General features: G+C 31.8%; 53 protein-coding genes (2 of these 53 cut by a window edge). 40 read left to right on the top strand and 13 right to left on the bottom strand.

What is annotated here, in order from left to right:
- Positions 1–1,279, top strand: partial view of an HlyD family secretion protein gene (locus IEW41_RS03450; RefSeq protein WP_188604935.1) — the 3' portion only. It extends 122 nt beyond the left edge of the window; only the last 1,279 of its 1,401 coding nucleotides appear in the window; the start codon falls outside the window, past its left edge; its stop codon occupies positions 1,277–1,279.
- 3 nt (positions 1,280–1,282) lie between these two features.
- Here IEW41_RS03450 and IEW41_RS03445 read toward each other — a convergent pair whose 3' ends face one another.
- Positions 1,283–2,491, bottom strand: a complete 1,209-nt coding sequence (locus tag IEW41_RS03445; RefSeq protein ID WP_188604934.1) for a site-specific integrase — start codon at positions 2,489–2,491, stop codon at positions 1,283–1,285.
- Between the two features lie 273 nt (positions 2,492–2,764).
- Between IEW41_RS03445 and IEW41_RS03440 the strand changes: the two genes are divergently transcribed.
- From IEW41_RS03440 to era, 24 genes are all read left to right on the top strand, one after another.
- A complete protein-coding gene (locus tag IEW41_RS03440) occupies positions 2,765–4,129 on the top strand; it encodes a tyrosine-type recombinase/integrase (RefSeq protein ID WP_188604933.1) in 1,365 nt (454 codons plus the stop codon).
- A 105-nt stretch (positions 4,130–4,234) separates the two neighbouring features.
- Positions 4,235–4,831, top strand: coding sequence for a hypothetical protein (locus tag IEW41_RS03435; RefSeq protein WP_188604932.1), 597 nt, complete (start codon positions 4,235–4,237; stop codon positions 4,829–4,831).
- A gap of 58 nt (positions 4,832–4,889) precedes the next feature.
- Positions 4,890–5,339, top strand: coding sequence for a hypothetical protein (locus IEW41_RS03430; protein ID WP_188604931.1), 450 nt, complete (start codon positions 4,890–4,892; stop codon positions 5,337–5,339).
- Positions 5,340–5,537: 198 nt separating this feature from the next.
- On the top strand, positions 5,538–6,206 hold the full coding sequence (locus tag IEW41_RS03425; protein WP_188604930.1) for a response regulator transcription factor: 669 nt from the start codon (positions 5,538–5,540) through the stop codon (positions 6,204–6,206).
- Positions 6,207–6,262: 56 nt separating this feature from the next.
- Complete coding sequence (locus tag IEW41_RS03420) at positions 6,263–7,576, top strand: sensor histidine kinase (protein ID WP_229660156.1); 1,314 nt, start codon at positions 6,263–6,265, stop codon at positions 7,574–7,576.
- Between the two features lie 77 nt (positions 7,577–7,653).
- On the top strand, positions 7,654–8,121 hold the full coding sequence (locus IEW41_RS03415) for a DUF2231 domain-containing protein (protein WP_308419833.1): 468 nt from the start codon (positions 7,654–7,656) through the stop codon (positions 8,119–8,121).
- Positions 8,122–8,214: 93 nt separating this feature from the next.
- Positions 8,215–8,922, top strand: a complete 708-nt coding sequence (locus IEW41_RS03410) for a rubrerythrin family protein (protein ID WP_229660154.1) — start codon at positions 8,215–8,217, stop codon at positions 8,920–8,922.
- A gap of 532 nt (positions 8,923–9,454) precedes the next feature.
- Positions 9,455–10,225, top strand: coding sequence for a hypothetical protein (locus tag IEW41_RS03405; RefSeq protein ID WP_188604927.1), 771 nt, complete (start codon positions 9,455–9,457; stop codon positions 10,223–10,225).
- A gap of 12 nt (positions 10,226–10,237) precedes the next feature.
- On the top strand, positions 10,238–11,281 hold the full coding sequence (locus IEW41_RS03400) for a P-loop NTPase family protein (protein ID WP_188604926.1): 1,044 nt from the start codon (positions 10,238–10,240) through the stop codon (positions 11,279–11,281).
- Entirely contained in the window at positions 11,281–12,900 is a 1,620-nt protein-coding gene (locus IEW41_RS03395) for an ABC transporter transmembrane domain-containing protein (protein ID WP_188604925.1), read from the top strand. Before IEW41_RS03400 ends, IEW41_RS03395 begins: the two co-directional genes overlap by 1 nt.
- Complete coding sequence (locus IEW41_RS03390; RefSeq protein WP_188604924.1) at positions 12,893–13,933, top strand: isoaspartyl peptidase/L-asparaginase family protein; 1,041 nt, start codon at positions 12,893–12,895, stop codon at positions 13,931–13,933. Before IEW41_RS03395 ends, IEW41_RS03390 begins: the two co-directional genes overlap by 8 nt.
- Positions 13,934–14,186: 253 nt before the next feature.
- Positions 14,187–18,524 carry a CusA/CzcA family heavy metal efflux RND transporter gene (locus IEW41_RS03385; RefSeq protein ID WP_188604923.1) on the top strand — a complete coding sequence of 1,446 codons (4,338 nt, stop codon included), beginning with the start codon at positions 14,187–14,189 and terminating at the stop codon, positions 18,522–18,524.
- A gap of 2 nt (positions 18,525–18,526) precedes the next feature.
- A complete protein-coding gene (locus IEW41_RS03380; RefSeq protein WP_188604922.1) occupies positions 18,527–19,693 on the top strand; it encodes an efflux RND transporter periplasmic adaptor subunit in 1,167 nt (388 codons plus the stop codon).
- Between the two features lies 1 nt (position 19,694).
- Positions 19,695–20,408, top strand: coding sequence for a VIT1/CCC1 transporter family protein (locus tag IEW41_RS03375; protein ID WP_188604921.1), 714 nt, complete (start codon positions 19,695–19,697; stop codon positions 20,406–20,408).
- Positions 20,409–20,423: 15 nt separating this feature from the next.
- Positions 20,424–20,912 carry a hypothetical protein gene (locus IEW41_RS03370; RefSeq protein ID WP_188604920.1) on the top strand — a complete coding sequence of 163 codons (489 nt, stop codon included), beginning with the start codon at positions 20,424–20,426 and terminating at the stop codon, positions 20,910–20,912.
- A complete protein-coding gene (locus tag IEW41_RS03365) occupies positions 20,902–21,495 on the top strand; it encodes an HD domain-containing protein (protein WP_188604919.1) in 594 nt (197 codons plus the stop codon). Before IEW41_RS03370 ends, IEW41_RS03365 begins: the two co-directional genes overlap by 11 nt.
- Positions 21,488–22,177: a Crp/Fnr family transcriptional regulator gene (locus IEW41_RS03360; protein ID WP_188604918.1), complete on the top strand. Its 690-nt coding sequence runs from the start codon at positions 21,488–21,490 to the stop codon at positions 22,175–22,177. The genes IEW41_RS03365 and IEW41_RS03360 overlap by 8 nt, the downstream gene beginning before the upstream one ends.
- Positions 22,178–22,488: 311 nt before the next feature.
- On the top strand, positions 22,489–22,929 hold the full coding sequence (locus IEW41_RS03355; RefSeq protein ID WP_188604917.1) for a thioredoxin family protein: 441 nt from the start codon (positions 22,489–22,491) through the stop codon (positions 22,927–22,929).
- On the top strand, positions 22,919–23,908 hold the full coding sequence (locus IEW41_RS03350; RefSeq protein ID WP_229660153.1) for an FAD:protein FMN transferase: 990 nt from the start codon (positions 22,919–22,921) through the stop codon (positions 23,906–23,908). The genes IEW41_RS03355 and IEW41_RS03350 overlap by 11 nt, the downstream gene beginning before the upstream one ends.
- Complete coding sequence (locus tag IEW41_RS03345; RefSeq protein WP_188604916.1) at positions 23,901–24,113, top strand: DUF4266 domain-containing protein; 213 nt, start codon at positions 23,901–23,903, stop codon at positions 24,111–24,113. Before IEW41_RS03350 ends, IEW41_RS03345 begins: the two co-directional genes overlap by 8 nt.
- A gap of 16 nt (positions 24,114–24,129) precedes the next feature.
- Positions 24,130–25,563: a DUF3570 domain-containing protein gene (locus IEW41_RS03340; RefSeq protein ID WP_188604915.1), complete on the top strand. Its 1,434-nt coding sequence runs from the start codon at positions 24,130–24,132 to the stop codon at positions 25,561–25,563.
- A 67-nt stretch (positions 25,564–25,630) separates the two neighbouring features.
- Complete coding sequence (locus tag IEW41_RS03335) at positions 25,631–27,583, top strand: protein-disulfide reductase DsbD family protein (RefSeq protein ID WP_188604914.1); 1,953 nt, start codon at positions 25,631–25,633, stop codon at positions 27,581–27,583.
- Between the two features lie 753 nt (positions 27,584–28,336).
- Positions 28,337–29,065 (top strand): BamJ family beta-barrel-assembly machinery protein, encoded by a 729-nt coding sequence (gene bamJ, locus IEW41_RS03330; protein ID WP_188604913.1) that lies wholly within the window; start codon positions 28,337–28,339, stop codon positions 29,063–29,065.
- A 122-nt stretch (positions 29,066–29,187) separates the two neighbouring features.
- On the top strand, positions 29,188–30,072 hold the full coding sequence (era, locus tag IEW41_RS03325; protein ID WP_188604912.1) for a GTPase Era: 885 nt from the start codon (positions 29,188–29,190) through the stop codon (positions 30,070–30,072).
- 3 nt (positions 30,073–30,075) lie between these two features.
- Here the strand turns inward: era and IEW41_RS03320 are convergent, their stop codons facing one another.
- Complete coding sequence (locus tag IEW41_RS03320; RefSeq protein WP_188604911.1) at positions 30,076–30,582, bottom strand: GTP-binding protein; 507 nt, start codon at positions 30,580–30,582, stop codon at positions 30,076–30,078.
- Positions 30,583–30,684: 102 nt separating this feature from the next.
- Here IEW41_RS03320 and der point away from each other — a divergent pair, with 102 nt between their 5' ends.
- Positions 30,685–31,989, top strand: a complete 1,305-nt coding sequence (gene der / locus IEW41_RS03315) for a ribosome biogenesis GTPase Der (protein WP_188604910.1) — start codon at positions 30,685–30,687, stop codon at positions 31,987–31,989.
- An 82-nt stretch (positions 31,990–32,071) separates the two neighbouring features.
- Positions 32,072–34,849, top strand: a complete 2,778-nt coding sequence (locus IEW41_RS03310) for an outer membrane beta-barrel protein (RefSeq protein ID WP_188604909.1) — start codon at positions 32,072–32,074, stop codon at positions 34,847–34,849.
- Positions 34,850–34,972: 123 nt separating this feature from the next.
- On the opposite strand, the gene IEW41_RS03305 is transcribed toward IEW41_RS03310, so the two are convergent.
- The 5 genes from IEW41_RS03305 to IEW41_RS03285 are packed head-to-tail and all read right to left on the bottom strand — an operon-like array spanning position 34,973 to position 38,198.
- On the bottom strand, positions 34,973–35,797 hold the full coding sequence (locus IEW41_RS03305; protein WP_229660152.1) for a TPM domain-containing protein: 825 nt from the start codon (positions 35,795–35,797) through the stop codon (positions 34,973–34,975).
- Entirely contained in the window at positions 35,797–36,234 is a 438-nt protein-coding gene (locus IEW41_RS03300; RefSeq protein ID WP_188604908.1) for a TPM domain-containing protein, read from the bottom strand. Before IEW41_RS03300 ends, IEW41_RS03305 begins: the two co-directional genes overlap by 1 nt.
- 5 nt (positions 36,235–36,239) lie before the next feature.
- Positions 36,240–36,839: a LemA family protein gene (locus IEW41_RS03295; RefSeq protein WP_188604907.1), complete on the bottom strand. Its 600-nt coding sequence runs from the start codon at positions 36,837–36,839 to the stop codon at positions 36,240–36,242.
- 52 nt (positions 36,840–36,891) lie between these two features.
- Complete coding sequence (locus IEW41_RS03290; RefSeq protein WP_188604906.1) at positions 36,892–37,221, bottom strand: MerR family transcriptional regulator; 330 nt, start codon at positions 37,219–37,221, stop codon at positions 36,892–36,894.
- Between the two features lie 5 nt (positions 37,222–37,226).
- The gene (locus tag IEW41_RS03285; protein ID WP_188604905.1) at positions 37,227–38,198 is read right to left on the bottom strand and encodes a M23 family metallopeptidase; all 972 of its coding nucleotides are present in this window, start codon (positions 38,196–38,198) and stop codon (positions 37,227–37,229) included.
- 234 nt (positions 38,199–38,432) lie between these two features.
- On the opposite strand from IEW41_RS03285, the gene alaS reads away from it, so the two are divergent.
- The 8 genes from alaS to IEW41_RS03245 all read left to right on the top strand — a co-directional run bounded on the left by alaS (position 38,433) and on the right by IEW41_RS03245 (position 50,104).
- Positions 38,433–41,045, top strand: coding sequence for an alanine--tRNA ligase (alaS, locus tag IEW41_RS03280; protein WP_188604904.1), 2,613 nt, complete (start codon positions 38,433–38,435; stop codon positions 41,043–41,045).
- Between the two features lie 32 nt (positions 41,046–41,077).
- A complete protein-coding gene (locus IEW41_RS03275) occupies positions 41,078–42,034 on the top strand; it encodes a GSCFA domain-containing protein (RefSeq protein WP_188604903.1) in 957 nt (318 codons plus the stop codon).
- A gap of 68 nt (positions 42,035–42,102) precedes the next feature.
- Positions 42,103–42,813, top strand: coding sequence for a DUF6498-containing protein (locus IEW41_RS03270; RefSeq protein WP_188604902.1), 711 nt, complete (start codon positions 42,103–42,105; stop codon positions 42,811–42,813).
- A 93-nt stretch (positions 42,814–42,906) separates the two neighbouring features.
- Positions 42,907–43,425: a DUF6252 domain-containing protein gene (locus IEW41_RS03265; protein ID WP_188604901.1), complete on the top strand. Its 519-nt coding sequence runs from the start codon at positions 42,907–42,909 to the stop codon at positions 43,423–43,425.
- A gap of 13 nt (positions 43,426–43,438) precedes the next feature.
- Entirely contained in the window at positions 43,439–45,358 is a 1,920-nt protein-coding gene (locus tag IEW41_RS03260; RefSeq protein ID WP_188604900.1) for an outer membrane protein assembly factor BamB family protein, read from the top strand.
- Between the two features lie 205 nt (positions 45,359–45,563).
- The gene (locus tag IEW41_RS03255) at positions 45,564–47,441 is read left to right on the top strand and encodes a tetratricopeptide repeat-containing sensor histidine kinase (protein ID WP_188604899.1); all 1,878 of its coding nucleotides are present in this window, start codon (positions 45,564–45,566) and stop codon (positions 47,439–47,441) included.
- 57 nt (positions 47,442–47,498) lie between these two features.
- Positions 47,499–49,400, top strand: a complete 1,902-nt coding sequence (locus IEW41_RS03250; protein WP_188604898.1) for a tetratricopeptide repeat-containing sensor histidine kinase — start codon at positions 47,499–47,501, stop codon at positions 49,398–49,400.
- A gap of 53 nt (positions 49,401–49,453) precedes the next feature.
- Positions 49,454–50,104 (top strand): response regulator, encoded by a 651-nt coding sequence (locus IEW41_RS03245; RefSeq protein ID WP_188604897.1) that lies wholly within the window; start codon positions 49,454–49,456, stop codon positions 50,102–50,104.
- Here IEW41_RS03245 and coaD read toward each other — a convergent pair.
- Positions 50,097–50,552, bottom strand: a complete 456-nt coding sequence (coaD, locus tag IEW41_RS03240; protein WP_188604896.1) for a pantetheine-phosphate adenylyltransferase — start codon at positions 50,550–50,552, stop codon at positions 50,097–50,099. The two genes, IEW41_RS03245 and coaD, sit on opposite strands and share 8 nt — an antisense overlap.
- Positions 50,553–50,570: 18 nt before the next feature.
- Positions 50,571–51,545 (bottom strand): D-alanine--D-alanine ligase, encoded by a 975-nt coding sequence (locus tag IEW41_RS03235; RefSeq protein ID WP_188604895.1) that lies wholly within the window; start codon positions 51,543–51,545, stop codon positions 50,571–50,573.
- Between the two features lie 162 nt (positions 51,546–51,707).
- Between IEW41_RS03235 and IEW41_RS03230 the strand changes: the two genes are divergently transcribed.
- The 4 genes from IEW41_RS03230 (at position 51,708) to yaaA (ending at position 54,624) form a co-directional block, all read left to right on the top strand.
- Positions 51,708–52,268 carry a PASTA domain-containing protein gene (locus IEW41_RS03230; protein ID WP_188604894.1) on the top strand — a complete coding sequence of 187 codons (561 nt, stop codon included), beginning with the start codon at positions 51,708–51,710 and terminating at the stop codon, positions 52,266–52,268.
- A 2-nt stretch (positions 52,269–52,270) separates the two neighbouring features.
- On the top strand, positions 52,271–53,320 hold the full coding sequence (locus tag IEW41_RS03225; protein WP_188604893.1) for an RluA family pseudouridine synthase: 1,050 nt from the start codon (positions 52,271–52,273) through the stop codon (positions 53,318–53,320).
- Positions 53,321–53,408: 88 nt separating this feature from the next.
- Complete coding sequence (locus tag IEW41_RS03220; RefSeq protein ID WP_188604892.1) at positions 53,409–53,774, top strand: VOC family protein; 366 nt, start codon at positions 53,409–53,411, stop codon at positions 53,772–53,774.
- 91 nt (positions 53,775–53,865) lie between these two features.
- A complete protein-coding gene (gene yaaA / locus IEW41_RS03215; RefSeq protein WP_188604891.1) occupies positions 53,866–54,624 on the top strand; it encodes a peroxide stress protein YaaA in 759 nt (252 codons plus the stop codon).
- Here yaaA and IEW41_RS03210 read toward each other — a convergent pair whose 3' ends face one another.
- On the bottom strand, positions 54,625–54,756 hold the full coding sequence (locus IEW41_RS03210) for a 30S ribosomal protein THX (protein ID WP_188604890.1): 132 nt from the start codon (positions 54,754–54,756) through the stop codon (positions 54,625–54,627).
- A gap of 89 nt (positions 54,757–54,845) precedes the next feature.
- Here IEW41_RS03210 and IEW41_RS03205 point away from each other — a divergent pair, with 89 nt between their 5' ends.
- Positions 54,846–55,526: a uracil-DNA glycosylase family protein gene (locus IEW41_RS03205; RefSeq protein ID WP_188604889.1), complete on the top strand. Its 681-nt coding sequence runs from the start codon at positions 54,846–54,848 to the stop codon at positions 55,524–55,526.
- An 87-nt stretch (positions 55,527–55,613) separates the two neighbouring features.
- Here IEW41_RS03205 and IEW41_RS03200 read toward each other — a convergent pair whose 3' ends face one another.
- From IEW41_RS03200 to IEW41_RS03190, 3 genes are all read right to left on the bottom strand, one after another.
- A complete protein-coding gene (locus IEW41_RS03200) occupies positions 55,614–56,621 on the bottom strand; it encodes a hypothetical protein (protein WP_188604888.1) in 1,008 nt (335 codons plus the stop codon).
- 229 nt (positions 56,622–56,850) lie between these two features.
- Complete coding sequence (locus tag IEW41_RS03195; RefSeq protein ID WP_188604887.1) at positions 56,851–57,207, bottom strand: hypothetical protein; 357 nt, start codon at positions 57,205–57,207, stop codon at positions 56,851–56,853.
- Between the two features lie 153 nt (positions 57,208–57,360).
- Positions 57,361–57,671 carry the 3' portion of a hypothetical protein gene (locus tag IEW41_RS03190; protein WP_188604886.1) on the bottom strand. Its footprint extends 289 nt past the window's final position, so 311 of the gene's 600 nt are visible here — the last part of the coding sequence; its start codon lies off the right edge, out of view; the stop codon is at positions 57,361–57,363.

Below are 57,671 nucleotides of genomic sequence, written 5' to 3'. Positions count from 1 at the left end.
ATCTATTGAACTTAGGAGTGAAGAAGTTCAAGAAATTCTTACTGAAGTACCTCATTGGATGATACGTTGGGGGAATGTTCTGTTTTTATTTCTAATTTTGATGCTATTGTTTGTTTCTTGGTTTGTTAAATATCCTGATATCATTCCTTCTGAAGCAGTTATTACTACGGTTATACCACCTCAAAAAGAGTATGCTAAAATTACAGGAGAAATAGATGCTATTTTAGTTAAGGATAATCAAGAGGTTAGAAAGAATGAGCCTCTTGCAATAATTGAAAATACCGCTAATTATAAAGATGTATATAAATTAAAATCATTAATTGACACAATTCAAGCAAGTAGCAGTAAGCCATTCGAATTCTCAATAGATAGTTTGCCAATTTTATTTTTAGGAGATATAGAATCTCAATTTGCTTTATTTGAAAACAATTATGTTCAATATAAGTTGAATAAAGAATTAGAACCATTTTCTAATGAAGCGTTGGCAAATAGTTACTCTATTTCTGAATTAAATAGACGTTTGCAAAGTTTGAAATCTCAACGAGATATTAATAAAACTGAATTAGAGTTTAAAAAGAAAGATTTAAACAGACAACAAATATTATTTGATAAAGGTGTTATTTCTGCACAAGATTATGAGAACAAGCAACTTGAATTTGCCCAAGCAGAACGTAACTATAAAAATTTCGAAGCATCTATATCTCAAATAAGAGAGGGTATAAGTAATGCGCATAAAACCTCAAAAGGAACAGAAATAAATCGAGTAAAAGAAGAAATGACCTTGCTTAAAAGCGTAATCCAATCATTTAATCAATTAAAAAAAGCGATTAAAGATTGGGAGGATATATACGTTTTAAAATCAAATATTGAAGGTAAAGTGTCTTTTCTTAATTATTGGAATGCTAACCAAACAGTCAATCAAGGTGATTTGGTTTTTACAATTATACCAAGTAAAAACTCGTCTTATATAGCAAAATTAAAAACACCAGCTCAGAATTCAGGAAAGATAAAAATTGGACAATCAGTGAATATAAAATTAGATAATTATCTAGATGCAGAGTTCGGAATTCTAGAGGGTAATGTTAAGAGTGTTTCTGTAATTCCAAACCAAGACGGTTTATATTTAATTGATGTATCACTTCCTGAAAAACTTATCACATCATATAATAAAGAAATAGATTTCAAGCAAGAAATGACTGGTTCAGCAGAAATTATTACTGAAGATTTAAGATTGATAGAGCGGTTTTTTTATCAGCTTAGGGATGTGTTTCAGAGATAAGTTTTAAAAATTAATAACAGAATCTAAGGCCTCATCAGTTTCCTTATGCATAAAATTTTGTTGATAGTTCACTGTGGTCGTAATGGAAGAGTGTCTATATAATTTCTGTAACATTTGAATTGGGATTTTATCTCCCGATAGATTACCAAAAGTATGTCTTGCAATATGCATTGATAACTTTTTATCAATACCCAATTTGTTTGCAACTCTCTCTAACCGTCTATTGATGCTTCTTGTAATTGTATTTTTTCTCGTGGCTAATTTCTTGGGATTTTTAATATCGGATTCCTGTAAAAATGGAAAAATTAAATCATTCTTTTCTTTTGTTATTGTATAGATGTCTAAAATAGCTTTTGCTTTTTCTGGTATAGATAAAGAAACAAGCTTTTCATTCTTATCCATTCGATAATGAAGCCGACCATCTCTAAAGTCAGATTTCCTGAGTTTTATAACATCTCCAATACGAATGCCAGCAAAGTAAAAACTCAAAAGCCAAATATGAACTGCGACTTGTTGGGGAGGAGTGAGGTTTTGGGCTTCCTCTAAAAGCTTGACTTCATCTTTGTTCAATCCTATTTTTTCGCTCTCAGGAAGTTTAATCTGTACTTTATCCTTGCCAAAAGGATAGGATTTAGAGTCAATATCAAATTCCTTAATCGCTAGGTTGTAAATCGTCCTAATCAATATGAGGTAATTAATAGCAGTTCTGGTTGAAACATTTCTCTCGTATAAAAGATGATTTTGAAACTTTTTTAATAGTATGACGTCCAAATCAGAAAAGTGTAGATGACTAGTTCCTAGAAAATCTTTAAAAATACCTAGTCTTCCTTCTTCAGTTCTCAGTTGCCCAATCTTTTTTCTTTTTCTTATGGCCGATAAATGAATTTTTGAAACCTCAAAAAAGTCCATTTTGTCCTTGCCTACAATCTTTTTCTTAATGATGTTGGAGGAAGTGGAATTTTGATTTGTTTGGACATCAAGAGCTACGCTATGCGCTTCACTTAACTTCTTCAAAAGATAGTTGTTTAACCTCTTTGAATTGGGATGTGATTTTTTAGCCAATCCCTCTTTGGAATTCCAATCACTTTCTTTGATATATTCACCTGTAAAGATAAATCTTGATTTTCGATTTTGGGTAATACGAAGAGCTATTGGAAAAGTTCCCTCTTTTTTCTTATAATTCTTTCTGAGTACTATCTTTACAGTTGCCATATTTGCTATGATTTTACTAATATAAAGATACGAATTTTATGTACAACATATGTGCAACAAATGATGTTTTTACATGTTAAATTTTGAATTTATGAAGTTGTATAATTTTATAAAATACTGGAATACAGTTGTTTTAAATCCATTTGAATTCATTTAAGACCATACGTCATAGAACTCATAACCCGAAGGTCACTGGTTCGAGTCCAGTTCCCGCTACAAAATTCAATTCGTTAATAAAATCAACGGTTTAGTTCACTCTAAACCGTTTTTTTTATGTCTACATTAAATGAAATCATTACATTTGAATTAGAAAGTGAACACGATTTTGAACACGAATTAGAGTACAATTTGACACAGAAACCCCAATTTTCTACTCCAAAAATTTACAATGCAAAAGGCGATTTATCCAAGCGTTGGTATGTCTATTATTCTTATCGAAATCCTTTAACCAATAAGCTAGAACGTCAACAAAATATTTATGGACAAGCCAATCAGTTTAAATTTAAAGAAGATAGGTTTTCTCTATTAGCAGTCTATAGAAGACGACTTATAAAATTACTCAAGTCTGGCTATAATCCCTATATTGACAATACAGATTTTTATTACAGTACAAAGGATAATGAAAGTCAGAAGCCACTAACAACTTCTAATTCCACAATAGGACATGCAAACATTGCGACTAGTCCAATTGCCAATACCAGTTCAACACCTATAGCTGAGCCTAAAGCTATTGAGGAATCAAAAATGACCTTACAGCAAGCCTTTGATTTTAGCTTGAAACTAAAGGAAAAAGTTGTAGCAGAACGAACGCTTAAGGATTATACAGGTCGAGCTAAAAAGTTAATTACTTGGGTAAAGAAAAAGCATCCTGAAGTAATGACCATAGACCAATTGAATAAAAAGGTGATTAGCTTATTTCTACATGATGTTTTATCTACAACCAGTCCTAGAAATTATAACAACTTTAGAACTGATTTTAGCAGTTTAATGCAAACATTGGAAGATAATGACATCATTAAATCTAATCCTGTTAAAAAGATAAAAGCATTAAAGACTAACCCGCAACGCAATAAAACCTATTCGTTGGCAAAACAAACGGAAATTTTTGATTATTTAGAAGCCAATGATCCTGTCTTATTATTATTTATAAAGTTTATCTCTTATAACTTTTTACGACCAATAGAAGCGTGTCGCATTAGGATAAAGGATATTAATTTAGAAGAAAACACCATTCAGTTTGTGGCTAAAAACAGTCCTTTAAAGACCAAGCGTATTCCTGAAATATTATTGAAAGATTTACCAGATTTAAGTGGTTTAGATGGGGACTTATTTTTGTTTACTCCAGACAAAATAGGAGGGACTTGGGATACTACCGAAGACAATAAGCGAGATTATTTTTCAAAACGCTATAAAAAGGTTGTTAAAGACCATTTCCAACTAGGTAAAAACTATGGTTTATATAGTTTTAGGCATACCTTTATTACAAAATTATATAGAGCTCTTGTTAAAGATTCATCGCCACATGAAGCTAAAAGTAGATTGATGTTGATTACAGGACATTCTACAATGAGTGCATTGGAAAAATATTTGCGTGATATTGATGCAGCAATTGCTGATGATTATTCACATTTATTATAAAAAGTTATGGAGGAACTATTTATTCAAATACGAGACAATTTAACCAAGGCTTATATATTCTATTTGCCTGGCAGTCTCATGAAGTCATTTGAGCAAATGTCGATATTGAAGTCAATTCCAGCTGATGCTTTTAATCAATTAGGTGTCATAGATAATAATCAAAAAATATCATTAGATTATAAAAAAGTAGACTTTATAAGCATGATGAATAAAGTTGGTATTTTGGATGAAAACATGTATACCTTGTTTCAAGCCAAAGAAGATTTAAAGGACATTCAATTTAATTTTTTAATAGAAAAGTATATTGACTTTTTAGATGCCCATTGTTTTTTGACTGGTTGGATGTATACGAATATTACATCGTTTATAAATCCTGTTAGTAAAGAAACCATTAACCTGTTTAGAATGCAATCTGAATTTTTAGAACAGCACTATACAAAAGTTAGAAAACATTTTAATATTGACCCAAAAGGGAGAGAACAAAATGTAAAGACTATTTTAGATCATTACAAAGAGAAGTTTAATAATTCTAATTTTTCAGTAAAAGTCCCAAGTAAAATTCCTAATGTACCTGTAAAAGAAACAATACAACCTAAACCTAAGACGAAAAAGAAGAAACCTGTTTTGATAACCGATGAGGAGGCTGATAGGTTTTTATTAGAGACTGTATTTCATGTGAAATTTAGAAGTGAAAACCATTGAATTAACTTAAAAAACACTAAATAAGCGTCAAACAAACGTTTGTTTGACGATAAATAATATGGAAACACAATTTTATAAATGTAAGTATTGCTTTAAAGAATTTGAGCCTAAACGTCGTTTAGTACAAAAATACTGTTCTAATAGTTGTCGTTCAAAAGCGTATCATGTCAGACAACTTAAGAATACCAATAAAAATAACAATACTACAGCAATAGAGGTTCCAAAACCTATGAGCTTACCTCCAATTCCTGCTAAAACAAAGATAGATAAAGTCAGTATTGCTGGTGTAGGTAATGCGACTTTAGGTAATTTAGCTGCAGGTAGTCTAAAATCTATTTTTACACCTGAAAATAATAAGCCAGCTACTAAAGGCGATTTAAATAAACTTCTAGATAAATTAAACTACCGATACCACCTAATAAATAATTATCCACCACAGCCTAATGGTACGTTTGCATATTTTGATTTACAAACCAATGAATTGGTATTTTTAAAAAGACAATTTTAAACTGGAATTTTTTTAAATTAATTTGTGTAGAATATTTATAATTAAAGATTCATATAGTTAATAATAATTAAGGATATATATAGCTTTCAGACATAATTGTTTTTTTTAATAAAACATTATTTAAGTTAACTAAAAATATTAAGCAAATCTTAAGAAAAACTAAATCTAGGCTTAATAAAAAATCGTAAATTTTGCACGATGAGAATTTTAATAGTAGAAGACGAACCAGGTATATTTAACTTCCTCAAGCAAGGCCTAGAGGAAGAATCCTATGCTGTGGATATAGCCGAAGAAGGCAAAAAAGGACTTGAACTGGCACTTACCGGAGAATATGACCTTTTATTATTGGATTGGATGGTACCAGGTATAAGCGGTATCGAACTTTGTCGTCAATTCAGAAAGGAATTCCAAGAAACCCCTGTTATTTTTTTAACAGCCAAAGACACCTTGGATGAAACCATTTTCGGACTTCAAACAGGAGCCAATGATTATATCAAAAAGCCGTTTCATTTTGAAGAATTATTAGAACGTATTAAGGTGCAATTGCGCCCGAAATCGGGAGAACATTCCATTTTTAAACTTGGTACCATAACTTTAAATACTTCAACCTATCAGGTGTTTAAAGATGATGAAGAAATAAGCTTGACACAAAAAGAATTTGCATTATTGGAACATTTGATACGCAATAAAGGAATGGTGTGCAGAAGGTCTCGGATTATAGAAAGTGTCTGGGATATCCATTTCGACTATAATACAGGCGTGATAGATGTTTTTATCAATGCACTTCGCAAGAAACTGAAGTTAGGGAAAGACGAGAATTACATTCAGACAGTTAGAGGTGTGGGTTATATTGCAAAGGAAATATGAGTTTAAGTTTTAAAAACAGGATAGCATTACATTATATGATTGCCACAGCAATCATAATGGCAGTAGCATTTACCGCTGTTTATTTTGTAGTTAAAGGTGTGGTGTATCAAAATATAGATAGTGACCTGTCTTTTGAAGCGGAAAAGCATACCGAAGAAATAAAAGTCGTTGGGGACAGCATTAAAATTAAAAACAAAAAGGAATGGGAAGAACGCGAGCATAGAGAAGTTCAGGTAAATCCTGTTTTTATCCAAATATTGGATAAGAATGGGATATTTATGGATAAATCGCCAAATCTAAAAGAGAACGAGCTCGAATTTCATCCACAATCTAACTATGGTGGACATTATAATGATATCTTAAATAACAAACCCATTAGACAGATTCAATTACCTATAGAGGAAAATGGAAAAATAAAAGGTTTTATAGTAGCGGCTATGTCTTTAGAAGCATCACAAATGGTACTGCTTAATCTAAGAAATATTTTGCTATTAGTGTATTTACTTCTTTTGGCGAGTCTCTATTTTATATCAAAATATATCGCAGGAAGAAGTATCATACCCGTTAAAAATGTAACCGAAACGACCAACAGAATTACACGCAACAACTTAAACGAGCGCGTTGCATTGCCCCAAAATAAAGATGAACTTTTTGATTTATCTTCTGGAATTAATGATTTGTTGCAACGTATCGAAAATGCAATGGAAAGAGAACGTCAATTTACATCAGACGCTTCACACGAATTACGTACACCTTTAGCAACTTTAAAAGGCACATTAGAGGTGTTGGTTCGCAAGCCAAGGGAACGCGGTGAATATGAAGAGAAAATAAAGTTCAGTCTTACAGAAATAGACCGAATGACTGCCACATTAGAGCAATTGTTACTGTTAGCAAGACTAGATACAAGCTCAAAAGCTAAGGATGAATCTTCGGTGCCTCTGGCAACCGTTATTGATGAAATCCTTTCAAGACACAAAAAGCCAATATCAGAAAAGAAGCTTTCAATAAATTTTAAAAATGATATTGAAAATGAAACTTTAGTACCTCAATATTTTAGCAATTTAATATTGGAAAATATTATTAGTAATGCTGTAAAATATGCCAAAGATGCTACTAACATCCATATTTCAATAACTCAATCCAATTCCAACATAATCTGCAAGGTGCGAGATGAGGGCATCGGTATCAAAAAAGAAGATTTGGATAATGTGTTCAATAATTTCTTCAGGTCTGATGCGCTCAATCATAAAAATATTGCAGGTAATGGTTTGGGGCTTTCTATAGCCAAAAAGGCTGCGGATGCTATTGATGCTAAGATTGAAGTAGCAAGTGACTTTGGGCAAGGAACAACTTTCACTATTACTTTTTAAGCCAATCTTAAGATTGACAAAGGGAAGACCTTAGGATCGTCAATTATTTTTGGTGTGTAATTTAAAAGCACATCAATATGTTAACAGCACCGCACATTCACGCTATGGTTATCCACTTTCCGATAGCCTTAATCTTTGTAGGTTTCTTATCCGAAATCATAGCACTTTTTACTAAAAAACAGTTTTTTAATAATGCCGCGTTTTACCTTTTGCTACTAGGCGCTTTGGGTGCAATTGTGGCTTACATAAGTGGAAGTTATGCAGGCGATGGAATGACGGACGGAATCCTTCAAGCACCTATGGAGTTACACGAAGAAGCCGCCACAATAACTTTATGGCTTACTATTATAACCGCGTTATATAGGGTCGCATTATACTACTTTAAATACAACAGAGGTTGGACGAAATGGGTTGGTATTATACTATTTGCGTCTTTATCAGCATCAGTTGCCAGAACGGGTTATTTAGGAGGTCAATTAGTTTTTCAACACGGTGCAGGCATTGAATTGGCACTGCCAGATTTCGGAACTCAATCTAGTGACTAATTTTTAATCAACTCTTAAGAAATAACAAAGAAAACTCATAAATAAGTATATACACATTTACTCAAAAATTTAAACAATTTAATAACATATAAAATGAAAAAATCAGTAGTAATATTAGTAACAGGAATAGCACTTTCAAGTATGCTTTTCCAATCTTGTAAAGACAACTCAGCAGATAAAATAGAAGTAAAACCGTCTAAAGAAATGGCTGAAAAGATAATGGGAAAAACCAAAGAAAGTGAAGACCCACAAAAATTGACTATTCAGCATATGAAGGATGCCTTTAAAGGAGAAACAACTGCAAATGCAAAATATGCAGCTTTTAGTAAAAAGGCAGAAGAGGAAGGCTATCCTGAAATTGCAATACTTTTCAAAGCGGCATCTGGGGCTGAATTAATTCACGCCAATAATCATAAAGTAGTTTTACAAAGAATGGGAGAAGAAATCCCTGTTGTTACACCAGAGTTTACAGTAGGAAGTACTATGGAGAATTTAAAAAATGCTATTGACGGCGAAAGCTATGAATTCAATACTATGTATCCCAACTTTATAAAAGATGCAAATGCAGCAGGAAACTATATGGCACAAATTAGCTTGACTTATGCCTATAAAGTAGAACAAAAACATAGAGATTTTTATAAAACTGCCCTTAAAGCTTTAGAAGAAGGAAATGTTAGTTCGTTACCATCTGTTTATTACTTATGTCCAACTTGTGGAAACACCTATGCAACCACTGCACCTGCACGTTGTGAAATATCTATGACCGATTCTAAATTATTTATTAAAGTCGATAAGCTATAAGTTTTTTTGATTGATGGTTAGTGTTGATTGATTGGCAAAGGCTCTGAAAATATTTCAGGGCTTTTGTTTTTTTAATCAAGTTTTATATTCTAATTCGATTTTAAGCCAATCTTAAGATAACCATTATCAAATCATAACTTAAGGGGACTACATTTACACTATTAGTTAGAATTATTTTTATGAAAAAGAAATAGATTTCCCCTTAACCTTTAAATGATTTTGGTTAGTATTTATTGGTTAATAGCAGCAAAAGCCTTGAGACTATTCAGGGTTTTGTTTTTTGAATATAAACCTTTCTTAAACTAACCATAAGAAATAGCTAGAGCAACTATTATTAAATACTATTTCTTTTAATCTGTTTACGGTTACAATTGCGATGTTTATTACAAATATAATCTAACTAATCTGAATCAAAATTTCTTATATTAATAGTTGATAAATATCTAAAATGGAAAAAATATAGAATATTAATCGGAATTTTTTGCACTTCAGTTGTTATATACATAAATACTTAACCTATTTAAAATAAAATATGAATAAAATAATACTAGTAGCCTGTTTAATAGGTACTATAACAGTTAATGCTCAAATTACTGAAACAGATAACACTATGTTATGGACAACACTTGGTGTCAATAAAAAACTCGATGATAAGTTTAGTCTTAGTTATTACCAGTTGCATTCCTTTAGTTTAAATGATTCTAGAATTAATTTTATTCAGCCAGATTTAGAAATTGAATACGAATTAAGTAAAAGTTGGGATGCATCAGTTGGTTATTCGCCTACCTTTTCTTTAGACGGTGTTCAAGGAAACCAACTTTTGTATCATAGAGTTTCAGCAGATATAAAGGTAAGTACAAAATTGGGCAAACGTATCCGGATGAAAAATTCTATTACAGGAGAATATCATTTTACCCAACGTTCAAAATTTAAACAACGTTATTATTACAGATTGGATTTATACTATAGAGACACTAAATTACCTTGGAGATTACGCCCATTTATAAACCAAAAACTTTATTGGTACTCCAACGGAAAACCATTACAGTATTATGATGATAATGGCGACCAAACAGAGTTAAAATCGCCAAATGGGTTGCATGCATATAGAATACAAACAGGAATAAAGCTGTATCCCATGGATGATTTTAGTTTCGCGATATATTTTCAAAAACAAAAAGAATTTAACTCTACTTTATTTGGAGGCAGAGATATCAATAGCCTTAATCCCAATTCAAACTCTATAAGAAGACCTTTTTACGATTTTTCAGTAATAGGAATTTCTTGTAGTTATAAACTTTAAAAACCCAAATTTATGAAAACAATTAAAAAAAGTATCATTACAAAAAGTGTTGAAAATTTTAAAATAAACAGAACTATCCGTAAAACGTATATGCCAAAATCTGGTGATGTAGCGGTTTTTCAAGTAATATCTATTGGGAAGCATAGTGCTATTCAAGCCGAAAATGGTAATAATACCTATATTTTTCCAGGCGATAAAATTCTTGCAACTTTTGGTAATCGTTATGCAACTGCTCAGTTTGAAGGGTATGTGCCTAAAGTTCACCATAACAAGTACCAAATTCTTGGTCAAGGTGGTGTGGTTGGTGTTTTAGCAAGTTTACATGCAAAGCTTGACGATGTTGGTCCAACAGAAGTTAAACTTATTGGTTATGCTGTAAATGAAGAAAACCAAGTAATCAATACAATATATAATGGAGTAGAGCGAGAAACCTTTAATCCTATTAAAAATAGACCTTACGAAATGTATCTTTCTGTTGGAGCTAGTATGGATAGCGGAAAAACAACCACAGCTGCATTTTTATCAAGAGGTTTTATGCAGCAGAAAAAAAAGGTAGCATTTATAAAACTTACTGGTACCGTTTTCGCAAAAGATTGTAGTATTGTAAGAGATTGTGGTGCAAAAACGGCAGTAGATTTTTCATATTGTGGGTATCCTTCTACGTTTCTTCATAGCACAAACGAAATTCTTGATATTCTTGAAACATTATTAAAAAGAGTGGAAAGAATTAATCCAGATGTTGTGGTTATTGAAATTGCAGATGGATTATTTCAACGAGAAACCAAATCTTTAATAAACCATAAACCACTTATGAATATGATTGATGGTGTATTACTTTCTTGCGCAGATAGTTTAGCCGTAAATAGTGGGATAGAAATACTACGTAAAATTAATAAAGAACCTATTTTAATAAGTGGTATATTTACTGCAAGCCCCTTAATGATAGATGAAGTTAAAAATGAAACAAATATTCCTGTTTTTACTTTGGAAGATTTTACTAATAAAATAAATTTTGGTTCAGTGTTTCCAAACATAAAAGCCTTAATTAATGCTTAATGACATATACCTCGAATAGTAATTTAATTAAACAGTTTGTCCTACAAAGAAAATCCAGAACCATCTGGATTATTCTTTTAGGGATGATTACTAATTTAATTACCATTATTATACCAGTTAGTATCGGTAAATATTATCAATTGGTATTTAATTTTAAAGCCTATAGAATGAAATTTCTTGGTGTAGTCCCATCAACTATTTGGGATACTGTACCAAAATTTTTAATTGTTTTTTTACTCTTAATAGGAACTAGATATTTCTTTTATTTTTTGCACGAATATTATTTAAGAAATGAAGGCGAAATCTTTACAAAACAAGTAAAAGATTATTTATTTAATCATCAATTACAAATTCATAATTCTGTTTATAAAGAAAAAGGTATAGGCAAATATTTATTAAGATATTCAGGAGACATTAATAGTTTAAAAAACCTTTATTTAAAAGGAACCATAAGTGCTATTGTTGATGTTTTAATGATACTTTTTGCACTATACTGGTTGTTTGTCTTAAATAAAAAAGGAGCCATTGCAATTATAGTATTATCACTTTTATTTTATTTAGTAATTCGTTTTTTAAATAAAAAAGTGGAATTGCATTCGTATCAAAAAAGAGATAAAACTTCAGGACAATTATCTTTCGTAAGCAGAACATTAAATAGTATTCTAGGTGTAATTTTATATAATAAGCAGGAAATAGAACTAAAAAAATACAAGAAAAAATCTAATGCTGTCATGGTAGCTGCTTTTAAATTTAACAAATGGTCTATATTAAATAGTGGCTTTGTATCTTTTATACAATATGCAATTTTATGTGTGGTTTTATATATGTTTTACTTGGATATTGAAGAAGCTAATGTACAAAATCATGGAGGCGAATTAATTAGTTTTATATTATTATATATTACCATATTACCAGTAATAAGAAGATTGTTTTCTTTAGAAAGAGTCTATAAACTAGGTAATATTTCGTTAAAAAAACTAAACAATATCATTGAAATAGAAGTTGAAAAAATTAATATCGGAAAAAATTTAAAAGTTAATAACCCAAGAGTTGTATTTGAAAATGTAAAATTTGATAATTTTGATTCTATTAACTTCAATTCAAAAAAAATGACTTTCAATACACTTTTGTTGCCAAAAGGTGTTGATGAAAATAACATTATTTCATCCATATCTAGGTTAAATGATAGTTATGAAGGGACAATAAAAATAAATGATGTCGATATAAGAGAGTTTTCATCAAAATCATTACGTAATGTTATTTCTTTTTGCACCAAAGAAATCCCTTTAGTTGGAAGAACGGTTTATGAAGCTATAACAGAATATAGATCAGACAAAATAAAAGCAGATGTAAATAACTTTTTTTCAGAAATCCAATCTGTTTTTGGCAATATTTCAACATTAGAGATTGATGATAATATTGGAGAAAACGGATCGCTATTATCAATTGCACAATACGAAATTTTATGCTTAGTTAGAGGTGTTTTAGCTGGCAAGAAAATTTTAATTGTGGGGCTTTTTCCTATATTAGAATCGCATGACAGTAAATTATTTTTAGAAGTCTTAAAAATGCACGAATCGACTATAATAAAATTAGAACACAAACAAAATCATGATTAAACCAATAATAGCAATTCTGTTAATATTTTTTTCCATTATAATGATAGACACTAAAGAACCTATTAGTCAGAAAAATCCATATACCATTGTAATACACGGAGGAGCTGGTACCATTAAAAAAGAAAACTTAACCAAGCAACAAGAAAGCGATTATAATGAGTTGCTGTCTCTAGCTTTAAAAACAGGTGAAAATCATTTAAAAAAAGGAGGTACTGCTGTTGAGACTGTTGAGATGGTTATAAAAATATTAGAAGATTCGCCACTCTTCAACGCTGGTAGAGGCTCTGTATTTAATAATGCAGGTTATCAAGAAATGGATGCCTCAATTATGGATGGTAAAGATTTAACTTTTGGTGCAATTGCGGGTTTTACAAACCTAAAAAACCCCATTGAAGGCGCCAGAATTGTAAAAGATAGTACTAAACATGCATTTTTATACGGAAAAAGAGGTCAAGATTTTTGTATAAGTAAAGGAGCTGCTTATGCAGATAGCTCTTATTTTTATTCAGAGTACCGTTGGAAACAATACCAAAGAGCGTTAAAAAAAGATACCATTGAGTTAGACCATAGTGATGATATTGACGAAGGCAATACAGACTTACAGGACAGTAAAAAATTTGGTACTGTTGGTTGTGTTGTATTAGATACGCACGGAAACCTAGCAGCAGGAACCTCTACTGGAGGTCTTACTAATAAAAAATATGGCAGAATTGGAGACTCACCAATAATTGGTGCTGGAACCTATGCAGATAATAAATCTTGTGCAGTGTCGTGTACAGGCAACGGGGAGTTTTTTTTAAGAGGGACCATTGCTAGAGATATAGCTGCCCTTAAAGAATATAAACACTATTCTTTGGAAAAAGCAGGAAAAAAAACCTTAAAAAAACTATCAGATATGAAAGGTAGAGGCGGCTTTATATCTGTAGATAAAAAAGGTACATATATAATGATGTTTAATACTAGAGGAATGTACAGAGGTGTTGCAACGTCTACAGGCGAATTTAAAGTTGAAATGTATGCTTCCGAAGACTAAATCTTTTCATTTTAAGCCAATCTTAAGATTAAGCAAAGAAAATTCTTAGATAGCTATAATAACTTTGTTTTATAATTGATTAAAAAATATTTTTTGATTGATAGTTTTGGTTGGTTAGTAAAAGCCTTGAGATTTCTCAAGGCTTTTGTTTTTTGAGAGTATATAAAATCTTAAGCCAATCTTAAGAAATGGTTTAGGAACAACTTAGATAACCCATATACATTTACCATTATTTTAAACGAATAACCAACAAATGTTAGAACGTATTATCCAGTACAGTATTCATCACAAACTTATTGTACTATTATTTACTGCCGGAATCGTGGGATTTGGCTTGTATTCCCTAACAAATATCCCTATTGGAGCAGTTCCCGATGTAACCAATAATCAAGTACAGGTTATTACCACTTCTAGAAATTTGGCTACCGAAGATGTGGAGAAATTCTTAACCTATCCCGTAGAACTCGAAATGGCAAACTTGCCAGGTGTCAAAGAAATTCGTTCGGTTTCAAAATTCGGGCTATCTGTTGTAACTGTGGTATTTGATGATGAAATGGGTACCTATTTACCGCGACAACTTATAGCCGAGAAAATAAAAAGTGCTGAAGAAAAAATCCCGGCAGGCTTTGGTAAACCGTTTATGGGACCAGTCTCTACAGGTCTTGGAGAAATCTATCAATATGTAATCGACGTTGATGCCAAACATAAAGACCAATACTCACTATCAGATGTACGTACCATTCAAGATTGGGTGGTAAAACGGCAGCTTTCCGGAATACCGGGAGTTGTTGAAGTAAATACTTGGGGAGGCTACTTAAAAACCTATGAAGTTGCTGTAAACCCTGAGCGACTTCGTGCTATGGACGTTTCAATTTTTGATGTTTTTGCCGCTCTCGAAAAAAACAATAGCGTTGCTGGTGGTGGTTATATCGAAAAGATTAATGAAAGTTATTTTATAAGAGGTGAAGGTTTAGTAACCTCAGTAAAAGACATAGAAGATATCGTTGTAACGAGCAAGGGCGAAGTACCAGTATATGTTAGAGATGTTGCCAATGTAGGCTTTGGTCACGCTAATCGTTTTGGAGCAATCACTGGAAATGGAGAAGGAGAAAAAGTACTAGGGCAAGTAATGATGCTTAAAGATGCCAATTCTAATGCGGTTATTGAAGCAGTCAAAGAGCGTGTGGCAGAAATACAAGCATCGTTACCACCTGGTATTTCAATCAACCCATTTTTAGAACGTAGCGAACTCATAGGAAAAACAACATTTACTATCGCCGAAAACCTCATTTTAGGATGCCTTATCGTAATATTTGTAGTGGTATTGCTTTTGGGCAATCTGCGTTCTGGTTTGGTCGTAGCTTCAGTTATTCCATTATGTTTATTGTTCGCACTTTCGCTAATGTACATTTTTGGTGTGGATGCCAACTTGATGAGTTTGGGAGCGATTGACTTTGGTATTATTATCGATGGAGCGGTCATCATCGTAGAATTTATAGCCTTTAAAATCACCAGTCAGCGTGCCAAATTATTAGCGCTTCCTAAAGCAGAAAGACAAGGACTGATTGACAATATTACCTATCAAGGAGCCACAAAAATGATGAACTCTGCTGTCTTTGGGCAATTAATCATCATTATTGTTTTCATCCCGATTCTGTCCTTGGTAAATGTAGAAGGAAAAATGTTTCGTCCTATGGCATTGGTATTCTGCTTTGCCCTCATTGGGGCAATGGTACTTTGTTTTACTTACATTCCTGTAATGGCTTCAATGTTTATAAAACCATCAAATACGGAAAAGAAGACCATATCGTCCAGACTCATTGCTTTTTTAGAAGATAAATACCAACCTACCATCGCCTGGGCTTTACGTAAAAAAACATTGGTATTGAGTATGGCAGTAGGATTGTTATTATTTACGGTATTTCTATTTACCAGAATGGGTGGCGAATTTGTGCCAACCCTAGATGAAGGCGATTTTGTGATTCAACCAGTTTTAAAAACAGGAATGTCTTTAAGTAAGACGATTGAAGCCACAACCCAAATTGAAAAAATACTAAAGCAATTCCCTGAAGTTGAACAAGTGGTAAGTAGAATTGGCGCAGCCGAAGTACCAACAGACCCAATGTCTATGGAAGAAAGTGATGTGATTATAAAACTAAAACCTAAAGGCGAATGGACATCTGCCGAGTCTAAAGACGAATTGGCGGATAAATTTAAAAAAGCCTTATCCAATGAAATCGCAGGTGTGGATTTTGAATTTACCCAGCCTATTGAAATGCGATTTAACGAATTAATTACAGGAGTAAGAGCAGATTTGGCCATCAAGGTTTTTGGTGAAGATTTAGATGTACTCTACAGAAAAGCACTAGAGATAGAAAAGGCGATTCAAAATGTGGAAGGAGCTGCAGATATTTCCGTAGAAAAAACTGCTGGTTTACCGCAAATGTCTGTAAAGTACAACCGTCAGAAAATTGCTAAATATGGATTGAATATAGAAGACTTAAATAAGATTGTTACAATGGGTTTTGCAGGAATGCCAGCAGGAACAGTATTTGAAGGCGAAAAGCAGTTCGATTTAGTGCTACGCTTTGACGATGCCCATAGAAAAGACATTCAAAATATAGAAACAGCTTCGGTGTCGTTACCTAATGGCACAAAGTTACCACTGAGTGAATTTGCTACCATATCTTATACCAAAGGACCTGCGAAAATCTCTAGGGATAATACCAAAAGACGTATCGTTGTAGGTGTAAATGTGAGAAACCGAGATTTAGAATCGGTGGTAAAAGATGTGCAAGCCATTATTGAAAGAGACATTAAGATACCAACAGGATATTCCATAAGCTACGGCGGACAATTCGAAAATTTAAGAACAGCATCGGCACGATTAAAAGTAGCTGTACCAATTGCGTTAATATTGATTTTTGTCTTACTATACTTCGCTTTCGATTCTGTAAAAGAGGCCTTAATGATTTACAGTGCCATCCCATTATCGGCTATTGGTGGTGTAATGTTACTCTACATTCGAGATTTACCGTTCAGTATATCCGCAGGTGTTGGTTTTATTGCCCTTTTTGGTATCGCGGTATTGAATGGGATTGTACTGATTGAAGAGTTTAAGGAATTAAAAGCACACGGTGTTGAAAATATCAATAAGCGAATTTTAATGGGAACAAAAAACAGATTACGCCCTGTATTACTGACAGCAGCAGCAGCAGCTTTAGGATTTTTACCTATGGCAATTTCAACTTCGGCTGGTGCCGAAGTGCAACGACCATTAGCCACTGTGGTGGTAGGTGGTTTAATAACCGCAACCGCATTGACACTTGTAGTACTACCAATATTATATGCAATGTTCGATAGAAAAGGGCATCATCCTAAAAAGAAAACCAAAGTGAACTTAAAAGCGTTGAGCATAGTGCTTTTGTTCTTTTTGCCATTTTTTGGTCGAGCACAGCAGCAACCTATGAGCGCTGAACAGGTGGTGCAAATGGCGATGGAAAATAATAATTCCCTTCAGGCATCAGCTAAAAAAGTCAATCAATCGGAACAATTGGTGGGCAGTGCTTTGAATTTGGATAAAACACAGGTGTATTACGGCTATGACCAAAACAATATTGCGGAGAATGGCTTGCCTCTACGGGTTTTTGGTGTGAGTCAATCACTTCAATTTCCAACAATTTATGGTGCGCAACGCAAAGTAGAAAAACAAAAAGTGGCTTTGACCACACAGCAGTACAAACTCAATGAAAGAGCCTTGACCAAGGAAGTATATAAAGCCTATTATGAGGTGGTTTACAGCAATAGTCTGGTGAAACAATATACCTATCTCGATAGTCTGTATGGTCAATTTGCAAAAGCCGCCACAAAAAGATATGATGTTGGCGAAACTAACTTATTGGAAAAGCTAACAGCGGAAACCAAACAAAAAGAAATAGCCATTGCACTTGCACAAGCGCGAGAGGATATTTCAAAGGCGTACACAATGCTCAATCTATGGGTGCAAAGCGATTCATTGGTTGAAGTTATTGAAGATGAGTTACCAAGACTTGATTTAAAAGCATTGAATATCACAGAGCATCCTGGGATGTTATATTATGATTCAGCGGAAAAATTAGCAGAATCCTCACTTTCTTTAGAACGGCAAAGACTGTTGCCAGATTTACATTTGTCCCTATTTCAAGGAACAAACAATGGTGTAAACGCGAGAAATTATAACGGATTTCAAGTGGGTGTGGCAGTACCCCTATGGTTTGGTGCAAACAAATCTAAAATCAATGCAGCAAAAACGGAAACAATGATTGTAGCCAACGAATTTGAGAATTATAAAATTCAACTACAATCAAAATATGATGGTTTACATTCTGATTTAAAAAAGTATCAAGAATCTGTCGATTATTATGAAACCACAGGGAGAGCACTTTCTAAAGAATTAACATCAACCGCTTCAAAAGCGTTTCAAAGTGGCGAGATAGATTTCTTGCAATATGTTCAGCTTTTGGAGAGCGCAAAAAATATCGAAATCAACTATTTACAAAATCTAATGAAGTATAACAATACCGTATTAGAGTTAAACTATTTAACCAATTAATAATGAAAAATATAAGTAACAGATTATTGAGTTCTATAAACGGCAAAGGGCTTTTATTGTTCGCAATAATGGTTTTAGCCTCTTGTAATTCAAAAGAAAAATCTACAGTTGCCAATGAAGATACATCTGTCGAAATCGAAAATCCAGACGTAATTACGCTAACAGAAACCCAGTTTGCATCGGGTAATATGGAAGTTGGAAAAATAACAAAGCAACCATTTAATACCATAGTAAAAGCCAATGGTATGTTTGCCGTTCCGCCAGAAAATCAAGCCGATATAAGTGCATATTTTGCTGGATATGTAAAGGATATCAGCTTGCTTCCTGGAGATACAGTAAAAAAAGGTCAGACCTTGTTCACGATTGAAAATCCTGAATATGTACAGGCACAACAAGATTTTTTAGAAGCCAAAGGACGTTTGAACTATTTAAAGTCGGACTATGAACGTCAAAAAGAGTTGATGGCAGATAATGTGACATCCAAAAAGAATTTTCTAAAAGCAGAATCGGAATATACCGTAACGTTGGCACAATACCAATCGCTGAAAAAGAAATTGAGCTTAATGAATATTAATCCGAATACCTTGTCCGGAGAAAACATTCGTTCGGTCATCAGCGTATCTTCGCCTATATCGGGTTATGCAACGACCATCAATGCTACTAAAGGAATGTATTTAAATCCTTCGGATGTAGCCATTACGGTTACCAATACAGATGATTTACATATTGAGTTGAAAATTTTTGAAAAAGACCTTCCAATGGTAAAAGAAGGACAGCCTATCAATGTGCGATTACAAAACGATATGACTAATGTGTACAAAGGAAAAGTGCATTTAGTAAATAAGGCAATTAATATTCAAGATAGAACCGTAGATATTCACGGCGATTTGGTTAATGAAAGTGAAGCAAAGTTATTTGCCCCAGGAATGTATATCGAAGGAGAAATTTTAACCACAACAACAGAATATCCAGCATTACCAGTTGAAGCGGTTGCAAATATTGATAATGATTATTTTGTTTTAGTTAAAGAAAACGATACGACCTACAAAAGAGTATTGGTTAAAATTGGAGCTACCAATAATGGTTTTATTCAAATAGTAAATGCCGATGATTTTGATGTGAATACAGAATTCTTAACTAAAGGTGCCTATAACTTAATTACGGAGTAAGATGACAGAAAAAACAGAAGGCTTGGATAATTATTTGGCCAGCCATTACATCCACAGAAGTAACTGGTTAAGAGCAGCAGTACTTGGAGCTAATGACGGTATTTTATCAACCGCAAGTATCGCAATAGGAGTCGCAGCTGCGAGTGCCACACGTGAACCTATTATTTTGGCAACCTTGGCAGGACTTGTTGCAGGTGCACTGTCAATGGCTGCAGGAGAATATGTTTCGGTAAGTTCACAAACAGATGTGGAAAAAGCTGATATTGAGCGTGAAAAGGACGAATTGAAGGAGATGCCAGAAATCGAATTACAGCGATTAGCAGAGATTTATGAAAAAAGAGGTTTGCAAAAAGCAACGGCTCTTACCGTAGCAAAAGAATTAACAGAACACGATGCTTTGGGCGCGCATATCAGAGACGAATTAGGTATAAATGAAATTAGTCAGGCTAAACCTACACAAGCGGCTTTTGCATCAGGAGCAGCATTCACGGTTGGTGGATTGCTTCCATTTTTGGTAACGCTCTTTCTTCCATTAAAGGGTATGGAATATTCAATATATGGGTTTGCGCTTTTCTTTTTGATTGCTTTAGGTATAGTTGCTGCAAAAACTGGCGGCTCAAGCATTAAAAAAGCGATTGTACGTATTACGTTTTGGGGAACAGTAGCAATGGGTCTTACGGCATTGGTAGGATATCTATTTGGAGTAAATGTTTAGATAAAATATAAAATTATGAATGACGCACATTTTCATTTAGTAGTAAATCATCTTCCCATTGTGGGAGTATTGATTGGATTCTTAGTATTGTTAGCAGGGTTTGTTATCAAAAAGCCTCAGGTAAAAAATACAGCATTGGGTATTTTTATATTTAGTGCCCTAACGGCTATAGTTGCTTTTTTAACAGGCGAAGGTGCCGAAGAAATTGTTGAGAATTTACCGGGAATTAGCGAAACATTGATTCATAAGCACGAAGAATTTGCGGAGTTGTTTTTGACTGTGATGCTGATTTTAGGGAGTGTATCGCTAATTACTTTGTTTTTTGAATATAAAAAACTGCCGTTTTCTAAATATGGTTTTATCGCAGTTTTACTGCTTTCAATGACCTCGATAGTCATTTCAAAAAATGTGGGGACGAGTGGTGGAGAAATAACCCATATAGAGATTAGAAGCAATGCCAATGTAATTCAATTAGATGCAGAAGATGACCACGATGATGATTAAAAAGGTTTCCGAATACTGCACAGATTTACTAACGACTTCAAAGTGTAAAGAGTTACCATTTCATAACCTTCAACATACCAAAGAGGTCGTGCAAAACGTGAAGTATTTGTGTGCTGCAATGGATATTAGTGAACAAGACACAGAAGTTTTAATAATTGCTGCTTGGTTTCACGATACTGGTTTTTCAGTAACCTACAAAGGGCACGAAGACGAAAGCAAATTGATTGCAAGTAAGTTCTTGAATCAACAAGAAGCAAATCAAGATTTTATTGATAATGTTTGTAATTGTATTGACGCCACAAAAATGCCACAATGCCCAACTACTACAATTGCCGAAGTATTGTGTGATGCCGATATTTTTCATATCAGTAACTCGCATTTCTTTTACAGAAAGTTATTGTTACGCAGGGAATGGGAGGTGTTTTGCAATAATCAAGTAAGCGATTTAGAATGGCATCAACTGAATTTGGAATTTTTAAAAAAGCACCATTTTAGAAGTGATTATGGAAAGCAAACCTTAGAGAAAGGGAAGCATGAAAATCTTCATAAAGTTGAAAATATTTTAGCTTATTACAATGTATAATAATTTTCCATACGAAAAGTACAATTTCAACAATCAAGATTTATTGTCTGGATTAACAGTTTCTGAAAGAAAAATGCTAACTAAAAATAAAGAAATACTACATTTTAAGGCAGGTACAGAAATATTTATAGAAGGAACAGAACCTAAAGGTATTTATAGAGTACTATCGGGTAAAGTAAAGAAATATACTGCAACCAATTTTGGTACATATCACATATTTTATATCTGTGGAGAAAACGAATATCTTGGGTATCACGCTATTTTAAGTGAAGAAGAGTATTCAGATTCTGCAATTGCATTATTAGATTGTAAAGTTGAATTTATTCCTAAAAATGATTTTTTAATTGTAGTTGGTAAATCTCACAAATTATTACAACGAATACTAAAGAATTTAAGTCACGAATTTGGAGTTTTTATAAATGCGACAAAAATATTAGCTCGATATACTGTAAGAGAGCGTACTGCAATAAACCTATTGATTCTAAAAGAGAAGTTTAGTAGTGAAGCAGAAGGTGTTATCGAAATTAATAGAGAAGATCTTGCAAGTATGGTAGGTACTGCAAAGGAATCATTGGTGCGAATGTTGAGAGATTTCAAAGAAGAAAAGCTTATTTACACAAAAGGGAGAATTATTTATATTAAAGATGCTGAGGGGCTTGTAAGAGTAAGTAATATTAGATAAAATTGATAAATATCAATGTAAGAATAAACAACTATTAGCGTTAAACTAAATATATTTAGTATTTAAAAAAATGTTATAAAAACACACCTTGCTATAACATCTAAAAGATTTAAAACAGAAATTAATTTAAGGATATTTATGGAGTTAGTTGTTTTAATAATAAACCTCAAGTTATGTATTAAAACTACTTTTAAACGATTAAAGAATAACCTTGCAGCAGAAGCTTATAAGCTTCAGTTGTATTTGATAATAGTAACTTTCTAAAAATGGTTATTCAGAAAGGAAAGTCAATATTTAGAATATAAATTATTATGAAAAAAAACATCTTATCAGCACTGTTAATACTTTTAATGATTAGTGGATTAACTGCTCAAGAATGGCAAACAGATTTTACCAAAGCTAAAGAAATAGCCACCAAAAACAATCAAAATATTGTATTGGTTTTTCAAGGCTCAGATTGGTGTGCACCTTGTATAAAATTAGATAAAGAAATTTGGAGCACTAAAGAATTTCAAGATTTAAATAATAATCATTTTGTGATGCTAAAAGCAGATTTTCCTCGTAAGAGTAAAAATGCTTTGTCTAAAGAAAAGCAAGAACACAACAATAAACTAGCTGAAAAATATAACCCTAACGGTTATTTCCCATATGTAGTTGTCTTAAATTCTCGTGGTGAAGTTTTAGGAAATTTGGGTTATGAAAAAACTACACCTACATTATATTTTAAAAAATTGAAAGCTTTTGAAAAATAGACTTTTTTTAATAGGATTCTTCATTACTTCTTTTGCTTTTAGTCAGCAAGTATACAACAGAACCCTTAAATTGATGGGTAGTCGGTTTGATATAACTGTTGTTGCAAATGATTCACTTGAAGGCAATAATTATATTGATTTAGCTGTCAACGAGATATCAAGAATTGAGAAATTGATCTCATCTTGGGACGCAAAATCACAAACCTCAGAAATCAATAGAAATTCAGGTATAAAACCTGTAATTGTTGATGACGAATTATTTCAACTTATAAAGAGAGCCATTAAAATTTCAAAATTGACCGATGGTGCTTTCGATGTTAGTTACGCGTCGATGGATAAAGTTTGGCATTTTGATGGTAGTATGACAAAGATGCCAACTGAGGATGAAATAAAAAAATCTGTAGAAAAGGTAGGCTATCAAAATATTATTCTAGATGAAGAAAATCATTCAGTTTTTTTAAAACTAGAAGGAATGAAAATTGGTTTTGGAGCCATTGGTAAAGGCTATGCTGCAGACAAAGCAAAAGCACTTCTTATCGAAAAAGGTGTGGTTGCAGGTATTATTAATGCCTCAGGAGACTTAAACACTTGGGGAACTCAACCAAATGGTAAAGATTGGTTGGTGGCTATTGTAAACCCATTAAACAAAGAAAAAGTATTCTCGTGGATGCCTGTAAACAATAGTGCAGTTGTTACCTCTGGTAATTATGAAAAATATGTAAAATTTAATGATGTTTTATATACACATATTATTGACCCTAGAACGGGTTATCCAGCAACAGGAATATTAAGCGTTACCATATTTACAAAAACGGCTGAATTAGCTGATGCTTTAGCAACTTCTATTTTTGTAATGGGAAAAGAAACAGGCTTAGATTTTATAAATCAATTAAAAGGCGTTGAGTGTATAATTGTTGATGAAAACAATAGCATTATCACATCAAAAAACATAGAATTAAATCCTCTAAAAAATGATTAAAAAAGTAATTATTCTAGTAGTACTAGTATGTTCTTTCAGCTCTTGTGTAGCTGTAAAAGAATACGAAAAAGTAAATCTAAGCGATCCAGATATGGTTTTAGCCCAAAAAAAGATAGAACGTTTTGAAACGGCTTTTCAAGTGTATCGCGAAGGTGCATCTGGAGCAAATGGCGGAAAATCTGGAGGAGGCTGTGGCTGTAACTAACATATTTAAAAATTAAATGAAATACCTAATTATAACAGTTGCTCTTTTTTGCTATGGGAGCATAATGGCTCAACAAGACTCTACTTTAGTATATAAAAAACGAGTTTTAGAAACAACGGAAGTTGATTTTTTAAGTAGCTATTATTCCCAAGATGGGAATAATGCATCGGTTACTGGTGGAATTGGGACAGAGAAATTATCTGATTTAACAGCAACTATAGTAGTTAGTTTGCCTTTGAATGATGATGATGTACTTACTGTTGATGCAGGAATTTCTGCCTATACCTCTGCTTCTTCAAGTAATGGAAATCCTTTCGATATTTCTGGTGCTTCTGGCAATGGTGATGACGACGATGATGACAGACGAGCTGCCCCAGGAGATGTTATAGGAAGTCCTTGGGTTGCATCCTCAGGTGCATCACGTTCAGATGTTTGGTCAAGCATTAATGCTGACTATTCCCATAGTTCTGATGACAGAAATACGATTTGGAATGCAGATGTATCTTTTGCAACTGAATATGATTATAGTTCAATTGGTTTTGGTGGAGGCTTAACCAAACTATTTAATGAAAAGAACACTACCGTTGGGATGAGTGCCAAGGTCTATTTAGATACTTGGAGACCAATTTACCCTACAGAGTTAAAAGCTTATGCAGATGAAAATGGAAATCTAAACCAAGGGTTTTTTAATGGGATTACAATTTTAGACCAAAATGGGAATGCCTCTACAAATTGGCAACCATTAAATGGTTTTGATGTGATAAATAATAAAGGTAGAAATTCCTATTCTATCTCTTTAAGTTTTTCTCAAATTCTGAGCAAAAATGCTCAATTTTCTGTTTTTTTAGATGTTGTTAGGCAACAAGGGTGGTTAGCAAACCCTTTACAACGTGTTTATTTTGGTGACGTTGATAATTATTATATTGGTAATGCATCAAGTATTCCAAATTATACATCCTCAAGTAATAAGGACGTCTTTCAATTAGCAGATGATATTGAACGACTTCCTGATAATAGGTTAAAAATCCCTATTGGATTTCGCTTAAATTATTATATAAATGAAGTTGTATCTCTAAGAACGTATTATCGTTATTACTTTGATGACTGGGGAGTTCAGTCCAATACGGCTAGTTTAGAAATACCCATAAAAGTTTCCGATAAATTTACACTATATCCTTCATTTAGATATTACGATCAAACACAGGCAGATTATTTTGCACCTTATGAGCAAAATTTATCAACTAGTGAGTTTTATACTTCTGATTTTGATTTGTCTCAATTTAGTGCAAATCAATATGGCTTTGGTATAAGTTATACAGACATATTCAGTAAAGCACATATCTGGAAATTAGGATTAAAAAGTATAGACTTTAGATATAATAATTACCAGAGAGATACAGGTTTAAGTGCTAATTATGTTGGGTTAGGATTTAAGTTTATAATGGACTAATTGTGAATCACTTAAAAATTAATTCAGTCCTATTTTTTTAAGTAGGACTGTTTTTTTGAAAATCAATATGGAAAAAATAATAGTGATGTTTACCTTGTTCATTGGATGGATAGGTCAAGCGCAACAAGGAATAATAGAACCTGTAAAATGGGATTCAAAAATTGAAAAAGTCTCAGATACAGAATATGATATTATTTTAATTGGAACTATTGACAAAGAATGGCACGTTTTTTCCCAATTTACAGATGAAGACGGATCGTTACCATCAGTTCTAACCTTTGAAAATTCAGGACGTGATTATGAGTTGTTGGGAGAAGCAAAAGAAAGCGAAACGGCAAAAGCTTATAATGATGTTTTTGAAGTGGAGGAAACCTACTTTTTAAATAAGGTTCAATTTACACAACGCATAAAACTACTTTCTGAAACCGTAAAACAAATCAACGTTCACCTTGAATATCAGGTTTGTAAAGAAGTTTGCATTAATAAAGAAGAGAATTTCGTCATTGCGCTCGATGGTGGTCCTGTGACAGTAGAAAATGTCGCACTTGATGAACGCAGCATAATACTAAGTAACAAACTTACGCTAGACCTTAAAAATAAAGATAGATTAAATGCTGGTTCCGAAGTTGTTAGCTCTGGCGGAAATCTTTGGAAAATATTCGTACTTGGTTTTTTAGGAGGTTTAGTTGCTTTGCTTACACCTTGTGTCTTCCCAATGATTCCGTTGACAGTATCTTTTTTTACAAAACAATCCGGAACAAAGTCAAAGGGAATAAGAAATGCTATTGTTTATGGGTTATTCATTGTACTTATTTATGTAGGACTAAGTATTCCATTTCATTTTCTAGATTCGGTAGACCCGGAAATTTTGAATACAATATCGACTAATATGTGGTTGAATGTAATATTCTTCGTCATATTCATATTTTTTGCCTTTTCATTTTTTGGTTATTATGAACTGACTTTGCCTAGCTCTTGGTCAAATAAAATGGATTCCGCTTCAAGCACAGGAGGAATTATCGGTATATTTTTTATGGCGATTACTCTTGCTTTAGTTTCGTTTTCTTGTACAGGACCTATTTTAGGTTCATTATTAGCAGGCTCACTTACAAGTGATGGTGGTGCATTTCAACTTACTGCTGGAATGACAGGTTTTGGTGCTGCATTAGCGTTGCCTTTTGCCTTGTTTGCATTATTTCCAAATCTACTTAAGTCATTACCAAAATCTGGTGGATGGTTAACAATGGTAAAAGTACTGTTAGGTTTTGTAGAGTTAGCTCTTGCATTCAAATTCCTATCAAATGCTGATTTAGTTGCACATTGGGGAATTTTAAAGCGTGAGGTATTTATTGGTATTTGGATGCTCATATTCCTATTAATGGCATTGTACTTTTTTGGTATTATTCGTTTTCCTCACGATGGGAAGAAGACATTTAGTTTTCCCAAAGTAACCTTTGCTGTTCTTGTGGTTGCATTTGTAATTTACCTTGGCACAGGCCTTACTAAAAATTCTCATTTAAAATTATTGGCTGGTTTTCCGCCACCTACATTTTATAGTCTTTATGAACAAGAGTCAGACTGTCCGCTAGGATTAGACTGCTTTAAGGATTTTGATGAGGGTCTCGCTTTCGCTAAAGCAAATAACAAACCAATCTTATTAGATTTTACAGGATGGGCTTGTGTTAATTGCCGGAAGATGGAAGAAAATGTATGGAGTGATTCAAAAGTATATGATTTACTAAAGGAAAATTACGTATTAATTTCACTTTATGTAGATGATAGAAAAGAACTATCTGAAGCAGAACAGTTCAAAATAAAGCTTAACGAAAATCACCTGAAGTTAATTGAAACCGTTGGTGATAAATGGTCTACGTTTCAATACTTAAACTTTCAAACAGCTTCTCAACCCTATTATGTTATAATGAATTCAAATCTAGAAATATTAAATGAAGCCAAACAGTACACAGGTATTGACGAATATTATGAGTGGTTGGCAACAAGTTTAAAATACTCAAAATAATTTTTAATTAAAACTTAGTTAATAATAAAATTTCATATGATTTTGTTTATCAATGTCGCTTTTTCACAGACTATGTATTAGTACTACAATTCTTAATTTTATTTCAGTAACAAATATAGCACTATTAAAATACTCCATTAGCTTACTAGTTATAATGTTTGCAAAATTAATGATGTAGTGACAGACTTTTATTATTGGTAGAAACAAGATAAGTGAAGGTTACTAAAGATATACCTACTAATAAATATTGAAAAAATTCTTGAAAATAACGAAATGAATCTCAGAATTAAAATTAATAACAAAGTGATGTTCTATTTCTAGCAAATATCACTAAACAAAACTAGGTTTTAAAATAGCATAGAACAAAATTTTTAATAAGATAAATTGTTAAGTTTTTTTAGTTAGTAAAAAATTTGGTTATCTAACAAGATTGTATATTTAATGTTAAATGAATATTAATCAGAATTTGCATAAATTTACATTCAATTATTTACTAACACAGTGAACATAAAACTGAACACGTTTTAGAACACGATTTGATTTTTTAATTGCGGTAATAGACTGATATTTAACATGTTATAAGTCATGAAAGAACTCATAACCCGAAGGTCACTGGTTCGAGTCCAGTTCCCGCTACAACAAGCCAAATACGAAAGTGTTTGGCTTTTTTTATATAAAAAATATTAGTAAAATATTTTTAAAATCATCAATAGATTATTCTACTTTTGCGATTAAATATTAATCTAATAAGAAATGAAAATAAATAAATTATTAAGTGCTGTTATAGTGGCATCAGTTATGTTTTCTTGTAATAAAAAAGGAGCATCAAAAGAATCTTTAAAAACTGAAATTGATTCTGTAAGTTATGCTATAGGAATGGATGTTGCTCGTAATGCAAAAACAAGTTTTTCAGAAATAAATAGCGAACTATTTATGGAAGGGTTTATGAGCGTTATTGATTCTTCTGAGGTTCTAATTGATCAAGATAAAGCGCAAGAAGTAATTAGTGTTTACTTTCAAAAGAAGCAAGAGGCAGAGTTTAAAAAGCAACAAGAGGAAGCTTTAAAAAAGGTTGAAGAAACTTATGCAGACAATAAAGCTGCAGGTGTAAAGTTTTTAGAAGAAAACAAATCTAAAGAAGGTGTTAAAGTAACATCGAGCGGATTACAATATATTGTCTTAAAAGAAGGAAGTGGTCCTAAACCAACTACAAATAATAAAGTTAAAGTACACTATCATGGAACTTTAATAGACGGAACAGTATTCGAAAGTTCTGTAGAAAATGGAACACCTGCAGAGTTTTTTGTAACACAAGTTGTTCAAGGCTGGATTGAAGGTTTACAACTGATGCCTGTTGGCTCTAAATATAAGTTTTTCGTTCCTCAAGAATTGGCTTATGGAGCTTTCCCTAGACAAGGAGGAGGTATTAAACCTTTTGATACTTTAATTTTTGAAATAGAGTTATTAGAAATCATTCAATAAAATTTTATTGAAAATATATTTAAAAAAACAGGAAGCTTGCTTCCTGTTTTTTTGTTTATAGCTGTAAATTAGTGAATAAAACAAAACAAGGTTGTAACTTTGCAGTGTTATAAAAGTAAAAAATGAATCACAAAGCAGGTTTTGTAAATATAATTGGAAATCCTAATGTTGGTAAATCAACACTTATGAATGCGTTTGTAGGTGAAAAATTATCAATAATCACATCTAAAGCACAAACTACACGACATAGAATTCTTGGTATTGTTAATGGAGATGAGTTTCAGATGATTTTATCAGACACTCCAGGAATTATAAAACCAGCTTATGAGTTGCAAGAATCCATGATGGATTTTGTTAAGTCAGCATTTGATGATGCAGATGTGTTAATTTATATGGTTGAGATTGGTGAGCAAGAGTTAAAAGACGAAGCATTTTTTAGAAAAATCACCAACTCTAAAATACCTGTTTTATTATTATTAAATAAAATAGATAAATCTGATCAACAACAGTTAGAAACCCAAGTGCAATTGTGGTCAGAAAAAGTACCAAATGCAGAAATTTATCCTATTTCGGCATTGGAAGGTTTTAATGTAAAAGAAGTATTTAGTAGAATTATTGAATTACTTCCAGAATCACCACCATATTATCCAAAAGATCAATTAACAGATAAACCAGAACGTTTTTTTGTAAACGAAACTATTCGAGAGAAAATACTATTGCATTACAAAAAGGAGATTCCTTATGCAGTTGAGATAGATACAGAAGAGTTTTTTGAAGAGGAAGAAATTATTAGAATGCGTTCAGTAATTATGGTTGAGCGTGATACACAAAAAGGTATCATTATTGGTCATAAAGGGACTGCTTTAAAAAGAGTAGGTGTAGAAGCTCGTAAGGATTTAGAAAAATTCTTTGGCAAGCAAGTACATTTAGAATTATATGTTAAGGTGAATAAAAATTGGAGAAGTGATCAAAAACAATTAAAACGTTTTGGTTATAATCAAAAGTAAAGCCTAGTCTATATTATTTGTTTTTAAGGTTATATTCATAAAGTCATAAAGCTGATGCATTTCATCTTTTCCTTTATGTTTACCAAAACGACCAGCTAAATATAACCCAAACCAAGCAGCAACCATAAGCAACATAAGTCCTAATTGTAAACCAAACGGATTCTCTAAAGTCCAATTAGAGTAAGTCCAAATTCCAAAGGCAATAAAAAGTCCTGCAACAAAAAAATGCAGAAACATAAACATGGTCCAAACAGTAGGATTTGGTCCAAATAAGCCATGAAGCATAGAAGTTTCAGAATCAATTACATTAATTTCAAGGTGAAGTTGAGGAGACCAAAAATGTTGTTTATGTTTTGGAAATCTTATAAAAACATGATCATCGACTCTATTTATAATAAAATCAGATTGCGCTTTTTTAGACTCATTAAAAGCATTCAAAACAGTTTCGTTTTGCTCTTTCAATTCCATTTTAAAGCGAGGCCTTAATGTAATATTGTTAGTCGTCGGCATATCAATTATTTAATGAGTTGAAAATACAGTTTTTTCTTCAGAAAGTAAACACTACCTTTGCACTCGCTTACAGGATATGTAATGCAGATAAAATATAAAGACATGAGTAATATAGTTGCCATAGTAGGACGTCCTAATGTAGGGAAATCAACATTTTTTAACCGTTTAATTAAACGTAGAGAAGCTATCGTTGATGCAGTGAGTGGTGTTACCAGAGATAGACACTATGGTAAATCTGAATGGAATGGAAGAGAATTCACAGTAATTGATACTGGAGGATATGTTATAGGAAGTGATGATATATTTGAAGCTGAAATTGATAAACAAGTAGAACTTGCTATTGATGAAGCAGATGTAATTGTTTTTATGGTTGATGTCGAATCTGGTGTAACAGGTATGGATGAAGATGTCGCAAATTTACTTCGCAAGGTTAACAAACCAGTTTTTTTAGCGGTTAATAAGGTAGATAATAATAAACGCGCAGAAGATGCTGTTGAATTTTATTCATTAGGATTAGGTGAATATTTTAATATAGCAAGTGTTAACGGAAGTGGTACAGGAGATTTATTAGATGCTGTAGTTAAAGCTTTACCAGAACATGTTGAAACTGTTGAAGACGATTTACCACGATTTGCAGTTGTTGGTCGTCCAAATGCTGGAAAATCATCATTTATTAATGCTTTAATTGGTGAAGATAGATATATAGTTACTGATATTGCAGGTACTACAAGAGATGCTATGGATACCAAATACAACCGATTTGGTTTTGAATTTAATCTAGTAGATACAGCAGGTATTCGTCGTAAATCAAAAGTTAAAGAAGATTTAGAATTTTATTCTGTAATGCGAAGCATTCGTGCTATTGAGCATTGTGATGTATGTTTAATTGTAGCAGATGCAGATAGAGGTTTTGATGGTCAAGTGCAAAATATATTTTGGCTTGCAGAAAGAAACAGAAAAGGTATAGTTATTCTTGTGAACAAGTGGGATTTAGTAGAAAAAGATACTAACTCTGTAAGAGATTATGAGAAGAAAATACGTAAAGAGCTAGAGCCTTTTACTGATGTGCCAATAGTGTTTATGTCTGTGCTTAATAAACAACGTATTTTTAAAGCTATTGAAACAGCTGTAGAGGTTTATAATAATCGTACAAAAAAGATTAAAACAAGTAAACTTAATGAGGTTTTACTTCCAATTATAGAAAATAATCCTCCACCAGCACTTAAGGGTAAATTTGTAAAGATTAAATACATTATGCAGTTGCCAACTCCGCAACCACAGTTTGCTTTTTTCTGTAATTTGCCTCAATATGTTAGGGAGCCTTACAAACGCTTTTTAGAAAACAAACTACGCGAACATTTTGATTTTCATGGTGTTCCTATTAGTGTGTACATGCGTAAAAAGTAATATTTTATATTTTTTTTAAGAAAATTCATACGAAAGTTAAGTTATATTCGTTTTTTTGAAAAGCTAATCATCAATCAAAATCATGAAGAAATTAACTTTCTTATTTATGCTATTATGCTTTAGTGTATCGTTTTCTCAATCTAATTCATTTAAAATTTCTGGGTCATTAATCTCTGAAGATGATAAAACACCTTTAGAGTCTGCTACTATTTATTTAGAACGTGTGGTAGATAGCTCTTTAGTTACTTATACTATCTCAGATAAAAATGGAAAATTTTTACTTCAAGAAAAAACATATGATAAAAGTTTAAATCTTACAATTTCTTATGTTGGTTTTCAATCATTCACAAAAAAAGTACTAATTGACAAAGAAACAATTGACCTTGGAGTAATTGAACTCAAAACAGCAAATCTTTTAGATGAAGTTGTTATTAAATCCAGAGCGCCTATAACTATAAAAAAAGACACGCTTGAGTTTAATGTTAGTTCTTTTAAAACAAAAAAAGATGCTAATGTTGAAGATTTACTAAAGGAACTACCAGGTGTTGAGGTTGATGATGAAGGAAAAATAAAAGTAAATGGTAAAGAGGTAAACAAGATATTAGTTAACGGAAAACCATTTTTTGGTGATGATCCAACAATAACAACTAGAAATTTAACTAAAGAAATTATTGAGAAAGTACAAATTACCGATACTAAAACAGATTCTGAAGCTTTTAGCGGAGAAGAAGGTGATAAGGATAATAAAACAATAAACTTAACAATAAAGGAAGAGAATAATAAAGGAACTTTTGGAAGACTTTCTGCTGGAGTTGGAACAGATGAACGTTATGAATTAGCAGGAATGATTAATTTTTTTGATAACGATCAACGTATAAGTGTTTTGGCTGGTGGAAATAATACTAATTCGCCTGGATTTAGTTTTGGTGAAATACAAAAAATGTTTGGTGGAGGTAGAAGTATGATGATGATGAGTAATGGTTCTTTTGCTATAGATGGACGATCATTTGGTGGAGGTCAAGGTATTGTTACTTCTGAAAATATAGGAGCAAATTATGCTGATGAGTTATCAAAAGGAGTAGATATTTCAGCAGATTATTTTTTAGCTGCAAGTAGCTCAGAGGAGAAGTCTAAAACGAATCGAGAAAATATTTTACCAGATTCGAGGTATTATACAAATTCAAGTTCTATATCTTCAAACGATTCAGATAATCATAGCGCGAACCTAAAATTTGATATTGAGATAGACTCTACATTTCTAATTAATGTAAGTCCCAGATTTAGATTTTCAAAAGGTAAAAATATTTTTAATAGAGATGAACAGTCATTGGACGAAGCTAACACTTTAACCAACGAATCTACAACATCATCTTTTGTTGAAACTACTTCAAAAAATATTGGTAATGATTTAGATATTACAAAGCGTTTTGGAAGCGATGGAGCCTTTTTGAAATCGACATTAAATTTAGAATATAATAATTCAGAGACAGACAATTTTTTAAACTCCGAAACTAATATTTATGGAGATAATCCTAATGATATAATAAGGAATCAGTTTACAGATGGAGAACAAACTTTAAAAAGTATTTATACAAGTTTAACCTATCGTTTGCCATTAATTTCTAAAACATTATTCCTAGATTTTAAGTATAGCTTAAGATCAGATAAGCGAGAGAGCATAAGAAGTACTTATGATTTTGATTCTGGATCGCAAGAATATTCACTCTTTAATGATCAATTAAGTACAAATTTTAACTATGAGAATAGAAGACATACACCTAGCTTAGATGTAACTTACAGAAAAGAAAAATGGTCAATAAGTGTAGATGCTGGTTACGTATTTAGAACTTTAAAAAATAGTGATAGACTTAGACCAAATTTAAGCTTAGAACAAGATTTTAAAGCACTTGAAATAGGCGCTAATTTTGATTATCAATTTAGCCCAAAAGCATCAATGTATTCTGGTTATAATTTAAGAAATCAACCACCACAAATTGATCAATTACAACCATTTCAAGATGTCTCAGATCCTTTAAATACAGTAACAGGTAACCCAAATTTAGAACCGTCAAATAGCCATAGTTTATATTTTGGTTATAATAGTTTCGATTTTCAAAGTGGTAGTGGGTTTTATTCATATGTAAGTGCGAACTTAACTAACAACCAAGTAGTATCGAAAACAACAATTGATGACGATTTAGTTAAGAATACCACCTATACCAATGTTAACGGAGTTTATAGTGTTTATACAAGTGCTAATTATAGTAAAACGGTTAAGTTAGATACTTTAAGAACATTAAAATATAGAATTGGTTTGTACTCTAATACGAGCAGAAATATCAACTTTAATAATGATGTTAAATATGCATCAACTTATACAACAGTAACGCCAAATGCTAGTGTTACTTTCAATTGGAAAAAAATTATGGAGATAGTTCCTAATTATAGATTATCGTTCACAAATAATGTATTTGATTTAGATGGTTTTGATAATCAAAATTTTGTAAGTCATACTTTAGGTGTTAGAACGACAACTTTTGTTCCTAAAAAATTTGAATGGAGAAATGATATCAATTTTAACTATAATCCAAATATAGCTTCAGGTTTTCAAAAAAGTGCTTGGTTTTGGAATTCAACCTTGACTTATTCAATGCTAAAAGATAAAGGAACATTAACTCTTAAGGTTTACGATTTATTAAATCAGAATACCAATGCAGTTCGTACAGCAACAGCAAATTATATACAAGATTCGCAAAGCACAGTTTTACAACAGTATTTTATGGTTAGCTTTAGTTGGAAATTTAATAGTTTAGGACAAAAAGGTGAAACAGGAAATGGAGATATATTCTTTTTTGATTAATTCCATTTTGAAATTATAGAGTCTAAAACATTGTTAACGTCTTTATAATAATTGTTTTCTTTAAAATTTAGAATACAAAGTTTATACATTATCCAATTTTAAATCAGTACTTACATAAAGATATTACCAACCACCTGAGGCACCACCACCACCAAATCCGCCTCCACCGAAGCCACCACCAAATCCACCTCCTCCAAAACTTCCTCCAGAGCTACCGCCAAAACCACCTGATGAGCCTCCATAACTTCCACGACCCATATTGCTTAATATAATGGCGTCCCAAATACTGGTGCCATCGGTTTTAGTACCACCACTTCCGCCATTGCCACCACGTCTGTGTTTGGTTATAGAGATTAAAATAATAATAAATATCAGAAAAAGTACAATAAAGAAACCTATAGGAAAGTCGTTTGAATTGCTTTGTCTCGTGCCTTTAAATTCTCCATTAAGAGCTGCAAAAATTGCATCAGAACCTTTATCTAGCCCACTATAAAAATCACCTTTTTTAAATTCTGGAATTATAATACGGTTTATTATACGTTCAGCCATGATATCAGTAAGTCGATACTCTAAACCGTAACCAGTACTAATGTCAATTTTTCTATCGTCTTTGGCTAATAAAATTAAAATCCCATTATCTTCCTTAGCTTGACCAATTCCCCATTCTTGTCCCCATTTTGCTGCAACTAAAGTAATATCATCATCGTTTAATGTACTAACTATTGCAATGACAATTTGAGTTGAAGTTGTATCAGAGTACTTAATTAATTTTTGCTCTAAACTATTTTTTTCATTTGAAGAGAGTAGGTTTATATAATCATAAACACTAGTCTGATCAGAGGTTTTGGTAGGCTTTTTTGGGATGTCAAATTGTGCAAAACTACTTTGTGAATAGCAAAGGCTAAAGCACACTATTAAAATGAGTTTTATGAATTTGTTTTTAAACACTATCCTTTAGATATTTCGTTGGGAAGCTCATTGGTATCATTATGCTGCCAAGGGAAATGCTTTTCAAGCTGCTCTCCAGCTTTTAATACACCTTCTATTAAACCTTGCTTAAAGTTACCAGATTTAAAATGTTTCTGCATTACATCTTTAGTGCTATCCCAAAAATTTGATTCAACAGCATCATTAATGCCTTTATCTCCAAAAATCACAAAGTTTCTATCTTCAACTGCTACATAAATCAACACGCCATTTTGAAGTTTTGTGTTATCCATTTTTAATAAATGAAAAACATCCATCGCTCTATCTATAGCATCAATTTTTGAAGTTTTTTCAATATGAATTCTAATCTCACCAGAAGTTCTTTGTTCGGCTTTTCTTATAGCAGCAATAATCTCCTGTTCTTCTTGAGCAGTTAAAAAATCTTCAACTTTAGACATTGTAATTATTGAGATTTGTAGTCGTTTACATCTGGAGCTTTTTCAGCACCTTCATCAGCATTAAAACGTTCTTTCTTTTCGAATCCAAAAATACCTGCGTATAAGTTGTTTGGAAATGTTCTTACAAGCTCGTTATATGGAGTAATAGCTTCATTAAATCTATCGCGTTCAATCTTAATTCGTTTTTCAACTCTATCAAGAGAATTCATTAATTCTTTGTAGTTTTCATTAGCTTTTAACTCTGGGTAGCGCTCAAAAACAGCAAGTAATCTAGATAATGCAGAAGTCATTCCGCTTTGTACTTCTTTAAATTGATTTAATTGTTCTGGAGTTATATTTGATGGGTCTATTTGAATGCTTGTTGCTTTAGATCTAGCATCAGTAACAATCTTAAAAGTCTCTTGCTCATATTCAGCATATCGCTCAGCTACTTTCATTAAGTTAGGAATTAAATCACTTCTTAATTGATAAGCACTTTCTACTTTAGACCACTGCTCTCCAATATTTTCTTCGTGAGATATTACATTGTTATAAAATCCTTTTCCTTTTGTATATAAACCAATTGCTACAATTGCAACAATAATCCATGGTAACCATTTTTTCATAATAGTTGATTTTTTAGAGTTTTGTTTATTAGTTGAAAAAATATTTAAAATGTTACAGCTGCTCTTTTATTTTAAGTAGCTGTGCTTTAACATGTTCTAATTTATTAATAATTTCAAAAGTCTCAAGTGATTTTTGTTTTTCTTCTTTTAAGTGTGTTTTGGCACCTTCAAGAGTAAAACCTCGCTCTTTAACTAGGTGATATATAAACTTGAGGTTTTTAATGTCTTCTGGAGTAAATTTCCTATTCCCTTTTGCATTTTTTTTTGGTTGTAAAACATCAAATTCTTTCTCCCAAAAGCGAATTAAAGAAGCATTAACATCAAAAGCTTTTGCAACTTCACCAATGCTGTAATATCTTTTTTCTGGAAGAGTAATATGCATAAAAATTAGTCTAATGATTGGTTTTCTAAAGCAGCATGCTCTAGTAATCGTCCATATTCTTCAGGAGATAAATTACCATAATAGAAGTTTATTGGATTTATACGATCACCATCTTTAAATACTTCATAATGTAAGTGAGGCGCTTCTGAACGTCCTGTACTACCAACAAATCCTATTAAATCACCACGTTTAACCCTTTGGTTTGCTCTAACATTATATTTGTATAAATGCGCATATAGTGATACATAACCATAGCCATGATCAATACGAATATGATTACCATAACCTGAAGCGCTGTTATCTGCTCTTACTACAACACCATCACCAGCAGCATAAATTGGCGTGCCTCTTGGAGCTGTAAAGTCCATACCAAAATGAAACTTTCTTACTTTAGTAAATGGGTCAGTTCTGTAACCATAACCAGAAGCCATACGAGTTAAATCTTCAGTATTTACTGGTTGAATTGCTGGAATACACGCTAAAAATTTTTCTTTGTTTTCTGCTAGTATTGCAATTTCATCTAGCGAGCGAGATTGGACTATTATTTGCTTTTGGAGCACATCCATACGTCGACTCGTTTGTATAATTAATTTAGAATTATCAAATCCTTCTAAATCTTTATATCTATTTATTCCACCAAAACCAGCTTTACGTTGTTCTTCAGGAATTGGGTTTGCTTCAAAATAAACACGGTATATAGCATTATCACGCTCTTCAACATTTGCAAGAACAGATTGAGCTTCATCCATTTTTTTGTTTAACAATTCATATTGCAACTGCATATGCTGTAATTCTCTAACTAATGCTCTCTCTTTTGGAGATTTAACATATTGACTCACCAAAAAGAATGAAACAAAACCAAAAAGTGCAGATGCTAATAAAAACATAAAAGCATACTTAAAGGTTCTACCTTTTCGCTTCTCTATTTTTCTATAAGATAGAGTTTCAGAATCGTAATAATATTTTACCTTACTCATTAGTTAATTTATACTATTTTTGCACATTAAATAGACAAATGTTTTGTCTAAAACTGTTAAGCAAACGAACAAACCTACAAAATATTTTAATTGTAAATTTAGTAAAACTAAATGATAATTGATTAATGTAGGTTACAAAGGACAAAATTAAGTATACTTTAGTTTTAATATGACCACGATGTTCTGTTTTTAACACTAATTTATCAATACAAGTAAGACTAGTAATCAAACTCTATGAAATCGCAAGAGATACGATCTAAATTTTTAAGTTTTTTTGAAGAGAAAAAGCATACCATAGTTCCATCGGCTCCAATGGTGTTAAAAGATGACCCAACCTTAATGTTTGTTAATTCTGGTATGGCACCTTTTAAAGAATATTTTTTAGGAAATGCAAAGCCTAAAAATAACCGAATAGCAGATACTCAAAAATGCTTACGTGTTTCAGGTAAACATAACGATTTAGAAGAAGTTGGCTATGATACCTATCATCATACATTGTTTGAAATGTTAGGAAACTGGAGTTTTGGTGATTACTTTAAAAAAGAAGCCATTGCTTGGGCTTGGGAATTGTTGACAGAAGTTTATGGTATAGATAAAGATATACTTTACGTCACTGTTTTTGAAGGTAGTGAAGATGATAAACTACCAATGGATAAAGAAGCTTACGATTTGTGGAAAAGCTTTATTTCTGAAGACAGAATTTTAATGGGTAATAAAAAGGACAACTTCTGGGAAATGGGAGACCAAGGTCCTTGTGGTCCTTGTAGTGAGATACATGTTGACATTCGTTCAGCTGAAGAAAAAGCTAAAATTGATGGTAAAACATTAGTAAATGCTGACCATCCTCAGGTTGTTGAAATTTGGAATTTGGTTTTTATGCAATACAACCGTAAAGCTAATGGGTCACTAGAAGCATTACCAGACAAGCATATTGATACAGGAATGGGATTTGAAAGACTTTGTATGGTATTACAAGGTGTACAGTCTAATTACGATACAGATGTGTTTACTCCAATTATTAGAGAAATTGAAACCATTGCAGATAAAAAATATGGTAAAGACGATAAGGTTGATGTCGCTATTCGTGTCATTTCTGATCACGTTAGAGCAGTCGCTTTTTCAATTGCAGATGGTCAATTGCCAAGTAATACAGGAGCAGGTTATGTAATACGTCGAATATTACGTCGTGCAATTAGATATAGTTTTACGTTTTTAGACCAAAAAGAGCCATTTATATACAGACTTGTTGAAGTTTTAAGTGAAAAGATGGGGAAAGCTTTCCCAGAATTGAAATCGCAAAAGCAATTAATTGAAAACGTTATTAAAGAAGAAGAACAATCTTTTTTAAGAACATTAGATCAAGGTTTAGTATTGTTAAATCGCATTGTTGAAGAATCAAAATCTGATACAATTTCTGGTGAAAAGGCTTTTGAGTTATATGATACTTTCGGATTCCCAATCGATTTAACTGCTTTAATTCTTCGTGAAAAAGGGTTGTCTTTAGATGAAGCTGGTTTTCATTCTGAAATGAAAAAGCAAAAAGACCGTTCTCGTGCAGCAAGTGAAATGTCTACAGACGATTGGACTATCTTATCTGATGATACACATGAAGAGTTTGTAGGTTACGATATGTTGGAGGCGAATGTAAAGTTGACTCGCTACAGAAAAGTAGTTTCTAAAAAAGATGGCGAAATGTATCAGTTAGTATTCAATCTAACACCATTTTATCCAGAAGGAGGAGGTCAAGTAGGTGATAAAGGGTATTTGGAAGATTCTCATGGAGATGTGGTTTATATTTTAGATACTAAAAAGGAAAATAATGTCATTATTCATTTTGCTAAAAACCTTCCAAAGCATATTAATGAAACTTTTAAAGCAGTTGTAGATGCTAAACAACGTTACAGAACAGAATGTAACCATACAGCAACCCATTTGTTACATCAAGCTTTACGAGAAATTTTAGGAACACATGTTGAGCAAAAAGGAAGTGCTGTACACTCTAAATATTTACGTTTCGACTTTTCTCACTTTTCAAAATTAACAATTGAAGAATTACGTGATGTTGAGAACTTTGTCAATGCTCGTATTGATGGTAAATTAGCGTTACAGGAAAAAAGAAATATACCAATGCAACAAGCTATTGACGAAGGCGCAATGGCATTGTTTGGCGAAAAATATGGCGATACAGTAAGAGCTGTTCGTTTTGGGCAATCTATTGAGCTTTGTGGAGGAACACATGTGAAAAACACTGGCGATATTTGGCATTTTAAGATTGTGTCTGAAGGTGCTGTTGCAGCAGGAATTAGACGAATTGAAGCGATAACTAACGATGCGGTAAAAGATTTCTATTTTGAAAATAACAGAGCTTATTTTGAAATGAAAGATTTGCTTAATAATGCTCAAGAACCTGTAAAAGCTTTACAGAATTTACAAGCAGAAAATGCAGATTTAAAAAAGCAGATAGAAAACTTATTAAAAGATAAGGCTAAAAATGTAAAAGGTGACTTAAAAAACGAGTTAACCGAAATTAATGGCATTCAGTTTTTAGCTAAAAAATTAGATTTAGATGCTTCAGGTATTAAAGATGTATCTTTTGAATTAGGTCAGCAATACACAAATCTGTTTTTATTATTTGGGACAGAAAACGATGGGAAAGCATTATTGTCATGTTATATCTCTAAAGAATTAGTAGAAAGCAAAGGTTTAAATGCAGGAACTATTGTTCGTGAACTTGGAAAATACATTCAAGGTGGAGGAGGAGGTCAACCATTTTTTGCTACTGCAGGAGGAAAAAATCCTGATGGAATTGATGAGGCTTTAGCAGCAGCTAAAAAATACATTGAGTAACTTGTCATTCCGCACTTGATGCGGTATCTACTATGAAACTACAAACGACGATACCAATAGAAAAACAGTCTAATAATCAAATTGATTATCAATCTAACATTCTATTATTAGGTTCTTGTTTTGTTGAAAATATTGGAGATAAATTCGAGTATTTCAAGTTCCAAAATCTTCAAAATCCTTTTGGTATTTTGTTTCATCCTAAAGCGATAGAAACTTTAGTTTTAAATGCTATTCAAAAAAAAGCGTATTCTGATAAAGATGTCTTTTTTCAAAATGAGCAATGGCATTGTTTTGATGCGCATTCTAGATTAAGTGATGCGTCAAAAGAAACTTTGCTTCAAAGTTTGAACGATAGTATCAAATCAACAAATAGTCAAATTTTCGAATCGACACACATAATCATCACACTCGGAACAGCTTGGGTTTACAGAGATATAAAGTCTGATACTATTGTGGCGAATTGCCATAAAGTGCCACAAAAACAATTTACCAAAGCGTTGCTTACTATTAATGAGATTTCTAATTCATTACAAAATATTGTAAAATCAATTTGTAAAGTAAATCCTAAAGCAAAAATCATTTTTACAGTATCTCCTGTAAGGCATGTTAAAGATGGTTTTGTTGAGAATACACAAAGTAAAGCACATTTAATTGCAGCAATACATAACGTTTTGTCAGATAAAGCATATACAAATTGCTTTTATTTTCCATCGTACGAGATTATGCTCGATGAGCTTCGTGATTATCGTTTTTATGCTGAAGATATGTTACACCCAAATGCAATAGCAGTACAATACATTTGGGAAAAGTTTAAATATGTTTGGCTGGCTTTACATACTGATAAAACCATGAATGATGTTGATGTTATTCAAAAGGGTATTGAGCATAGAGCTTTCAATCCAAATTCCGAAGCACATCAAAAATTTCTTCAGCAATTAGAAATTAAAAAGCAAGAACTTCAATCTGAATTTCCATATATGCAGTTTTAGAATATACGCTAAATGACGTATGTTTAAACAATAGAATAATTCTTTTATTTGTAACTAAACAATTGAATATGCTGCAATCTGTATTTATTCCAAACAAAAATAATTCATACGCTTGGATGAATTTAATAGTCCTAATTGTCTTGCTTTTTCTTGGCAAGATAGAACCTTATGCAGTGCTTTTTGGGTATTTTTTAGAAACCATAATTATTGGTTTGTTCAATGCTATTAAAATGTATGTTGCGTCTCGCCATGATGGAAGTGGAAAATCTGTTATGTTTTTTATTCCTTTTTTCTTATTTCATTATGGAGCATTTGTAGCCATACAATCTATTTTTGTATTTGTAATTTTTGGAATTGGTGATTATGGGTTTTTCAAAGAGCCTTTTTATCTCATTGAAAACTACAAAACCATACTTCATTTTAAAGGAATGGAGTATATTTTACCATTAATGGTTGGTACGCAATTAATGAAGTTTATTTTTGACTTTATATTGCCCCAAAAACAACTTCAGTTTACAGTACAAGAAATAATGTACAAACCATATGCTCGTATTTTTATTCAGCAGTTTACTGTTATCCTTGCTATGTTTTTTATGATGTTTACAAGCGTTACTTATATAGCAGCTTTACTATTAATTTTCTTTAGAGCTATAGTCGATTTTAGTTTAGTATCTATTAAAGACAATGCTCAATTTCTCAATTATCTTGTAGATAAATTATATGATGGTAAAACATCAAAAGAAGAACTAAAGAAGCAATTACTACTCTTTTCCGAATAATTAATTTTTTTAAAATATACGTAATTCGTCGTATTGTTTGACCTCTCATTAAGTTGCAATTTTGGATTGTTATTAATCATAAAATATTCAACAATGAGAAATTTTAAACAATTAATGTTATTTATAATGATCGGATCATTGGTAACATTGTCATCGTGTTCTAAAAGCGATGATGGAGGTGATGGAGGTGATGCAGCAGCAGGTACAATAACTGCCAAAGTAAATGGCAGTCAGTTTACTTCATTAGAAATTACATCTTTTGCAAGCTTAACCACAGCAAGTAATCAGACTACCTTAGTTATGCAAGGTAACACACAATCACAAGCCATTAATATGATTATAAATGGATACAATGGTGTGGGCTCATACGAGCTTTCTGATAGCAATGTATTTATAATAGCTTCATACATCGAACCTAATATTAGTAATCCGTTAAACTCGCAAACATGGAATGCACCTTTTCAAAATTCTGGTGTAGTAGGCGAAATAAATGTTTCTGAGCAAACAAGTACTAACATTAAAGGAACTTTTAGTTTCACTTGTAAAAACACTAATGATGGTAGTACTAAAAACATTACAGAGGGTTCGTTCAATTTAGAAATAATGAATTAAAAAAGTTAAGATTATGAAAACACAATATATAAAAATTAAAAACTTATTGATGCTTATAGTACTACTAATAAGCTCAACTTCTATATTAGCTCAAAAAGCAGAACAGCCAGATAAAACCTATGATTTAGGCGCTAATATTAATGAAATGACTTTAACTGTTGGAGGTATTTTAGTAGCTGCTACAAATGATGGATTAGTTGGTATCGATCCAAAGAAAAACACACCAATATTTACTTTTAATAATTTTGGTAAACTAAAACCAGAAGAAACCGACTTTGTTCCTGGAACACCTTACATAATTGTATCACAAGGCGCAGATTCTAAATTTGCTGGATTGGCCAAAACTAAAAGAGCTGTAATAGATTACGTGCAAGGTACTGTACTTTTTAATTCAGAGAATGATAATTGGAATCAAGTTTACACTTGTAATGTTGTGCTTCCACAGAATAAAATTATTATTAGCGGATTACAAAAAAGCGATCAAAAGTTTGAAAGCCAAGTGCCAAAAATTGCTGTATACGATATTGTTAGTGGTAAACAAGACTTTTCATTTTTTTTAGATAAACCAGGAAGAGTAGGTATAGCTAAAGATTTTAGTGTTACTGGAGCTCCGCTTTTATTAAAAAATTCAATATTAATTCCTACAGCTCAAGGTATATTATCAATGTCTCATAAAGGGGAAGAGCAATGGCAGACAAAAATTAAAGGAGTTAACTGGATGGTTGCAGATGATACTGAAAAAGAAATTTATGCATTTGAAGGTACTAGTAATGGAGCCAATACACGTATTCATAAAATAAGCAGTAGTGGAACAGAATTATGGAATGACGACAGAAAAGTAAAAGGAAACGTTGTTAATTTTGAAATCCTTCCACAAGGTTTAGCTGTTGTAAGTGATAAAAGTGATGGAGGAAGTAACAGTGTGTTTTCTGCAAAAAACGAATCGGAAATTGCTTTTCTAGACGCAAAAACAGGTGAAGATTTATGGGATAAAGCTCCAAAAACAAAAGGTTACGTACAGCATTTTTACATTATGGATGATGGTATTTTATTTGGTATTCAACAAGGAGGAATCAATAAAATTTCTTTTGATGGAAAAACTTTATTTAAGAAACCATTAAAAACAGGTGAGAATATTATGGTTATGGCTCACACACCTCAAGGCCTTATTTACATTACTAGTGAAGATGCAAACATTGTAAATTTAGAAACAGGAGACCAAATTTGGGATAAACCATTAAAGTATAGAAGTGCTACATCAGTTGCCTCTACATTCGACCAAGCCAATAATAGATATTTAATTGCAGCAGATGGAAAAATCATGGCAGTTGATGCAAAATCAGGAACAGTTAGTGATTTAGCAAAATGTGAATTTGATGAAAAAGAAGATCCAAATTTAATGGAGATTAGAAAGAATGGTATCTTTTTATCGTCAGATCAAAATATGAGTTTGTTAAATTTTGATGGTAAAGAAAACTATCATGCATATTATAAATCACCAGGTAGAAGTACATTTGGTAAAATTGTTGGTGGTATTGCCGCAGTTGCATCTACAGCAATGGCAGTAAGTATGAGTGCAAGAGCAGGAGCTAACAGAACAGGTATGGGAAGCATGAACGATTTAAGTAGCTACAACGATTATGGTAAAGAAGCAAAACGTGCAGCCGATATGTTTTCAGGAATAGCTAGTGCTTCGTTTGATTATCTATCAAAACGATTTAAAGCTACTTCAGCTACAGAAAACTCTCAATTTATACTTACAAAGCTAGATGATGGTGTTGGATTAGTTAAAGTAAATAAAGACTCTGGTAAAGTAGAAAAAGAAATATTATTAATGGATAAAAAGCCTGAATATGAAGTAGATGAGCAAGGTGGATTCTTGTTTTACAAAGCCAATGATAAAACAATTTATGCTTACGATCTCAGTAAATAAATCTTGTTGTTGAGATTATGATTAGGCGTAACTTTTGTAGGGTTGCGCTTAATCTTTTTTAATTGCTTCTTATCGAAAAAAATCAAGCTCAAGCACAATAAATTATATATTCGTAATGCTATTAATCAATTTTTTTAAAAAAGCGTCAGTTATATCCACTGTTGAAATATTCAGCTTGGTACTGATGCTTTTTTTGTACACAAAAATGAAAATCAGATATATAATTTTAGCTTTCTTTTTGTGTTGCCCAATACTTCTTTTAGCACAAAATAAATCGTATTCTAAGCTTTCACATTCTGACTCTTTAGAAATAGTTATGGCAGATAAAATGCTTGCTAAGGCTATTGAAAATAATGATGAATTAAAAAAAGGGCAAGCACTATATTTAAAAGGCAAAGCAATCCTTTCTACTTCTAATATAAAGGCCTTAGAGTATTTTAAACAAGCAACTAAAATTTTTGAAAATACTAATAATGAAGCTCTAAAAGATATTTATTATGATGAGTCTCAAATTCACACTCTTTTTTCAGAATTTCCTGAAGCTTTAAGTTTAGGATTAAAATCTTTAGAGTATAATAAAATAAATGCTATTGAAGAAAATGTGCTAAGAGATATGTCATCTATTGGCTATATCTACGATAGAATGTATGATTTTAAAGAATCAATAAAATGGAATAGAGAAGCTTTAAAACTAGCCAAAAAACTTAATGACAAAAAAGGCGAAGCTTTATGTTATGGACGTATAGGTATAGCTTTTGACGAGTTGGCAGAAAGAGATAATTTTAATAAGCGATTATTTGATAGTGCATTGTTTTATAACAAGAAAGCTGCGAGAATGAGCGAACTGGTTAATGATTTAGCACAAGCACGAACATCCTACTCCAATATAGGCAACACATATAGTAAACTTAAAGATTATAAAAAAGCAGAAGAGTACACTTTAAAATCGTTAAAGGTTCCTGGCTTTGACGACAGAAAAGGGGTTACACTTGTTAACTTGGGTAAGATATATTTAGAAACCAATAGATTTTCTGAAGCAAAAAAAATATTGGATAGTGCTATGCAAAACACATTAAAGTATGGCACCAGAAAATATCAATTAGAAGCCTATTATCGCTATCACGAGCTTGATGTAAAAAAAGGCGATTACAAAAATGCTTTAAACAACTATATAGAGTATAAAAGTATTGAAGACTCTTTGCTTAACGAGACTAAAACGCGACAAATTGCCGAAATGGGTGAGCGTTATAAAACAGCAGATAAAGAACGTGAAATCTTAACGCAACGTGCCGAACTTGCAGAAAAAAACTTAACAATACAAAAGCGCGACTATCAGTTGTATGGATTGTTAGGGTTGGCGCTTATTTTAGGTTTTATTGGCTATTTGTTTTATAATCAACAGAAACTAAAAAATCATCAGCTACAAAAAGAGAATGAGCTTAAAGATGCCTTACTAAAAATAGAAACCCAAAGCCGATTACAAGAGCAGCGTTTGCGTATTAGTAGAGATTTACACGATAATATTGGAGCACAGCTTACTTTCATTATTTCCTCAATAGATAACTTAAAATACGGCTTTGATATAAAAGACGAAAAGCTCAATAAAAAGTTAGATGACATAAGTAGTTTTACATCAGCAACAATTTATGAATTACGTGATACCATTTGGGCAATGAATAAAAGTGAAATTACTTTTGAAGATTTGCAAACACGTATTTCAAATTATATAGATAAAGCACATTTGTCTGACGATAAAATAGAATTTTCATTTATAGTTGATGATAATGTAGATACTACAAGAAAATTCTCTTCAGTTGAAGGCATGAATATTCATAGAATAATTCAGGAAGCTATTCATAACAGTTTAAAACACGCTAAACCTAACCAAATAAAGGTAAACATTGGCTATGTAAATCAACAACTTCAATTCGAAATAAGTGATAATGGTAAAGGGTTTAATTTACAAACTACTAAAAAAGGTAATGGTTTACTAAACATGCAAAAGCGAATCAATGAAATAGGAGGTGAGCTAGTAATAGTGTCTGAAGAAAACAAAGGAACTAAAGTAATAGCCATACTTTAAAAAGTAATTTACAATAAAAAAAGTAGTATTTTCATATTGCTATTAATCTAAACTCTTATGAAAAATTATTTTCTATTTATACTTCTTAACTTATTTTTTATAGAGCCTTTTTATTCGCAACACACTGCAGGACAATTAAATGATTCTGCAATGGCATTTTATAAAGAAAATCCAAATAAAGCAATTCTTTTACTTGAAAAAGCAGCAAAAATTGCGCAATCAAAAAACGATACTCATGAATATTATACTTCAAAAAATTATTTGGGTATTGTATATGTTGATTTAGGAGAATTTGAAAAGGCAAAATTACTATCGCAAGAAGCATTATCAAAAACTAAAGACTCTATACTAATGGCATCTGCATTAAACAATATAGGAAGATGTAATAGAGGTTTAGGATTATATGAAGACGCATTAAAAAACTATTTAGCAGCTTTAAAAATTTATGAAGCTAAAAAAGACTTAAATAAGCAAGCAACTGTTAGCGATAATATTGGAATGGTATATAGTTTTTTAGGGATAAATGATAAAGCTATTGAATATCATTTAAAGTCTAAAGTAGTATTTGAATCGCTTAAGGATAAAAAAGGAATCTCTAAAGTGTATAACAATATTGCAATCATTTATGCCAATGATGGTGATTTAGAAAAGGCATTGCAATATTTTAAATACTCTCTAAAAATTGAAAAAGAATTAAAAGACAAAAAAGGCATTGCAGAATCAGCCAATAATGTGGGAGCCGTATTTTATTACATGCAAAAAATTGATTCGGCTTTGGTATACTTTAAGCAATCTGCAATGATTGAAAAATCTATAGGAAATTTTGCTGGAGTAGGTACAAGTTATAACAATATAGCACAAGTTTTAATTGAAAACAGTAGAGTAGACGAATCAAAAATATTTATTGATAGTGCTTATTATTTTGCTAACCAATCTAAAACAGCAGTCGATATTGAAACTGCTTTGCATATGTATTCTCAATATTATGAGGCTAAAAATGATACAAAAACTGCGCTAAAGTATTTTAAAGAGTATTCAACTTTTAAAGACAGTATTTTAAATTTTGATACAAACGCTAAGGTTGCCAAACTAGAAATAGAGTATCAAACCGAAAAGAAAGAAAAAGAGATTTTATCACAACGTGCTGATTTAGCTGAAAACGAACTGAATTTAAATAAAAAAAACAGTTACATATTAGGATTAATAGGCCTTGCAATAGCATTGTCATTATTAGGCTTTCTTTTTTATAATCAACAAAAACTTAAAAATCGTCAGCTACAAAAAGAAAATGAACTTAAAGATGCTTTACTAAAAATTGAAACTCAAAATCGCTTGCAAGAACAGCGATTAAGAATAAGTCGCGATTTACACGATAATATTGGAGCACAACTTACATTTATTATTTCATCCTTAGATAATTTAAAATATGGATTTAAACTTCCAGCCAAGTTAAGTGATAAATTGAAAGGTATAAGTGAGTTTACAACAACAACTATTTATGAGTTAAGAGATACCATTTGGGCAATGAATAAAAATGAAATTACGCTTGATGATTTACAGTCTCGAATTTCAAATTTTATTGATAAAGCTAATTCAGCTTCAGAAGTTGTAAATTTTAGTTTTATTGCAGATAAGTCATTGCCAAACCAATTAACCTTTACATCTGTTGAGGGAATGAACATTTATCGCATTATACAAGAAGCCATACACAATGCTTTAAAATATGCAGATGCTACTTCCATAAGTGTTCAGTTTAAAGGCATAAATGAAGAATTAGAAATTTCAATTTTAGACAAAGGAAAAGGATTTGATGAAAAAACGGTTGTGATGGGCAACGGAATTAACAATATGAAAAAAAGAGCCCAAGAGATTGGTGCTCAGCTAAAAATTGAATCAAAGTTAGAAGTAGGAACAGAAGTTAAGGTGCTATTACCAATTAATAAAAAATACGACAAATAGCGTATATACATTCAATTGTAAATTAGTAACTTGGTCATGTAAACAGATTTGCAATGAACATCAAAATAGCTATCGTTGACGATAATTCATTTTTAATTCACACGGTTAAAGAGAAGTTGTCTTTTTTTGAAGATTTAAGTTTTAAATTTTCAGCGATAAACGGATCAGATTTATTAACACAATTAGAAGATAATTCTAATCTCGATTTAATTTTAATGGATATTGAAATGCCAGTGTTAAACGGAATTGAAACTACCGAAATTGTCAAGCAAAAATATCCTCATATTAAAATTATCATGCTCACTGTTTTTGATAATGATGAGAATATTTTTAATGCCATTAAAGCTGGAGCAGATGGTTATTTACTTAAAGAAATTAATGCCAAAGATTTACACGATGGTATTATTGAAACGTTAAATGGAGGTGCTGCAATGAACCCTTCTATAGCGTTAAAAACATTAAAGCTACTTCGTAACCCAATTACAATTCAAAATAAAGAAGATAAGGAAGATATACAATTAACAGCAAGAGAAATCGATGTTTTAGAACAATTAAGCAAAGGTTTAAATTACAATAAAATTGCCGAAAATTTAATATTGTCCTCTGGTACTGTTCGTAAGCATATAGAAAATATTTACAGAAAACTACAAGTGCATAATAAGCTGGAAGCTGTACAAAAAGCGAAAAGGAATAAACTTATTTAGTTTTTACACTTTCTGGTACTAAAACAGTATAATCGCCATTATTCCTTATTACGTCTCTAACAATTGATGACGAAATATATGAAGTTCTAGCAGCAGTTAATAAAAACACAGTTTCTATTTTAGACAGCTTTCGGTTAGTATGAGCAATAGCCTTTTCAAACTCAAAATCTGCAGGATTGCGAAGGCCTCTAAGAATGAATTGAGCATCTATTTTTTTACAAAAATCTATTGTTAATCCTTCGTAGGTAACCACTTTTACTTTCGGCTCATCTTTAAAAGCTTCTTCAATAAACTGTTGGCGTTCTTTTAAAGAAAACATATAGTTTTTGTCGGCATTTATACCAATAGCTACAACTACTTCATCAAAAAGATGGATACCACGTTTTATAATGTCGTAATGTCCTAACGTAATTGGGTCAAACGACCCTGGAAATAATGCTCTTTTCATAATTTAAAATTACATAATTTATTTCAAAGCCTCTTCAATTGCATTGCTAAACAATTCAACTAAACTAATTCCTGCAGCAGCAGCTTGTTGAGGTAAAATACTTGCTTTTGTAAGTCCAGGCACAGTATTTACTTCTAAAAGATGAGGTTCACCATCTTTAAAAATATATTCACTTCTGCTAAAGCCTTTCATTTTTAAAACTTCATACACCTTTTTAGCAACACTATTTACTTTTTCTTCTTGTACTTTACTTAATCTTGCAGGTGTTATTTCTTGCGATTCGCCAAGATATTTGGCTTTGTAATCAAAAAAATCGTTGTTGCTAACTATTTCTGTAATTGGCAAAACAATTACCTCGCCTTTGTAAGTTATAACACCAACCGATACTTCAGTACCATCTAAAAAAGATTCAATAATCACTTCATCATCTTCTTTAAAGGCTACTTCTAAAGCATTTTTTAAGTCTTCTTTTTTGTACACTTTAGTAATTCCAAAACTACTTCCAGCCTTATTGGCTTTTACAAAACATGGCAAACCTACTTTTTCAACAATTGCTGTTTCATTAACTGTATCACCAAGATTAATGTAATAAGAAGTTGCAGTTTTAATTCCGTAAGGTTTCAATGTGCTTAAACAATCACGCTTGTTAAAGGTTAACGAAGCTTGATACATGCCACAACTTGTGTGAGGAATGTTTAGCAATTCTAAATAGCCTTGCATATAACCATCTTCTCCAGGAGTACCATGAATGGCGTTAAAAATACAATCAAAAGTTGTTTTATTACCATTTACAGTTACAGAAAAGTCGTTTTTGTCAATAGGATATTCATTATCATTAGCATCAACATATACCCATTTATTTTTAAAGATGTGAACTTTGTATGCATTGTATTTTGAAGCATCGAGAGTTTCAAAAACTACTTGACCGCTTTTTAAAGAGATTTCATATTCACTTGAATAGCCTCCCATTATTATGGCAATATTTTTTTTCATGGCACTTCTCAGTAAAGTGAGAGTTTATATTAATTATACAATCATTTTAATCTAAAACTAACAATAAAACGTATCTATTATTAGTTAAGCTAAAATATCACATTAAAAGCAAAAGATAAAACGATTCTCTTTTTATATATTTGTCTTTTATAAAAAACAGTAATGAGCCTTAAAAATTTTCTTACCAGTAAAGTATTTTTAAAACAAATTGTAATAGCAATTGTTGCGCTAGTAGTATTATGCTTTATACTTTTACAATGGTTAAGTTTTAGAACCAATCATGGAAGTTTTGTAGAAGTGCCAGACCTAAAAGGAAAAACACTAGAAACTGTTCAAATTGAATTAGATGACAAAGATTTGGCAATGGAAATCCAAGACTCGGCTAATTTTAATCCAAAATACCCAAAATATTCAGTAATAGAACAATACCCTTTAGCAGGAACTCAAGTTAAAGAAGACCGTAAAATATACTTAATATTAAATCCATCAGGTTATCGTAAAGTGGCAGTGCCAAATGTTGTAAGTCGTACTTTCAGACAAGCAAAGCCGACTTTAGAAGCTTTAGGTTTTGAGGTAGGAAATATTACTTATAGCGATTATATTGCTAAAGACGAAGTACTAGCACTTAAATTTGCTGGTAAACCTATAAAAGCTGGTGATATGTTGCCATTAACATCCAAAATAGATTTGGTTTTAGGTAATGGTAATCGTGCAGCAGACTAAAAATGACAGATACAACAATTACTTCAGACGACAACTACGATGACGAGTTGTACGAGCATCATGCTTTTACAGTAGATAAAGGTCAGGCACCACTTCGTATTGATAAATACTTAATGAATCGTATTGAAAATGCGACTCGAAATAAAATTCAGGCAGCAGCTAAAGATGGCAGTATTTATGTAAATGATACACCTGTAAAGTCCAACTACAAAGTAAAGCCTTTAGATAAAATTAGAGTTCTTTTTGAGCATCCACCTTACGAGTATTTACTAACGCCAGAAAATATCCCTTTAGATATTGTTTATGAAGATGACGAGCTTTTAGTAATCAATAAGGCAGCAGGAATGGTGGTTCATCCAGGACATGGTAATTATTCTGGTACATTAATAAACGCATTGGTGTATCATTTTGAAAATTTACCAAACAACTCAAGCGAGCGACCTGGTTTGGTACACAGAATAGATAAAGATACAAGCGGACTTTTAGTTATTGCTAAAACTGAAAAGGCAATGACAAATTTGTCTAAACAGTTTTTTAATAAAACCAGTCAGCGTGAGTATGTAGCAATAGTTTGGGGAAATATTGAAGAAGACGAAGGTACTATAGAAGGTAATATTGGCAGACACCCAAAAAACCGTTTACAAAATGCCGTGTTTTTAGATGATGATGAAGACAAAGGAAAACCAGCAGTAACGCATTATAAAGTTATTGAGCGTTTAGGCTATGTTACTTTAGTGTCTTGTATTCTCGAAACAGGACGTACACACCAAATACGTGTGCACATGAAACATATAGGTCACACACTTTTTAATGACGAACGTTATGGAGGTGAGCGTATACTAAAAGGCACAACCTTTACAAAGTACAAACAGTTTGTAGAAAACTGCTTTAAAGTATTACCACGACAAGCATTACATGCAAAAACGCTTGGCTTTAAACACCCTAAAACAGGAGAGTTTTTAAGTTTCAATTCTGAGTTGCCAGAAGATATGCAACAATGTATCGAGAAATGGCGAAACTATGCCAAGCATCAAGATATGGAGTTAGAGTAATTTTAAGTTTTTTTATTATGAAATGCGGTCTCCAAATTTACAATTTGTGCATTGCATCTGATCTTTAAAAACAAATAATTATAAATAGATGAAATTCAATCAACTTGTTCCAATGCTTTACACAGAGCAATTAGAAGAAACTATTGCATTTTATACAACACAATTAGGTTTTATCTGTTTAGAAAAAAACGAAGACTGGCAATGGGCTTCTTTATCTAAAGATGATGTAGATATTATGTTAGCCAAACCTAATGCACACATGCCTTTTTCTACACCTACATTTACTGGTTCATTTTATATAAAGGTGAATGATGTTGAAGCTTTATGGAAGTCGCTTAAAGATAAAGTTGAGATTTGTTATCCTATAGAAACATTTGATTGGAATATGCGCGAATTTGCCATTTACGATAATAATAAATATGTTATTCAGTTTGGGCAAGAAGTCTTATCATAGACTTTAGCAATGTTTATAATAAAAAATATAAAACCATCACCTTTTATTTTATCGTAGGTAATTGTAAATTTGAATAAATATATAAGTGCTTATGAAACTCGTATTATCTCCAGCAAAATCTCTCGATTTTGAAAGTAAATTACCAACAGCCAAAACGTCGGAAGCTCTTTTTTTATCAGAAGCAGAGCGAATTAATAAACTATTAAAAAAGAAATCTGCTAAAAGCCTTTCAAAGCTAATGAGTATTTCTGATGCTTTAGGACAGTTAAATTACGAGCGTAATCAAGAGTGGAGCTTACCATTTACAAAAGATAATGCACGACCAGCAATTTATGCCTTTAGTGGCGATGTGTATAGAGGTTTAGATGCCTACACAATACCAAAAGATAAAATTGATATAGTACAAGATAAAGTCAGAATTATTTCTGGACAATATGGTTTGTTAAAACCGTTAGATTTAATGCAGCCTTATCGATTAGAAATGGGAACAAAGTTTCCAGTTGGTAAGCATAAAAATCTTTATGAATTCTGGAAAAAGGCTATAGTAAAAGCATTAAATGAAGAGTTAAAAGACGATGAGTTTCTTCTTAATTTGGCTAGTAACGAATATTTTAAAGCTATAGACACCAAAGCTTTAAAAGTTCATGTGGTAACTGCAAATTTTAAAGACTTTAAAAACGGAGAATATAAAACTATTATGACCTTTGCCAAGCTTGCTAGAGGCTACATGACGCGTTATATTATAGACAGTAATGCAAATACATTAGATGACATAAAAGGCTTTAATTATGAAGGCTACGCGTTTAGTGAAGCAATGTCGTCAGAAAACGAATTGGTTTTTACCAGATAATTAAGGCTTCGATTTTTTATCGATGCTAATTTTTTCTAAAGTAGTTGGACGCTTTTTAATTTTCGGACGACGAACACCATAAGTGCCTCGTTGTATTTTACCACGTCTCGATTTTTTATCTCCTTTTCCCATAATAATTTGTTTAATAGATAAAATACGAAAATTATAAGTTTTTACAAAACGGAATAGCCTTAATATTTAATTCAGGAATGACAAAAAACATGTTTAAACACAAACATCCATATCAGCCATTTATTCAAGATGATACTACAAAACTAATTGTTGGTACATTACCTCCACCAAGATTTTCAACAGGTGAATTATTAGAAAAGGATGTCGATTTTTGCTACGGAAGTTATTACAATTCCCTTTGGTTGTTTATTGAAAAAATTCATAATTTAAACTTACGTTACGACAATTCGCAAGAAGCCATTAATGAACGTAAACAGTTTTTAATACAACAAAAAATAGGTGTTTGCGATATTGTTGAAAGTGCCGAACGCGAAAAAATTGATGCTTCAGATTTAGGAATGCAAAACATTGTACTTCGTGATGTTATTGGGTATTTAAAAAAGTATCCTAATATAGATACCTTATTATTTACAGGAGGAAACAGTAAAAACGGACCAGAATATTTTTTTAGGAAACATATAAAAGATTATAACATAAAACTTGAAGTTGTCTCAAACGAAGTACCTCGAATTCACCAATTTGTCATTTCAAGTAAAGTAATGGAATCGACCCAAGAAGCTCGAACAATAAAAACAGTATCGCTAACCTCTGGCTCTGGAGCTGCAAATATTTCAATAAGTAAACTACCACTTTACAAACACCTTAAGACTAAAAATCCAAAGTTTAATACCTTCGATTTTAGAGTGATGCAGTATAGTGAGTTTTTTTAGGTGGTTCGTTTAACGTGTTTGTGTACTTGCAATTACTTATAGCCATTGTTTGCCTTAGTATCTTGCTGTTTATAATTTTTATTATTCCTAATTCTCAACTATAAATATGTTATTCAAAAAGTTAGAAGGATTTTCATCTAAAACTAATTCAGTATTATTATTGATCAACAACTTATTTGGGCCATAATTGGCAGAAATCAATTCTCTTACTATAGTATAAACATTGCCATTTTTGACTTTTAAGTCAACAATATGTGATTCAAATCCCTCAGGTGAAATATAATAAGATTCATTGTTTTTTAAAATTTCTCTGCGTGAACTAAAAGCATTATTATCATTGTGATAAACTACGGTATAAATATCACTCACATCAAAAGCCAAATTTTCAATAGATTGTTCATTAGTTGTTTCTATACCAGTTATAACATTTTTGTAAAAACCTGTTATATCTGAATTTCCTATTATTGAACCGTAGGTGTAAATTTCATTTTCTTTTGTTGTTATACCATAAGCTAAATGTCCAGAGTCAATAGGATTAAAACTATTATTTGTAAAAACACCTTTTTGATTATTATCGTTTTTTGAAAAAACATAAACGTTATCATTAATGATTTTAATTGAAGATTGTTGATGTCTAAAAATGCAATTTGTAAGAATGACCGTCTTTATACCATTTTTCCAATAAACCAAATCATAAGTTGTCGGATTGGTCGAGCTCTTTAAATATCCTATAAAATACACATCATTACCATCTATTATCATATCTGTTATATAGTCTACCTCATAGCTTGGTTCTTGAAATTCTTCATTTAAGTTTGTTACACTACCATTTTCCCATAGTAAATATGTAGAATCACCTCTTCCAAAAACATAAACATTGTTATTCTGAACAATAATTTTATCAGCAGTTGAACCACTAAATCCGCCATTGTCTAGAGTGATTTCAGTGTTATTTTTCCAATAAGTTGCATTTCCTTCTTTTTGCCCAGCAACATATACATCAATTGAGCTCAAGTTGTTGGGTTCAGATATATTTTCATTATTGCTGCAACCAATAATAAAGAATGTTAAAGCAACTAAAACTAATTTTTTCATAAGAAGTTTGTTTTAAGCTTATAATATAGATGGAAACTTTATCAAATGGTTGCGTTTATCTTTAATAATAATTGATTGATTTAATGTCATTTGCCATATTAAAGCTAACGGTTTTGTGTAAGCGTCAGTAACGGGAAAGTGCGCGAGGATTTTCCGCCGTAAACCGAAGATAGCAAATTTGCAAGGACTTTCCGAGAGGAAAGTCAGAAGCAATGAATTATAGTCGGTGTTAGCTTTTCGTTTTTATTTGTTTAAACTCATCCAACTTTTCATAGAATAATTCGAACGCCTTTTCTTCGTCATTTTCACATTGTTCTAGTAATAATTTATAAAATCTTGGACCTGTCGATAAAGGAATATTAGGTTGTCCACTTAACCACCATTTAAATTCATTAAAATCAGGGTCTCCTTCATTATATATTTGGTCTCCACTATAATTTTTATTCGCATAAGTCCAATATCCCCAAAGATAGTTTTCTAAAGCAGTTATTGGTTTTGAAGTCAAAATTACACAAGGTCGCATTCTTATATATTCAAGATTTTCATAAATCTTATAACCATTAATTACTTTTATTTCTTCACTCATTTTAAATGAAAGCTAACGTGTTTGTGTATTATTAGTTGCGGGAAAGTGCGCGAGTACTTTCCGCTGACGCACCTAATTTAGCAAAACGAGTTGAATTTCCGATTAGGTAATTCAGCAGTTATTGCGCTTACACGTTGTTGGCAATAGTTATTTTTATTCAAATTCGGTTTTTATTTGTTCCGAGAATAACTTTTCAATTTCGGGTTGATTTAAATTTCTAACATATTCAACATCCTTTTTCTTAATTCCTCTACTGAAAATAAATCCATTTCCCTCAACCGTGAAGCTCAAAATGCTATCTAATGCTATTCTTGTTGTATTTTCATTTATTGAGTCGACTTTTATTGAAGTCAAAATATGTGCTCTTTTTTCTGGAAGTTCAATCCTATAATTGTCTTTTTCGAACAGTCCTTCTTTATAAAGATTAAGTTGGTTTCTTACGTTTTGATAGTCGGAATTTACAT

The organism is Aquaticitalea lipolytica, assembly GCF_014641635.1.
GTDB classification, from domain to species: domain Bacteria; phylum Bacteroidota; class Bacteroidia; order Flavobacteriales; family Flavobacteriaceae; genus Aquaticitalea; species Aquaticitalea lipolytica.
This window is presented reverse-complemented; position numbering and strand designations above follow the sequence as displayed.

Coding starts and splice junctions, on each gene's coding strand:
- IEW41_RS03410 (WP_229660154.1), top strand. CDS start 8,215: ATGAAAAAATCAGTAGTAATATTAGTAACAGGAATAGCACTTTCAAGT.
- IEW41_RS03300 (WP_188604908.1), bottom strand. CDS start 36,234: ATGTCTAAAGTTGAAGATTTTTTAACTGCTCAAGAAGAACAGGAGATT.
- IEW41_RS03415 (WP_308419833.1), top strand. CDS start 7,654: ATGTTAACAGCACCGCACATTCACGCTATGGTTATCCACTTTCCGATA.
- der (WP_188604910.1), top strand. CDS start 30,685: ATGAGTAATATAGTTGCCATAGTAGGACGTCCTAATGTAGGGAAATCA.
- alaS (WP_188604904.1), top strand. CDS start 38,433: ATGAAATCGCAAGAGATACGATCTAAATTTTTAAGTTTTTTTGAAGAG.
- IEW41_RS03360 (WP_188604918.1), top strand. CDS start 21,488: ATGTATAATAATTTTCCATACGAAAAGTACAATTTCAACAATCAAGAT.
- IEW41_RS03320 (WP_188604911.1), bottom strand. CDS start 30,582: ATGCCGACGACTAACAATATTACATTAAGGCCTCGCTTTAAAATGGAA.
- IEW41_RS03425 (WP_188604930.1), top strand. CDS start 5,538: ATGAGAATTTTAATAGTAGAAGACGAACCAGGTATATTTAACTTCCTC.
- IEW41_RS03250 (WP_188604898.1), top strand. CDS start 47,499: ATGAAAAATTATTTTCTATTTATACTTCTTAACTTATTTTTTATAGAG.
- IEW41_RS03275 (WP_188604903.1), top strand. CDS start 41,078: ATGAAACTACAAACGACGATACCAATAGAAAAACAGTCTAATAATCAA.
- IEW41_RS03370 (WP_188604920.1), top strand. CDS start 20,424: ATGAATGACGCACATTTTCATTTAGTAGTAAATCATCTTCCCATTGTG.
- IEW41_RS03445 (WP_188604934.1), bottom strand. CDS start 2,491: ATGGCAACTGTAAAGATAGTACTCAGAAAGAATTATAAGAAAAAAGAG.
- yaaA (WP_188604891.1), top strand. CDS start 53,866: ATGAAACTCGTATTATCTCCAGCAAAATCTCTCGATTTTGAAAGTAAA.
- IEW41_RS03440 (WP_188604933.1), top strand. CDS start 2,765: ATGTCTACATTAAATGAAATCATTACATTTGAATTAGAAAGTGAACAC.
- IEW41_RS03295 (WP_188604907.1), bottom strand. CDS start 36,839: ATGAAAAAATGGTTACCATGGATTATTGTTGCAATTGTAGCAATTGGT.
- IEW41_RS03235 (WP_188604895.1), bottom strand. CDS start 51,545: ATGAAAAAAAATATTGCCATAATAATGGGAGGCTATTCAAGTGAATAT.
- IEW41_RS03205 (WP_188604889.1), top strand. CDS start 54,846: ATGTTTAAACACAAACATCCATATCAGCCATTTATTCAAGATGATACT.
- IEW41_RS03200 (WP_188604888.1), bottom strand. CDS start 56,621: ATGAAAAAATTAGTTTTAGTTGCTTTAACATTCTTTATTATTGGTTGC.
- bamJ (WP_188604913.1), top strand. CDS start 28,337: ATGAAAATAAATAAATTATTAAGTGCTGTTATAGTGGCATCAGTTATG.
- IEW41_RS03260 (WP_188604900.1), top strand. CDS start 43,439: ATGAAAACACAATATATAAAAATTAAAAACTTATTGATGCTTATAGTA.
- IEW41_RS03405 (WP_188604927.1), top strand. CDS start 9,455: ATGAATAAAATAATACTAGTAGCCTGTTTAATAGGTACTATAACAGTT.
- IEW41_RS03290 (WP_188604906.1), bottom strand. CDS start 37,221: ATGCATATTACTCTTCCAGAAAAAAGATATTACAGCATTGGTGAAGTT.
- IEW41_RS03310 (WP_188604909.1), top strand. CDS start 32,072: ATGAAGAAATTAACTTTCTTATTTATGCTATTATGCTTTAGTGTATCG.
- IEW41_RS03230 (WP_188604894.1), top strand. CDS start 51,708: ATGAGCCTTAAAAATTTTCTTACCAGTAAAGTATTTTTAAAACAAATT.
- IEW41_RS03385 (WP_188604923.1), top strand. CDS start 14,187: ATGTTAGAACGTATTATCCAGTACAGTATTCATCACAAACTTATTGTA.
- IEW41_RS03195 (WP_188604887.1), bottom strand. CDS start 57,207: ATGAGTGAAGAAATAAAAGTAATTAATGGTTATAAGATTTATGAAAAT.
- IEW41_RS03265 (WP_188604901.1), top strand. CDS start 42,907: ATGAGAAATTTTAAACAATTAATGTTATTTATAATGATCGGATCATTG.
- IEW41_RS03420 (WP_229660156.1), top strand. CDS start 6,263: ATGGCAGTAGCATTTACCGCTGTTTATTTTGTAGTTAAAGGTGTGGTG.
- IEW41_RS03255 (WP_188604899.1), top strand. CDS start 45,564: ATGAAAATCAGATATATAATTTTAGCTTTCTTTTTGTGTTGCCCAATA.
- era (WP_188604912.1), top strand. CDS start 29,188: ATGAATCACAAAGCAGGTTTTGTAAATATAATTGGAAATCCTAATGTT.
- IEW41_RS03340 (WP_188604915.1), top strand. CDS start 24,130: ATGAAATACCTAATTATAACAGTTGCTCTTTTTTGCTATGGGAGCATA.
- IEW41_RS03285 (WP_188604905.1), bottom strand. CDS start 38,198: ATGAGTAAGGTAAAATATTATTACGATTCTGAAACTCTATCTTATAGA.
- IEW41_RS03335 (WP_188604914.1), top strand. CDS start 25,631: ATGGAAAAAATAATAGTGATGTTTACCTTGTTCATTGGATGGATAGGT.
- IEW41_RS03400 (WP_188604926.1), top strand. CDS start 10,238: ATGAAAACAATTAAAAAAAGTATCATTACAAAAAGTGTTGAAAATTTT.
- IEW41_RS03225 (WP_188604893.1), top strand. CDS start 52,271: ATGACAGATACAACAATTACTTCAGACGACAACTACGATGACGAGTTG.
- IEW41_RS03375 (WP_188604921.1), top strand. CDS start 19,695: ATGACAGAAAAAACAGAAGGCTTGGATAATTATTTGGCCAGCCATTAC.
- IEW41_RS03270 (WP_188604902.1), top strand. CDS start 42,103: ATGCTGCAATCTGTATTTATTCCAAACAAAAATAATTCATACGCTTGG.
- IEW41_RS03245 (WP_188604897.1), top strand. CDS start 49,454: ATGAACATCAAAATAGCTATCGTTGACGATAATTCATTTTTAATTCAC.
- IEW41_RS03220 (WP_188604892.1), top strand. CDS start 53,409: ATGAAATTCAATCAACTTGTTCCAATGCTTTACACAGAGCAATTAGAA.
- IEW41_RS03430 (WP_188604931.1), top strand. CDS start 4,890: ATGGAAACACAATTTTATAAATGTAAGTATTGCTTTAAAGAATTTGAG.
- IEW41_RS03345 (WP_188604916.1), top strand. CDS start 23,901: ATGATTAAAAAAGTAATTATTCTAGTAGTACTAGTATGTTCTTTCAGC.
- IEW41_RS03365 (WP_188604919.1), top strand. CDS start 20,902: ATGATGATTAAAAAGGTTTCCGAATACTGCACAGATTTACTAACGACT.
- coaD (WP_188604896.1), bottom strand. CDS start 50,552: ATGAAAAGAGCATTATTTCCAGGGTCGTTTGACCCAATTACGTTAGGA.
- IEW41_RS03355 (WP_188604917.1), top strand. CDS start 22,489: ATGAAAAAAAACATCTTATCAGCACTGTTAATACTTTTAATGATTAGT.
- IEW41_RS03395 (WP_188604925.1), top strand. CDS start 11,281: ATGACATATACCTCGAATAGTAATTTAATTAAACAGTTTGTCCTACAA.
- IEW41_RS03390 (WP_188604924.1), top strand. CDS start 12,893: ATGATTAAACCAATAATAGCAATTCTGTTAATATTTTTTTCCATTATA.
- IEW41_RS03210 (WP_188604890.1), bottom strand. CDS start 54,756: ATGGGAAAAGGAGATAAAAAATCGAGACGTGGTAAAATACAACGAGGC.
- IEW41_RS03380 (WP_188604922.1), top strand. CDS start 18,527: ATGAAAAATATAAGTAACAGATTATTGAGTTCTATAAACGGCAAAGGG.